At 40.9% G+C, this 43,847-nt stretch carries 29 protein-coding genes and 1 pseudogene; 11 read left to right on the top strand and 19 right to left on the bottom strand.

The window, feature by feature from the left end:
* Positions 1–407 precede the first annotated feature (407 nt).
* Together CHB62_RS10970 and CHB62_RS10965 are read left to right on the top strand one after the other, a co-directional pair.
* The gene (locus CHB62_RS10970; protein WP_303395897.1) at positions 408–704 is read left to right on the top strand and encodes an HU family DNA-binding protein; all 297 of its coding nucleotides are present in this window, start codon (positions 408–410) and stop codon (positions 702–704) included.
* A 318-nt stretch (positions 705–1,022) separates the two neighbouring features.
* Positions 1,023–2,594 (top strand): Rne/Rng family ribonuclease, encoded by a 1,572-nt coding sequence (locus CHB62_RS10965; protein WP_089366882.1) that lies wholly within the window; start codon positions 1,023–1,025, stop codon positions 2,592–2,594.
* Between the two features lie 1,035 nt (positions 2,595–3,629).
* On the opposite strand, the pseudogene CHB62_RS10955 reads toward CHB62_RS10965, so the two are convergent.
* The 10 genes and pseudogenes from CHB62_RS10955 to CHB62_RS10910 all read right to left on the bottom strand — a co-directional run bounded on the left by CHB62_RS10955 (position 3,630) and on the right by CHB62_RS10910 (position 18,628).
* Positions 3,630–5,795, bottom strand: a pseudogene (locus tag CHB62_RS10955) (alpha-amylase family glycosyl hydrolase).
* A 92-nt stretch (positions 5,796–5,887) separates the two neighbouring features.
* The gene (fabD, locus tag CHB62_RS10950) at positions 5,888–6,772 is read right to left on the bottom strand and encodes an ACP S-malonyltransferase (RefSeq protein WP_009010554.1); all 885 of its coding nucleotides are present in this window, start codon (positions 6,770–6,772) and stop codon (positions 5,888–5,890) included.
* Between the two features lie 128 nt (positions 6,773–6,900).
* Positions 6,901–8,079: a PD-(D/E)XK nuclease family protein gene (locus tag CHB62_RS10945; RefSeq protein ID WP_089366879.1), complete on the bottom strand. Its 1,179-nt coding sequence runs from the start codon at positions 8,077–8,079 to the stop codon at positions 6,901–6,903.
* A gap of 461 nt (positions 8,080–8,540) precedes the next feature.
* Positions 8,541–10,247, bottom strand: coding sequence for a DUF4153 domain-containing protein (locus tag CHB62_RS10940; protein ID WP_089366878.1), 1,707 nt, complete (start codon positions 10,245–10,247; stop codon positions 8,541–8,543).
* A 72-nt stretch (positions 10,248–10,319) separates the two neighbouring features.
* Positions 10,320–10,703, bottom strand: a complete 384-nt coding sequence (crcB, locus tag CHB62_RS10935; RefSeq protein ID WP_089366877.1) for a fluoride efflux transporter CrcB — start codon at positions 10,701–10,703, stop codon at positions 10,320–10,322.
* Between the two features lie 31 nt (positions 10,704–10,734).
* Entirely contained in the window at positions 10,735–13,269 is a 2,535-nt protein-coding gene (locus CHB62_RS10930) for a DUF5686 family protein (protein WP_497023417.1), read from the bottom strand.
* 380 nt (positions 13,270–13,649) lie between these two features.
* Positions 13,650–14,957: an inositol-3-phosphate synthase gene (locus tag CHB62_RS10925; RefSeq protein ID WP_089366876.1), complete on the bottom strand. Its 1,308-nt coding sequence runs from the start codon at positions 14,955–14,957 to the stop codon at positions 13,650–13,652.
* Positions 14,958–14,986: 29 nt separating this feature from the next.
* On the bottom strand, positions 14,987–15,781 hold the full coding sequence (locus CHB62_RS10920; RefSeq protein ID WP_089366875.1) for an HAD family hydrolase: 795 nt from the start codon (positions 15,779–15,781) through the stop codon (positions 14,987–14,989).
* 122 nt (positions 15,782–15,903) lie between these two features.
* Entirely contained in the window at positions 15,904–16,947 is a 1,044-nt protein-coding gene (locus tag CHB62_RS10915; RefSeq protein ID WP_089366874.1) for a CDP-alcohol phosphatidyltransferase family protein, read from the bottom strand.
* 52 nt (positions 16,948–16,999) lie between these two features.
* Positions 17,000–18,628: a nucleotidyltransferase family protein gene (locus CHB62_RS10910; protein ID WP_089366873.1), complete on the bottom strand. Its 1,629-nt coding sequence runs from the start codon at positions 18,626–18,628 to the stop codon at positions 17,000–17,002.
* A gap of 1,264 nt (positions 18,629–19,892) precedes the next feature.
* Here CHB62_RS10910 and CHB62_RS10905 point away from each other — a divergent pair.
* The 4 genes from CHB62_RS10905 to CHB62_RS10890 all read left to right on the top strand — a co-directional run bounded on the left by CHB62_RS10905 (position 19,893) and on the right by CHB62_RS10890 (position 24,921).
* Positions 19,893–20,462, top strand: a complete 570-nt coding sequence (locus CHB62_RS10905; RefSeq protein ID WP_176414867.1) for a hypothetical protein — start codon at positions 19,893–19,895, stop codon at positions 20,460–20,462.
* Between the two features lie 32 nt (positions 20,463–20,494).
* Positions 20,495–23,008 carry a DUF3160 domain-containing protein gene (locus tag CHB62_RS10900; RefSeq protein WP_089366872.1) on the top strand — a complete coding sequence of 838 codons (2,514 nt, stop codon included), beginning with the start codon at positions 20,495–20,497 and terminating at the stop codon, positions 23,006–23,008.
* Positions 22,974–23,954, top strand: a complete 981-nt coding sequence (locus tag CHB62_RS10895; protein WP_089366871.1) for a CapA family protein — start codon at positions 22,974–22,976, stop codon at positions 23,952–23,954. The genes CHB62_RS10900 and CHB62_RS10895 overlap by 35 nt, the downstream gene beginning before the upstream one ends.
* A gap of 154 nt (positions 23,955–24,108) precedes the next feature.
* Positions 24,109–24,921 carry a hypothetical protein gene (locus tag CHB62_RS10890; protein WP_089366870.1) on the top strand — a complete coding sequence of 271 codons (813 nt, stop codon included), beginning with the start codon at positions 24,109–24,111 and terminating at the stop codon, positions 24,919–24,921.
* Between the two features lie 1,016 nt (positions 24,922–25,937).
* Here the strand turns inward: CHB62_RS10890 and CHB62_RS10880 are convergent.
* From CHB62_RS10880 to CHB62_RS10870, 3 genes are all read right to left on the bottom strand, one after another.
* Positions 25,938–26,552: a DNA alkylation repair protein gene (locus CHB62_RS10880; RefSeq protein ID WP_089366869.1), complete on the bottom strand. Its 615-nt coding sequence runs from the start codon at positions 26,550–26,552 to the stop codon at positions 25,938–25,940.
* Between the two features lie 79 nt (positions 26,553–26,631).
* A complete protein-coding gene (locus CHB62_RS10875) occupies positions 26,632–28,806 on the bottom strand; it encodes a tetratricopeptide repeat protein (RefSeq protein WP_176414866.1) in 2,175 nt (724 codons plus the stop codon).
* Positions 28,807–28,833: 27 nt separating this feature from the next.
* Positions 28,834–29,760, bottom strand: a complete 927-nt coding sequence (locus CHB62_RS10870) for an ABC transporter substrate-binding protein (protein ID WP_089366867.1) — start codon at positions 29,758–29,760, stop codon at positions 28,834–28,836.
* A 63-nt stretch (positions 29,761–29,823) separates the two neighbouring features.
* On the opposite strand from CHB62_RS10870, the gene radA reads away from it, so the two are divergent.
* A complete protein-coding gene (gene radA / locus CHB62_RS10865; protein WP_089366866.1) occupies positions 29,824–31,224 on the top strand; it encodes a DNA repair protein RadA in 1,401 nt (466 codons plus the stop codon).
* A 1,037-nt stretch (positions 31,225–32,261) separates the two neighbouring features.
* Here radA and ribH read toward each other — a convergent pair.
* Both ribH and CHB62_RS10855 read right to left on the bottom strand, forming a co-directional pair.
* Positions 32,262–32,738 carry a 6,7-dimethyl-8-ribityllumazine synthase gene (ribH, locus tag CHB62_RS10860; protein ID WP_009010537.1) on the bottom strand — a complete coding sequence of 159 codons (477 nt, stop codon included), beginning with the start codon at positions 32,736–32,738 and terminating at the stop codon, positions 32,262–32,264.
* A 6-nt stretch (positions 32,739–32,744) separates the two neighbouring features.
* Positions 32,745–33,419: a tetratricopeptide repeat protein gene (locus CHB62_RS10855; RefSeq protein WP_089366865.1), complete on the bottom strand. Its 675-nt coding sequence runs from the start codon at positions 33,417–33,419 to the stop codon at positions 32,745–32,747.
* A gap of 299 nt (positions 33,420–33,718) precedes the next feature.
* On the opposite strand from CHB62_RS10855, the gene recF reads away from it, so the two are divergent.
* Together recF and CHB62_RS10845 are read left to right on the top strand one after the other, a co-directional pair.
* Positions 33,719–34,825 carry a DNA replication/repair protein RecF gene (recF, locus tag CHB62_RS10850; RefSeq protein ID WP_089366864.1) on the top strand — a complete coding sequence of 369 codons (1,107 nt, stop codon included), beginning with the start codon at positions 33,719–33,721 and terminating at the stop codon, positions 34,823–34,825.
* A gap of 4 nt (positions 34,826–34,829) precedes the next feature.
* Positions 34,830–35,120 carry a DciA family protein gene (locus CHB62_RS10845; RefSeq protein ID WP_089366863.1) on the top strand — a complete coding sequence of 97 codons (291 nt, stop codon included), beginning with the start codon at positions 34,830–34,832 and terminating at the stop codon, positions 35,118–35,120.
* Between the two features lie 945 nt (positions 35,121–36,065).
* Here CHB62_RS10845 and dapA read toward each other — a convergent pair.
* From dapA to CHB62_RS10825, 4 genes are all read right to left on the bottom strand, one after another.
* Positions 36,066–36,950: a 4-hydroxy-tetrahydrodipicolinate synthase gene (dapA, locus tag CHB62_RS10840; protein WP_089366862.1), complete on the bottom strand. Its 885-nt coding sequence runs from the start codon at positions 36,948–36,950 to the stop codon at positions 36,066–36,068.
* Between the two features lie 174 nt (positions 36,951–37,124).
* Positions 37,125–38,051, bottom strand: coding sequence for a DMT family transporter (locus CHB62_RS10835; RefSeq protein WP_089366861.1), 927 nt, complete (start codon positions 38,049–38,051; stop codon positions 37,125–37,127).
* A 10-nt stretch (positions 38,052–38,061) separates the two neighbouring features.
* Entirely contained in the window at positions 38,062–38,823 is a 762-nt protein-coding gene (gene truA, locus CHB62_RS10830) for a tRNA pseudouridine(38-40) synthase TruA (RefSeq protein ID WP_089366860.1), read from the bottom strand.
* Positions 38,824–38,847: 24 nt separating this feature from the next.
* A complete protein-coding gene (locus CHB62_RS10825) occupies positions 38,848–40,392 on the bottom strand; it encodes a ComEC/Rec2 family competence protein (RefSeq protein ID WP_089366883.1) in 1,545 nt (514 codons plus the stop codon).
* Positions 40,393–40,503: 111 nt separating this feature from the next.
* Between CHB62_RS10825 and CHB62_RS10820 the strand changes: the two genes are divergently transcribed.
* A complete protein-coding gene (locus CHB62_RS10820; protein ID WP_089366859.1) occupies positions 40,504–41,337 on the top strand; it encodes an EFR1 family ferrodoxin in 834 nt (277 codons plus the stop codon).
* Positions 41,338–41,351: 14 nt separating this feature from the next.
* The gene (locus CHB62_RS10815; protein WP_089366858.1) at positions 41,352–43,172 is read left to right on the top strand and encodes a M6 family metalloprotease domain-containing protein; all 1,821 of its coding nucleotides are present in this window, start codon (positions 41,352–41,354) and stop codon (positions 43,170–43,172) included.
* The last annotated feature ends 675 nt before the right edge of the window (positions 43,173–43,847 follow it).

The raw sequence follows: 43,847 nt of genomic DNA, 5'->3' as shown, positions 1-43,847 counted from the left end.
GCTTTGTACCCTATGGGTTACGAGTTGGTAACGGAACTATTGCCGTTTTTCGCTCAATCTTGCCATATCACAAAATGCAGAAAAGTGCATAAGTTATTATTGTTCAAGTGTTTCCGTTCGTGTTTGCCCTTTCTTCTTTCATTGTCATTATTCTATGAACTATCCCCTTATAAAGACTTGTCACCAAATAAGCCTCCAAACTATTAAACCCCTTACAACACCATTAAATCCAATGCTTCAGGTCAGTCTGAAATACAACTTATACTGTCGCAAAGGTACGAAAAACATTAGAGTTTCAGCTAAATACCGAGATATTTTACAAAAAAGACACAAAAATATTTCTCTATTAAGCTGAAAATGAGTATCTTTGCACTCCGTTATAATGAGAAAGTAAGAAATAAAACATCATTAAAGAACAAAACGAAATGACGAAAGCAGATATCATCAATGAGATAGCAACGTCTACTGGCATTGCCAAGAAAGACGTATCAGCTGTGGTTGAGTCTTTTATGGAGACCATTAAAGACAGTTTGTTGGAGAAGAAAGAAAATGTATATTTACGTGGTTTCGGTAGCTTTATCGTTAAGCACCGTGCTGAAAAGACTGCTCGTAACATCTCAAAGAACACGACTATCACTATCCCAGCTCACGATTTCCCAAGCTTCAAGCCAGCAAAGACCTTCATCGAGGATATGAAGAAATAAATCAAACATACATATAAATAACAATTAAAAACAATTAAAGCTATGCCAAACGGAAAGAAGAAAAAGGGACACAAGATGGCTACGCACAAGCGTAAAAAGAGACTAAGAAAGAACAGACATAAGAGCAAGTAAGCCCCAAGGCTGAAAGACTCTATAACTGACTTTCATTTATATGGCGGGGCATGTCATCGCAAGAAACTTCTCTTCCCTGGAGGTGCGACGACAGGTTCCGCATTTTTATTTATCCTTATAAGTATCTTTTAGCGTCATTGTAGATAAGATAAGACGGCTAAATGATAGTTATATCAAACGAAGAAGATGACAAGCGAAGTAATTATTGATGCCCAATCGAAAGAGATCTCGATAGCACTTCTCGAAGACAAGCGTCTGGTAGAATACCAGCGTGAGCCAAGGGAGGCGAGCTTCTCGGTTGGAAACATCTACGTGGCAAAGGTTAAAAAACTGATGCCTGGGCTGAACGCCTGCTTTGTAGATGTAGGTTATGAGCGTGACGCCTTTCTTCATTATCTTGACTTAGGGAGCCAATTCAACTCCTATGCGAAGTATCTGAAACAGGTTCAGAGCGACCGCAAACGACTTTATCCCATTCAGAAAGCCACTCGTCTACCCGACTTGCAGAAGGACGGCACCGTTCAAAACACATTGCAAGTAGGCCAAGAGGTGATGGTGCAGATTGTTAAAGAACCCATTTCCACCAAAGGACCACGCTTAACAGGTGAAATATCATTCGCTGGTAGGTTCTTGGTGCTCATACCATTCGGGCATAAAGTTAGCGTATCCTCTAAAATCAAAAGCGGAGAAGAACGCGCACGTCTCAAGCAGCTTATTCAGAGTATTACGCCAAAGAATTTCGGTGTAATAGTCCGTACTGTGGCTGAAGGGAAACGTGTTGCAGAACTTGATGCCGAGATGAAGGTCCTTCTGAGCCGTTGGAATGAAGCTATCACGAAACTCCAAAAGACGCAGGAGCGTCCTCAGCTTGTTTTTGAGGAGACTGGTCGTGCCGTTGCAATGCTACGTGATCTCTTCAACCCAACCTACGAAAACATCTATGTCAACGATGACGAGATATGTACAGCCGTTCGACACTATGTCTCTCTAATAGCCCCTGAGAAGGCGGGCATCGTGAAGAAGTACACTGGTAAGGTACCTATTTTCGACAACTTTGACGTTACGAAGCAGATAAAGTCCAGCTTTGGTAAGACCATCAATTATGGTCATGGCTGTTACCTCATCATCGAACACACTGAGGCAATGCACGTTGTGGATGTGAATAGTGGGAACAGAACAAAGGAGAAAGCACAAGAACAGAATGCTCTCGACACTAACCTTGGTGCTGCTGATGAGTTAGCTCGCCAGCTCCGACTGCGTGATATGGGTGGAATTATTGTCGTTGACTTCATCGACATGAACCTTGCTGAGGACCGCCAGATGCTGTACGAGCGTATGTGTAAGAACATGCAGAAGGACCGTGCACGTCACAATATCCTTCCTCTGAGCAAGTTCGGACTAATGCAAATCACTCGACAACGCGTTCGTCCAGTAATGGATGTCGATGTAGACGAGACTTGTCCAACATGTTTCGGCAGTGGGAAGATACGTTCAAGTATTCTCTTTACCGACCAGTTGGAACGTAAGATTGACCGATTGGTTAATAAGGTTGGAGTTAAGAAATTCTATTTACACGTTCACCCATACGTTGCAGCTTACATTAACAAAGGTTTTATTTCATTGAAACGTAAGTGGCAACTGAAGTATGGACTGGGTGTTAACATCGTTCCTTCACAGAAACTTGCCTTTTTGCAGTATGAGTTCTATGATGCAAATCAGCAATTTATTGATATGAAGGAACAGAACGATAAATCCTGAACTAACTACTAAGTCGTTAGATAAAGAAAGGTTTTCAACATTAGACATCCGTCACCTATTATATATAAGGTGGCGGATTTCTTTTATCCTCACGCTGCACTTTTCGCTCAATAGCCCTCGATGACTATACGCCCATCAGCTGTTCATAATCTAATCCTGCCACTCTGTCTTTGCTCATTACCCCACCCTTTCATCGTTAAATACGCCCATCTATCTTTGTGCAGTACGTTACTGCCCATTCAATACATTCTGTTATTTTCGCTCCCGCAGTCTTCACACGGTTCAAGTAATTTGTAGTATTTGAGTTATAAAGAACTTTGTAGAACCATGAAAAACTACGACAAAATTCACATAAAAGTCTGAGTACAAAAGCGAAAAGTACATATAACATTCAAGCTTGTAACCCACACTGAACCAAACGTTTATAAAGAGCGATGTAGAAGACGCCTTTCAAGGTCCAAGAAGGGCATTAACAACACTCAAGAAGGGCGTGTTCTTGAATGTAATTAGGCGTCTTCTTAACCCTCAAAGGGCAAGTATTGGTTTCAAGGAGTACGAAAAAGATTTACATCAAAGCCTCATCGTTTCATATTACCCAACCTTTCATCTACTTTTCCTCCAATCATTCTTTTATCGTCCCATTGCCTACCACCTCTATGTGTTTAGACTCGTTACCTGCCATGCGGATGGTACATACCAAAGAAGATTAGTCCTGCCATAATCCACTTTACACGCAAATCACTTTTTATTTCAGTATTTTGTCTGGGTAAATCCATCCCCCTGCCGAATAAAACAGCACTTGCCCTTGTTTGCATCAGCCCCTTTTCTCCATCAAACTTTAGATTTCTCTATGCCAACAGAAGACTCCCCGCAAGCCATTCTTCATTGTATCCTGTGAATGAGAAAGGCCCTCATAAAAGTCTTTCGAACAGTTGTAAACACTTTTATCCCACCTATCAGAAGATGAAAGAAAAAGCCCTCACCTATCTGAAAGCAGACAAGTAAGGGCATAGTTTATGTGGGATGATAAATGTTTTAAGCAGGAATAACCTTAAAGCGGACGCGGAAAGCGTGCTTTTCCTCATCCCAGTTTGTACCTAACATCTCAAAGCGTCCAATCTGTGCAGTAGAGCGAACGTGTTTACCGATACATAGACAAACATCGAAATCACCTATCCTTACCAACCGTAACATCTCTGAAGCATCCTCTGGAAGTTTGTCAACACTAACACCATCTGGGATGTTATTGCGGTCTACCATCTCGTATGTCACTGGTAAGTCTTCAGTTATCAGTCGGTTCATCTCAGCCTCTATCGCCTTTTCTTCCTTACGGTCAGGCTTATGATCAAGGATAAACGTCATCTTACTCTTCTTCCGTTCGATGTGCGCATTACTACTCCGTTCTGTCCCAAACATCCTAATCATCACTTGATTTAACAGATGTTCGGCCGTATGAGCAGGTGGAAACTCTTCTTTGTTATGCGTATTGAAAGTATAGTCCATAGCCTACTTCTTTAGCACAAATTTATATATTCGACCGTAATTCCCCTCAACATCCACAGCTACCTGCCCATCGCGCCGTAACGCAACCTGCTTTGTATAACCCGACAGTAAGTCGGTCATCTCAACAGTTTGTTCTGATAGTCCGAGGAAATCGAAGGCATGAGAAGGAATAGTAACATTGATGTTCACTCGTTCTGAGTCGAAGTTAGCAACGACTAATAGCACGTCATTATCAGCCTTACGCATGAAAACATACTGTTTATTAGGGTTGAAACGATGGCTCTGATTGTTGACATACATCAAATCAAAGGTCAATCCCTCTCGAACAGCTTTCTCACGATTACAGAAACGAAGGAGTCCTTGATAGACAAGGGATAGTTTCTTCTCGTCAGTAGTCAATGCCTTGCGATTGAAAAATCCCTTATAGATAGCCTCTGTTGACCAATAATCAAAAATAGTTGAGCGACCGTCGCACCCAGAAAAACCTTCCTTATCCATGCCTTTCTCGCCGAACTCCTGTCCAGCATAGACCATAACAGGGTTCTGTTGGAGGAGAGCTGACACAATCATACTAGGGATTGCCTTCCAAGGATTAGCCGCAAAGAAATCAGAAGCAATACGTTGTTCATCATGGTTCTCAAGGAAATAGAGCATGTGATCACGTATGTCATCAACCTTTTGCCACTCTTGTGTAATGGAAGAAGCAGGGCACTCGTCGCATATCACACCACGAACACAATCGTACATACCCACTTTATCATACAAGTAGTCGAAGCCTGACGCCACATACAAACGATATTGATTAGGGTCATAGACCTCACCAATGAATATCATCGCCGGGTAGTGCTCCTTAACCTGTTGTGTTGCATGTGCCCAGAACTCGTGTGGAACCATCTCCGCCATGTCACATCGGAAACCATCAACACCCTTTGCAGCCCAGAAAAGGAGGATATCTGTCATCTTCTTCCATGTTGATGGGACTGGATGATAGTGATAACTCCTACCGCCAGCATCACAATAGTCTACGCCATAGTTCAGCTTTATGGTCTCATACCAGTCGTTCTGTTGAGGATGAGAGTCGAAGCGGTCATTACCAGTACACTTTGCTGGGTACTCATGATAAGCCTCAGCGTCATGAGCATAGACATTCTCAACGACACCGGAGAGGTCGAGCTGCTCGCCTGGACAGTAATAGAAATTATTCTGAGGATCGAAGTGCTTTCCCGTATCATCACCTTCTCCAAGGTCCTCAACACCCTCTGGTTTAGCGATACTCTTATATTGTCGGGCAACATGATTGGGCACAAAGTCAATGATAACCTTCATCCCTTCTGCATGTGTACGAGCTATAAGTGCCTCAAACTCAGCCATACGTGCATCTACATCGACCGCAATATCTGGGTCGATATCGTAATAGTCGGTAATAGCATACGGCGATCCGGCACGCCCCTTGACGACACGAGGGTTCTGCGTAGGTATGCCGAAGGCTGAATAGTCAGTACATGTAGCATGACGAATGACCCCTGTATACCACAGATGAGTGACTCCGAGGTCGTGAATGTGGCGTAACACATCCTTATCAAAGTCGCTCATTTTACCCGCACCGTTCTCTGTTAAGCTACCATACTCCCTCTTTGTAAGATTCTTATTACCAAAGGTTCGTGTGAAGACTTGGTAGATGACTAATTTAGTTCTCATAAACCTAAAAGATAAAGAAAAGCCCTCCAACGTCCCTCTCGCTATAAGGAAAGGGACGGAAGGGGGGCTATTACTTATTATATAAGGTGGGATTAAATACCGTGTGCATTAACGGTCTTGTCGATACGACCGAGCATACCCTGCAAAGCAGAGCCTGGTCCGCACTCAACAAACTCTGTAGCACCATCGGCAATCATGTTCTGTGCACTCTTTGTCCAGCGTACGCTTGAGGTAAGCTGAGCAATAAGGTTCTTCTGAATCTCAGCTGGGTCGGTGTGTGGCAATGCGTCTACATTCTGATAAACAGGGCACTTTGGAGCGTTGAATGTAGTAGCCTCGATAGCTGCCTGCAACTCGTCTTTAGCAGGCTGCATCAATGGAGAGTGGAAAGCACCACCTACCTTCAATGGCAATGCACGCTTAGCACCAGCAGCCTTCATCAGTTCGCAAGCCTCCTGGATACCCTCTGTTGAACCAGAGATAACCAACTGACCAGGACAATTGAAGTTTGCTGCAACACAAACCTTGCCGTCCTTTGATACCTGCTCGCATATCTCCTCTACCTTTTCATCAGGTAGACCAATGATAGCAGCCATAGTTCCTGGATTTAACTCACAAGCCTTCTGCATAGCATTAGCACGTGCGGCTACGAGCTTCAGACCGTCTTCAAAGCTTAACGCACCGGCTGCAACGAGTGCTGAGAACTCTCCCAAAGAGTGACCAGCAACCATATCTGGCTTGAACTCATCGCCTAAGCAGAGTGCAGAAATAACACTGTGGAGGAATACAGCAGGCTGAGTAACCTTCGTCTCCTTCAACTGCTCGTCAGTACCAGCAAACATTATCTCGGTTATCTTGAAGCCAAGAATCTCGTCAGCCTTATCGAAAAGTTCCTTTGCTAATGGGTTGTTCTCATAAAGATCCTTACCCATACCAACAAACTGAGACCCCTGTCCAGGGAATACAAATGCTTTCATATACTATTGAATTGTTTAATTATTAATGTTCTACAGGGTGCAAAGATACAGAAAATAAAGGAGATAGGAAAGAAACTAAGGGAAAAACACTATCTGGGTTGCATCACACTCACCTCTCATAAATATAATTAATTTGTATTCATCTTATCTTGTACTAACTTTATTAAAGCTACTAAGTCTGCATAACCAAGTTCTATTGTAGTATATTTCCAACAATACCACCATATATTATCATCAGTTTTCCAGCCTTCTAACTCTCTTTCCTCCAATAAAGATTCACAATACTTCTTTACTTCTGGTATAAGCTGTTCACTTACATAATGTCTACCAAAACCAAAATAAATATTCTTATTCTGAAGATTTTGTTCTATAAGCACTGCTATTTTGTACTTTTCACTATAAGGCAATATTATTCCTGTCTTGAGATAGTTATCATCATTACTATGGTGTAACAATTCAAGAGTATTAAACTCCACACCCAACTTAATACTCCATTTTTCAAATATTTTTTTATATGACTCTATCATCAAAGAATCTATATAACCTGATAGGTTATCTATCGCTTTCTTGTTATCTATCAAAGCGCGAAGCTGTTCTTCTCCGTTTTTATCTTCAAGTTGCAAACTTGAGGTTATAAGATTCTTAATATTTGGATCCATCTTTTTGTATTTATAATTGTTTGTCAATTGTATTAAATAAGCTTTATACTGGTAAATACCAGAAGCCAAGTCTTCCTCCTTACGTGGTATCTCTTGATAATATTCATCTAACCAGTCTATTATATCCTCTTTATAAGAAATATCAACATATCGATTAGAAAAAAGGTCCTTAGAATCTCCCCAAGTCTGTTCAGATGCATGTTCATATTGTGTACGCGTAATGTAAATAATAAAAATCTTAGATAACGAATAACCAAGGCATTTACACTTTTCGATATACCTACTTAACTGTTTTGATTGCTCTTTTGCTCCATGTATCTTATTCTCTATAATAATAGCATACTTATTATGTTCACAAATAAGACCATCAATTCGATACCTCTCAGATGTAATCTGAGGTGAAACCATACTTTCTTCATCAAAATCGAATCTCCTATCATATCTCCTTTTTAAGAAACTAATAAAAGAATGTAAAGTAGTTTTATCCCGAAGCAGGTTTACCAATATCCGACTATGAGCATTCTCATCTGCCCAAACTTCTTCCAATAAATTAAATTTATATGGAAGTTTATTTAATTTTTCACCTAACAACTTCGTTAGTATTAACAACTCTTTGTGACCTAATGGTCTAAACAAATTATTTGGCATCACGATATAATTCTTTTTATAATAGCAACTTTACACTTAAACACAAATCGGTCATTAGAACACAACATTCATCTATCTTACTTTCCATATTATTTCCTAACATCTTTTTTGTCAATCAGATTAGACTGTCTTATTCACTAATGAACGACATGAGTTTGAAAGTTGCTGTCACTACTGTCAGCCTAACATATAACATAAACATCTTATAATGTGTATATTACAAGAAATGTTAAAAGTGACAGCAACTAAAAACAAAATCTATTTAGGTTCTAATGATTGATTTGGATTAAAATTTAAATAAATAACATTATAATTTACCCATACCAACGAACAGAAAGCCCCACCCAGAGAAATCGAATGCTTTCATATTCTATTGAATTGTTTAATTATTAATATTTTACAGTGTGCAAAGATACAGAAAAGAAAGGAGATAATGAAGAAATATTCTCTAAAATAGAACATTACTTCTTAAACAAGATTCCTCTTAAATCTACACTATGCTCATTCAAATCACCTTCAAGATTGGTCATGTAAAAGCAGATATTCTTACCATAGAATGTTATCGGAAGAGGATTGTCTGCTTTATCCATCTCATCCAATGTATTAATAGGAATAGAGATAGCATCCTCTACCTTCTTATCATTCAGCATATAGTCCATCGTTATAAACATAGTATCATTCTTTGTTTCAAATGAAAAACATTCTGAAGAATAATCATGTCCTACAATTCTATAAGAAGTATATCCCTTAGGAATTCTACAGAGTGAATCTGAATGTTTACAATCAATATCTACAAAGTGACTTTCTGATTTAACCTCTGACCTATATAAAAATTCATATATAAAGACTCCCTTTCTATCAACAAGTTCATCTATAGCCAACGTATCAAATGTGCTTGATAAATAGTAAACTTTATCGGAAAGCTGTTCACCTTGAACTTCTCCTATTTTATTTAATAGTTTCTTATACGTAGCACTATCCATAGGGAAGTTTGTTACGCCATTTTGCACAGCGATCTGCTTTATATCACTTTGCAACTTATTACGTGTAAAAGTAAAGACATTATAAGGCAATACCGTGAGTGTCAGCATCAAAACTGTAAACGAACCTACTATCCATGACAAACGCTTAGACTTTACCACGTAAAGCCCAATGCAAACAGCATAACACCAAAGGTTGAAGGCAAGTAAATATATACGTAATACAGATATTCCATAATCGTTAAAACGACGGATAATACCAATAGACATCAAAAACAATAAGGGTAATACGACTATAGGAAGATAGCGTAAAACAAGTTGATCGAAGCGCTTCTTCTCTGCCTGAAAATTAACAGGATAAAGTAGAAAGACAATGACGATTGTCAGGAACATCAGTGCAGTTACCAACCAACTGACCCAACCATTAGGCAACGTCCACGTTAGCACTATCTTAATAACATAAAGATACAAAGTTAAAAGGTAGACCAAATGAAGTGGTATCACCAAGAAATGTATGACACCATTCATAAACTTATTCTCCGTCCAATTACGAACAGCATATTTATCTTCTCCTGAAGGGGTTTGAAGCACAACTAACGAAGGTGCTAAGAAGAAGAAACAAAAGATAAGGAGATAGAGTACTTGCGTTTCCTCAACATGAAAATCGAACAGAAAAATAAATGACTGTATCAATAACTCCAGACCTAAAAACAAAATTAATGATACAATAAGAGACAAAAAGATATGCTTAACAAAACCTAAGACAAAATTGATTGCAGATCTATCATCTTTCTGCCCAACAAAAGGAATAACCCAAAGAGCCAATACAATAGCAACACAACAAGCAACACAAGATGCCTTAAAAGAATTATTCAAGGGAAAATTATGCGAGAAGAAAACACAGATAGTCGTCCAAAGAATATTTGATAAAAGATTTATTATCAAGCTTTTCCCTCTGGACTTATTCTCTGAATATAAATGAACAACATAAGAGAAAACAGTTCCCGACAAAGGCCAAAAGATCATGAAAAACTCTATTCCTGACTCCAAGTTCTGTCGATTATGACTGAATATCCATAAATATACTGTTGCTATAATAATATAACAAAAGGTTAAAGGAAAACGTTTTAACGTCTTGACAATATGATCATATTTGTCTGCAAGACTCATTTTATTAAACTGCATCATAAGTATAATTCTTTAAATATAAGTTTCTTCTAACTTAATTATCAAATAAAAGAAATAAGGATAATGGTAGAATTAGTGAAAAGACATAACAAGGTGGCGACCAGCTAATAAAGCGATAAAGCCTAATGCAAGGGAGGCTATGATATAAAGGGAAGAAATAATAAAACCATCCCCTCCCTTTAATAACGTTGCATGCTCATTCATGAAAGTAGAGAAGGTTGTAAAACCTCCACAGAAACCAGTAGTGAGCATAAGGCGAACAGCAGGACTGACTCCGCCATTATCACTGGATAATGAAGAGAATATACCTATTAGGAAACAACCAAGAACATTGACTACCATTGTACCCAAAGGGAATGACCCTGCAATCGCCAACTGTACATACTTCGAGATTAGCATACGTAGACTGCCACCTACGAAACTACCAACTCCAACTAAAAGAACATCCTTTATCATGCCTGTATATGATTAATTCTATCGGTGATAATTAGAAGACTATATTGAAACCAAATCTAATACCATTCTTTGAAATGCCTGGAACGTTCGTATAAGTCAGTCGACGGACATAATCAACCTCCAAACATTTAAGGATATTATGTATTCCGAATACAAATTCCATGTATGGATCGCGTGTCATAACACGTGTTTCAGCAGGGAACTTGTATAAGTCTTGATCGTTAGCATTCTGTGGTAAATAAGGGTTGTTCTTATCTGTTAGATGTCCCCACATACCTTTGAAAGCTATATATTCACGCCATTTTAATTTCTTGATAAGCGGCAGACGATTGAATATCTTACCTTCTAAGTCCCATGCAAGATTAAATTGTGCATAGCGATCGTTAAGGAACTCGAGTCCTTTCATGAGGTTGAAGGTTCCTTGATGTTCGAAGTATGACGTGTTTACAGGAGGAGTGATGAGGAATTGGAAAGGTATTTTATTCCATTGCGCACCACCTTGTACACGTGTGTCAATATGCCCCCAGCTTCCTAACCAGAATCGTTTGTATATCGAAACTTCTGTTAGATTACTGTCAAAGTTGCCTCCCAAGAAATGCTTAATACCCATTGTATGAGTGAGATTAAACTCAGGTGCATCAAGATTAACGGCCATACGCTGTTGCTTAGAGTTGACGTATGATTGCCCTGGGCGGTAGGTAAGACTCAGTGTGACCTCACTCATGCGTACTTTATCAACCAGCGAACCATCCATCTTCTCGTAGACAAGCTTTCCTGTAGGCTTGTTACTCTCTGTACGAAGTTCTAAACTTGTTGCCAAACCATAATCAGTCTCCCACGTAAAGGTGAGCTTCTGACGATTAAAGAAATACATTTGTTCCACCTCAACAGGACGGAAAGTCATGAAGATATTATCCTTATTGTGCTTAAGATACTTGTCAGAAGGAGACTCAACATCCTTATTTGACTCAAAGGAAATAGTCCGTATAGGGAATTCTATCGGTTGGTACTCTGGTTTATTGAATGAGTATGTAACCTTGGCATCGTAGTATTGCTCATGAGACTTTGTCCCATAAGCATAATAACCCTCAAAGAACCAATGCGGATTGAACTTAGCTGTAGTACGAGCGGAGGCTCTCAGACGTATACCATCCACAAAGTTCTTTGATAGAAAGGTGTTTACAGGACCGATGTCCACCTTACTTGGCTTTGTTTCCGAGCCTGTTTCAATGAAGTTCTCAATTAAGGCTTTCGACGCAAACATAATCCACTTGAAGTGTTTAGTGCTTGCCATGCGTTTGACAAAGGCATCCATACCAGCCTCACTCTTTGTCAGTTGTGTTGTTCGATGTGCTGCCCAGAAGTCATTATCACGCAATTTAGCGTTCGCATCATACGTTACCTTTGCCTTTCCCTTAAATAGTTTATCATCAATAGGAGTAAAGGCATAGTTTGTCAGACCCGTTGTTCGGATAACAATAGCATGTTGTAAGAAGTCGGTAATCTTAAGTTCAGCAACCATATTATCCGTTGTTAAGGCCCATTCCCCATTGCTTAACTTAGTGTACTCCTGCTCAAATTTCATCGCATCAACGAAGTTCACGCCCGTATTAGCAGGTAGTTGCATATCGCATCTCTTAACATGAAGGGAGCTGTCATTTAAGACGTAGAGTTCACCTCGGAACCCGAAGTCTTGTTGATTGGCTGGCATAAACTGCAAACGGATACACTTGTCTTGATTAACATAGACCGTATCATCTATATAGAAATGGTAGAATGAGATGGCAGTAGAGCCTATTGGCGATGGAAAACGCTTCTGAAGGAGATCAATCTGGTCGTCATAAAGGTTGATATCTTTAAAGAGATCCTTCACAATCGTGTTCATTGCCTCACCAGTCTGTATCAGTTTTGATATTCCCTTAGTAGACTGTCCTAACACAATGTCCTTCATGTCCCTTGGATCCTTGCGATAGATATGCTGCGTAAGGGTCTCATCAACAGAGATAGGAAGAATTAGCTTCTTATTATAAGAGCATGTTTCCACCTGGCTAAGGAGCCAAGGGGCCTTCTTGAAAAAAGAACTTTCAAGGTCATCAGGAGTAAGGTTATTTAGCGCCATTGTCACCTTCTGGTATTTATCATACTGATAGAAGTCATGATTCTCTAAGTCGCTTTGCTTCTTGGCAGCAATGACCCGTTTCATTAACTCTACTGCTGGATTATCCTTACGAGAATACTTATGGCGCCGTTTAGCCTTCACCACGATTCCTTGTAACTGCTTTGAATCTGCGATAAGCGTCACATGTAAGACCTTGGAGGTATTTGCCGTAATCTTAATATTACGTGGTTTATAACCGACAGCAGTTACTGTTAGTTGCTCGCCAACCTTTCGCTCAATCGAGAAATGACCATCAGCATCACTTGATGCACCAATCTTTAGACTACGATAAATGGCATTCGCATACGGAATACTATCCCCTGTCTGCCAGTCAACAACGTAACATTGCAGTAAGGTGCTATCCACCACAACTGGTTTAGTAGCCTCTTTTGCCAGTGAATCCATCATTTGAAACAAAGAGTCAGTGGCTATCACCATCGAATCCGTTGCCGTCAATAAAGAATCCTTACCTAATATCAAAGAATCAATAGGTACATTATTAAACCGTGAAGTATAAGACCAAGACCTAAACCCACTTGCTTGTGCAGAGAATGACACGCACAAGAGGAGAAGAACAAGTATCACACTCTTCTTCACCACATGACTATCAACCTTTGACACACGCATGCCAATAGGGCTATGTTTATCCTTATTAAGTTTCAAATAACTATTCATTTCTTCTTTAGTTTTAGGACTATACGGGAACTGCTAAGGGCAGCCTTCCAGCAAGCATAACGTCCATTCCATCAAAGGGATGGATAGGAACATACGACAAATAGGGTTTACTATTAATCAATCTCCTCATCAGCTTCGTATCCACCCATCTCACGAATGGCATTCTTAAGCATTGTGTACTGTTCAAAGAGGTTATTAACAGCCTCTTCTCCACGTGTATAATCGTGCATAGGACTCTTGAGGAAGAAGCTCAAAAAGCGCTGAATACCATACCTACCAGCACGTGCTGCAAGGTCGGAGAGCAAGGTCAAGTCGAGAAGCAACGGTGCTGCAAGGATGGAATCACGGCAGAGAAAGTTTATCTTAATCTGCATTGGATAGCCCATCCAGCCAAAGATGTCTATATTATCCCATCCTTCCTTATCGTCATTACGAGGTGGATAGTAGTTGATGCGCACCTTATGATAGATATTACCATAAAGGTCAGGCTGCTCATCAGCCTTACAGATGGTCTCAAGTGTCGACAACTTACTTACTTCCTTGGTATGGAAGTTAGCTGGTTCATCAAGTACTAAGCCGTCACGATTGCCCAAGATATTCGTAGAGAACCAACCTGCAAGACCGAGGTTACGTGTCTTGATGATAGGTGCGAAGCCCGACTTTACCAAAGTCTGACCTGTCTTGAAGTCCTTACCAGCTATAGGCATGTGCGTCTTCTCGGCTAACTCCCACATAGCAGGTATGTCAACCGTCGTATTAGGAGCACCCATGATAAACGGACAGCCCTCTGTCAAGGCGGCATAAGCATAACACATAGACGGAGCGACATGCTCTCTATCGTTTGACTTCATAGCCGCCTCCAATTGTGCAAGCGTCTTGTGATAGGCTTCATCGTATGGAACATATATCTCTGTTGAGGCTGCCCAGATAACAACAACACGCTCACAGCCATGCTGACGTTTAAAGTCTTGGATGTCTTTCTGCAACTCCACCACCATTTCCCAGCGTGTCTTGCAGTCTTTCACATTGTCGCCATCTAATCGTTTAGCGTAGTTTCGGTCGAACGCTGCCTTCAAAGGCTTGACAGCCATCAGTTCTTCACGCACTGGTTCAATATCCTTTGCTTTCAACACCTCGGCATATACCGCTGCCTGATAGGCATTTTGCGGATAGACATCCCATGTTCCAAAGACGATGTCATCTAACTTTGCCAATGGAACGATGTCTTTGTAATGAAGATATTTCTTATCGTCTCCACGTCCAACACGTATTTTGTCGTATTGAGTCATGGAGCCAATAGGCTTCGCAAGTCCCTTACGTGCCATCAAGACTCCTGTCATAAACGTCGTAGCAACAGCCCCACAACCAACGACCATTATACCTAATTTGCCTTCTGCAGGCCTAACTATATTCTGTTCCATTATTCTTCTTTCAATTTTATTATAACGTTTCAAAGTGGCATATATTGTTTTAATACAGGCTCTACTTCGTATAAATCCTTTATAATATAATCTGCTTCACACGTTGTTAGCTCTTCTGACACCCATCCTTCGCCCTTTAGCCAAATCGTGTGGCAGCCTATCTCGTGCGCTGGTAGGATGTCTTTGGAATAACTATCACCAATGACAATGACATTCTCAGCCTCTACGCCCAGTGCCTTTACGGCTAATCTAAATATCTGTGGGTCAGGCTTTCTAACTCCTAAAACGGCACTCTCTGTCACTGTATCAAATAAAGAGGCTAACCCAAATTCGTCGAGTACAACCGACATATTGCCATAGAAGTTTGTTACCAAACCTATTCTGTACTCCTTCCTTAGCTCGGTCAGCACAGTCCTACTTATTGACAAGTTAGCTTTCACCCTTTCGTAGACATCCTTCACAAGGGTTCTTTGCATCCTTTCGGCCTCATCCTCATCCACAGCTATCCATCCACTACAAACTAAGTAATCAAATTCAATGCGTATCTTCGTCGTCAACATGGACAGAAAAGTATCAGTCGACTGTATGATAGCTTGCTTTCCTAATGTTCGTTCTGCATGTACATAAGCCTCCCGAAACTGTCCCTCTAAAACAGGGATTGCGTTTCTTTCGTAGGCATGCCACAGGAACTTACCCCAGTGACAACCTACAGTATCGAGCGTTCCTCCAAAGTCGAAGAGTAGTGTTAATAGTTCTCTCGCACCACACTGAGCTGTGGCAAACACCTCTGCTTTCGATGATATCTTATTTAACTCTTTGTTCATTCTGAATGGTTTAAGTAATATTAGATGATAACAGATTGATTATCAGTTATTGAACTAACCTACTTCAAGTATTCCTCCAACGTCTTTTAATGTTCTAATTCATAGATGAGGACCATGATTGACTATAGCTCTGTCATGAGATGTCTACACAGGTCTTCATGCCGTTTGTGCATATAGATATATAACAGACTGTACAGGCTTACCTCTATCAACAGGTAGACCCATGGACAATTCAACAGACAAGTGATATAGATAAGGATAGCTCGACTGTTAAAGGTCATGATGTTCGTGAAAGGCATTAGCGGTCTACTACCTGCTAAGAAACGGTCTTTTAGGTCTTGCGGCACCTTATCTATATTTCCATACTTCTCTATCAAGGCTTTATGAAACTGCTGAAAAGCAGGCGTTCTACGCTCCTGACTCTTACAATAACGCTGATAGTTACTATGGAAAGCACGGTCCCAGAAGACTCCCTTCTTACCTTTCAGACGCTCAACAATGGCATGTTCATTTTCGTAGGAGTCGAGATCTGAGCCTTCTCTCCCCTTCAGGAAGTAAAGGTGAATTTGCCGATAGTAGTCGCTCAACGAACTTTGTGACGAATGACATAACAGTCCTGCCAGGGCTGCTAAGGCTAATCCCCAAGGCCCCCATACCATGGATGTGCCTGGAATAAACTGACACCACAGTCGGAGAACGATAGCGAGATAAATGGAGAAGAACCATACATCACCTGCAAAACCATCTAAACACCGCCCTTTCATAGACTGTTGTCGAGTGAGCCGAGCCAACTGTCCGTCTGTTGAATCGCAAAAGTTTGCCAACATAAGGAGTATGATTCCCAACACATTATGTAGGGTATCTGTGAAGAAAAACATCACTCCAGCACCTATACCAAGGAAGATTGAAAGAATGGTAATACTATTTGGATGCACACCTAAGCGATGCCAGAATAAGGCAAAGGCTAAACCTATAGGACGGGTAAAGTAGATGTCAAGCCATTCCTCCGTGTCCATAGACTTAAAGGAGGCTCGAAGAAGACTCATGAAATCTGTCTTATTGGCCGTTCCCTCAAGTAGATAAGGACTATTGACACGCTCGGCTGTATGGGTGTCTTCCACCTTTTGCTGAACAGAGGGTCTGTTATTATGTTGTTCTTTTGTCATTGTTTCATACTATTTAATAGGTGAATTTAAGTGGAGAACTATTGTCTTTCAACTAAATATCACCATTTGCTTCATCCTCACTCTTGCCGTCGTCGGCTAAAGTTTGAGCGAGGTTTGCCGTCATTCTTATAAGTTCAACGATTGCTTTTGCCGCCTCGTCTCTGCATCTTGAGAAACTTGGAAAGTCGTTAAAGTCTATGATAACATAACTACCGTCCTCTCTCACAATCGCATCTCCCCCATAGATAGGTGTCTGTAAGAGACGAGATAAATGCTCGGCATCGGCTTGTAAGTTTACTGAAGAGAAAGAGTAATACTGCGGTTTACCGTTTTTTGCTTCATGACCAAACTTTGTCTCTGCATCGTCACCAGAATAATAATAACGGAAGAAACCGACTCCTTCCACTCCATAGAACTTCACTATATCACCCTGTACATGAGCTTCTATCACCACATCTGTGATACCTCGGAGGGCAAACTCGGCCTTCTTTCTTTCCAATTCGGCTTTATCTCGACAGAAACAAACATCATCTTTATGCTGAGCAGCCTCATCGGCTCGTTTTATCCAGTATCCTTCGCTCCCTTCATCAGGTGGGTAAGGGAGATTGTTTGCCTTCATCACCTTGACAACATGGCTCCGCCTACAAGCTCGAACGCCCACTGAAGGATTGAGAACACGCACTCCTCTCGCTTCCATCTGCTCTATCCAATCCAACACACGTGGACTACGCGCCATAGAGACAACTTGGCTATACGCATCCGACAGAACTAACGACGCTGTTCGTGCTGACTGCTTTGACGTGTCAAGACTTTCGATTATCGCTTCCTCACTCATCATCTCTACGTCTCGACAAAAGTCTCCTACCGCCTTCAGAACAGCTAAGTCTTTCTCCTCGGAATTAGGCGAATAACAGGCTGCCCGTTGTATCAGTAAGGTTTTCTCCCTACTGTGAGAGGACGAAATCTCTACTTCTTCATTGGCCTTTCGGATGTCATCTGCATGGTCGATGTCAAACACCTTGCTTAGTGGATAGGCTTCCATCCGTAGGCCAGAAGCGACTAAAGCACGCTGAAAATTGCGCATTCTGCTCTCACCTCTCTCTATACAGGCTTCGAGAATGGCAAGGGCTGCAGGCATCAACCCATAGATACCTGCAGAAATATAGCGAGAATCCGTCTGCCTTGTGTCGTAATAACCAGTAATACGCATGGTATTGTCAACACCGACATAAAGTGGTTTTTCATCGTCTATATAATCGGTAACACCCATCAAAGCGTCTGTGCCATGCGCTATCTTATCTTGAAAGGACAAGACATAATCATGGAACTCACGCTCGTCAAAGATTGTGTCGACTGTTGTTAGTATAAATGGCTCATCATAAAGGAGATGGCGTAACTCATAAAAGCTATGCATCGAACTGGCAGTAGACATTACAACGAACTGCAGTGGGACATACTTACCATTCAATCCTTTGTCTTGGATTGTCTTCAAATGGCTTTTCACACCATCCATCTGCTCATTACAAATGACACTAATCTCCGTGGCGTTGTTCTCCATGAAAATCCTTATCAGTCTGTCTATGAGCTGTTCTCCCCTCACCCTCACCAACGGTTTGGGTTCGGTGATACCTTCTTGAGCCAGCCTTGAACCGTCGCCAGCTGCAATAATCGCGAATTTCATCTCTGCAAAGATACATAATTTTAAGGAGATAAGCCGCTTTCCATGTAACGTTTTTCTATCTGAACGGCACGCTATCAAGGCTTTTAAGTGTATTTGATTACTAACTTTTATGATATTAAACATCTATCCACTAATCTTAGATAGTACTCACCCTAAAGTCGTCGGCCCTATCAACACATGATATAAAAAGCATCAGAATGTAGGCAGAGGATTGGAAAGAAAGAAGAATTAAAGTTAGTATAATAAAAGACAGCATGACTTTGATGTAAATCTTTTTCGTACGTCTTGAAACCAGCACATGCCCTTCTCGCTCCAAGAAAACGCCTTTCTTGCCTCAAGAACATGCCCTTCTTGGGGGTTGAAGAGGCCCTTCTTGGGCCAAGAAGGGCGTCTTCTTCAACATAGTTCATAACCATCTGACACCATGAAGGTTACAAACTCGAATTCTCTAACATGTTATCTCATGATAAAAAGACCGTCACACACACTTTTTGTAATACTTTTTCATAATGCTTCATCAGTGACTTCAGCCTACCAGTAAAACCTTAGATAGCCCCTTCCAAACACTTATTCCTTTATCAAAAACAGACAGGAAATAGCATTTAGACCCCGTCCTAACATCTAAAAAATTAAGTTTTGGAAAGTATTGAGACTCAAAGGGAAAACATAAAAAACAACATCAAACAAAGATAACACGGTGAAATAAAAATAGAGAAAATGTCGTTTTAGGTACAAACAATCACTAAAATGGTAGAAAACTAAGCCCCAAAAGGGGATTTATGGGCCTCTTCTGTTAATTTTATGTTAAAGAGCAAGGAATATGTACAGAATATTTGCTTGTTTAGATATTACTTTCTATCTTTGCGTAGAGGTAATTAGAGGATGATAACAACAACATAACACAACTTGTGCTAACTTAAAGATATAAATCCTCTATACATGTTCACCAGTCTTATTCGGCATAGAATAGACTCGTAAAGAATGAGAGAGGTTATAAAGAACTATTTCACTAAGGACATCAACAGATATACATAGCTACTTAGTTGCGTTACTACGTAAGTATAATTAATGCAAGTAAGAGTACGAAATACATAGGTTAGTTTTTTAAGGTGAAGGATAACAAAATTGTCACAAGTCCCAGTTTTAATGTTAGTAGGGACTTCGAAGACACTCAGTAAGTCCTGATTTCACGTCGGTGGAGTCAGGCTTTTTTATTTAAAAGATTTTGTTTTATCCGTGAAAGTACCTATATTTGTATCCATATATGTCTAAGAACAGATACAAGCGGCTTAGCTGTCTGATATTATTCGGCCTCTTTGTGGGGAGAACAGTGGCACAACAGCAACTGACCTTTGGGTTGGAACGTGTCAACGACTCGCTTTCATGGCTTTGCTTATATCCTAAGACGGAAAGTGAAAAAGCACTGAAAAGACAGGAGAAGAATAAGCGCAACAGGGCAGCCGTTGCTAAATGGCGACTTCCCTACCCTGTTTATCAACTATCAACAGGCGACGTGAATGGGGACAGAACGGACGAAGCAATGGTAGGAGTTATCAAACCAACACGCTTCTACCCGCAGGCTGCACGCCGACTCTTTATCTTCAAGCAGGTAAATGGGAAGATACGCCCCATGTGGATGGGCTCTCGACTGGGCGGCATACTATGCGATTTTCGTTTTGTCAAACCATACGTCCGTACGTTACAAGCAACCACTGATGGCAAGTATGTTGTCGCTGACTATGTCTGGGACGACTTCGGCCTTTCTTTCGTACGCTTTTTAACCAGCGCCACCAGCCACGAAGAAGCTATTAAACGATTTACTCCGGATGAATAAAGATAAAATATAACTATCATAAACAAAGCAAGATGAAACACAATTCCTATCACACTCTTTTGCGAAATGACGCATTTAAGACTGTAGCCATTGCATTGCTACTCTTGTTATTATCGCCTACTACATGGGCACAAAACGGTAATACAGAGGCCTATACAGGGGATGCTTATATCGAGCGTTCCCAAGAGAAGAAGACTCCGCTTATCCTTCATGGTGCTGGAAAAATCAATGTTGAGAAGCTGAAAGGTAAGATTGACACACAGATGGACCTCTCTAAGCTCAATCTGGCAGAGCTGCGTGCCATCCGAAACGCCTTTGCTGCAAGGCAGGGATACGCTTTCAAGGATGCAACCTTACGTGCATTATACAATACAACAACATGGTATAACGATGTACTTTGGAACACTTCTGAAAAAGAAGAGACCACTGGTAAGAAGTTCTCACCACGCTATACGAAAGAACAACTTGCCTTTACAGAGCGTATCCGAGCACGAGAAGCGGAATTACGAAAGCTGAATTTCAAACCTGCGAACAGCAAGGACGTGGTGAATATGGATAATCTTATCAACCCATTCCAGCTGAAAGAGTTTGATTCTAAGCTTTATAACATGTTGGGAAAGAATGGTTTTGCTATCGTTCCTGCCGAACACAATCAACTATTCCACGTATATGAGAAGAACGACTATGCTGATTTCCCAAGCTTCGTAACCACCGACCTCTATCTACAACTTTTCCATCTCTATTTTGATTGTGTGTTGCGTGATGTGGAGGAGAAGCACTTAGACTCCCTAATGATTGTCTTCTCGTCTCAAATGGAGGCAGAGATGAAAACACTTACAAGTAGTCAGAACGCTGAAGTTAAGGCGGCTGCGGAATTTGGTCAAGCATGGTTTGCTGTGGCTTCATGGCTCTTTAGTCATGACAAAGCACCTGCTTCAGCAGCTACACTGAATGTTCCTGAGGCTTATAAGAAGATGGTCATGGAGGAAATCACAAAGGCTATCGACACTGAAAATGGGTATTCTGATATGTTAGAGTACTTTCCTCCTGAAGAAATGTTTGGTTATTCGCTCTTTCGCCCACGTGGTCATTACACCCGTTCGAAGGTTTGTAGCCGTTACTTCCGTGGTATGATGTGGTTGCAGACAGCCCACTTCGGTACGAACAAACCCTCAAAGATGAAGCAGATAGCACTCATTGCTAATGTCTTCAACCAACAACCAAAACTGAGAGATATATATAATAAGGTGAGTGAACCTATCACTTACCTCATGGGAACACCTGATAACGTTACGATCCTACAGGTTGCTAATCGAATTAAAGAGATGGGACTACCGATAGAGAAACTGCTATCTTCAAGAAAGGAGATGGCCAACCTGACGAAAGACATCGAAGAAATAGCGAAGAGACAAATGCGGATTGAACTGAAGAAAACACGTGGTAGCAAATATGTTGTGGACATTATGCCACAACGTTACCAGCCTGATGCAGAGGCACTGATAACTACTACAGACCAGGATAGCCCTGTCTCGCTCCGTCCATGCCCTAAGGGCCTCGACTGGATGGCTGTGATGGGATTGCCAGGTGCCGAGCGTATCCTTATAGACGAGCTGAAGGAAACGCAGAGATGGGCAGGTTTTCCAAAAGCATTGACCACAGCTCGTAAAAAAGCTGCTACCACTCCGTGGGAGGCTTGTGTAGCTAATCAATGGATGTACACGCTTCAGTCGTTAGGTGACACCGCTCAGTCGCTTCCTTATTTCATGCAGTCTCCACAGTGGCAGAAGAAGAACTTGAACACAGCACTTGCCTCTTGGGCTGAATTAAAGCATGATGCTATCCTCTACGCAAAGCAGCCTATGTTGGCAGAGTGTGGTGATGGAGGACCAGAACCACCTGTCGTGAAGGGGTATGTAGAGCCTAACGTGAAGTTCTGGGAGAAAGCTATTGCACTCGTAACAAGAATGGATAAAGTCCTCACCACCTACGGATTACAGACAGAAAAGGCAAAGGCTGTATATGAACGAATAAAGGAAATGGCTGAATTCTGCCGTGATATCAGTAAGAAAGAACTGAATGGAGGGAAGATAACTGACGAGGAATACAACCAGATTGAGATTATTGGTTCGACGGTGGAGAACATCTCTTTGGAGCTTGTCAGCGAGGATAACGAGATGTTGCAGGGCTGGTCGGATGTGGTGAGTACTGACAAGAAGGTCGCTGTTGTTGCTGATGTCTTCACAGCTGCAGGTGAGAATGTTGCCATAGATGATAAGTGTGTGCTATATGAAGGAGTTGGTCCTGCCTACGAAATATATGTTGTTGTAGAGATTGATGGCTCGCTCTATCTTACACGCGGCTCTGTTTTCTCTTATCGTGAGTTCACTCGTTTGATGTCAGACCCACGCATGACGGACGAAGAATGGCAACAAGAACTGAAGAAATCACCAACAGGTGGAACGCCATCATGGATGAATGAGATCATAGCTCCAGCCAAAGGAATGAGTGCAGATGATGAAGAGACCTTCTATAGTTCGGGTTGTTAAAGCTTTCGCATGCCTTTTAGTTCCTATCCTACTATCTTTCAGTGGGATAGGAGGTAGCGTATTTACGAAGAAAAGACTTGCTTCGAAAGGTATAGAAGATAGTCTGCGCATTGTCATTACAGGTGACCTTCTATTGGATAGAGGGGTAAGACAGAAGATTGAAATGGTGGGTGTAGATGCTCTCTTCTCCCCTTCTATCGACTCGTTGTTCCATGCTTCGAACTATGTCATTGCCAATTTAGAATGCCCAGTGACCAAGATTAGGGAACGGGTGTTCAAGCGCTTCATCTTTAGAGGTGAACCTGAATGGTTGCCAACACTACGGCGTCATGGGATAACTCACCTCAACTTAGCCAATAACCATAGTATTGACCAAGGAAGAAATGGACTTTTAGACACACAAGAGCAGATAAGAAAGGCTGGAATGATACCTATTGGTGCGGGTAGGAATATGGCAGAAGCATCCGAGCCTGTACTCATCTCTACAAAGCCACGCCATGTCTGGGTGGTTTCCTCATTACGCTTACCATTAGAGAACTTTCCCTATCTACCTCAGAAACCATGTGTTAGTCAAGAGAGTATGGATAGTCTTATTATGCGTGTTGAACGCTTACGGGCGGCTGACAAGGGTTGTTATATCCTTCTTATACTACATTGGGGATGGGAACATCACTTTAATGCCACACCACTACAGCGTGAGAACGCACGTAGACTGATAGAGGCTGGAGCCGACGCCATCGTTGGCCATCATAGTCACACGCTTCAAACAATAGAGAATTATCGTGGGAAACCAATTTATTATGGCATTGGTAACTTCATCTTTGACCAACGAAAACCAATGAATTCACGGGCTTGTATTGTGGAGCTAACCATCACTGTAAATAAGAGTAAAGCAAAGGCTTTACCCATAGAAATAAAGAACTGTGTACCATACCTTGGTAAATAGCCCTTTCAAAATGGCCCTTATTTCTCACTTTTGACTAACTTTTCAGCGAAAAAGTTTGGAAGTTTACGTTTTAGTATATACTTTTGCAGCAGGTCTGAAGGTATGACCTTGCACAAAGTTATACCTCAAAGCAAAATGAAAAAGTAAACACAATATGAAGCGACAAGGACAAGCACAGTCATTAAAGAATCTTACAAAGAGCAATGTGTGGGACATTCAGGAAAACGATGTCTTCCGCCTTTGGGCACAAGCAGAGCGCGACTCTGATCTAAGAGACAATGAGCGACACTACATTGACGTTATCAAGAGTGCCTTTACCATTGAAGAAGTGAAAGTAGACAAGCCCGAGGTCATCAAGAAATATGAGGAGCGTGGATGCCAAGTGGGCCAAGTCAGACTTGATGAAGGTACCACTGTGAAATGGGCTTTGAGGAAGAAACCAATCCAGAGGATTACTGACTTAACTTGGGAGAATATCCATCATATATCTGCTCAGAAGCTTATAGAGGTGCTTGAGCGTAATTTCGGTGGTGGCTGGGAAAGCCTTCCACAGAGTGTACAGGACATTATCTTAAGTGGATTTGACATAAGTACAACAACCCTTCCTACAGCTCGTTTGAAGAAACCAGGTGGCCTTTATGAAAAGAAGGTAGCTGATGGCTTTGAAGTACTTGAGATTTCTAAAGGTTCATGGACAGAGGCTATATTTGCTAAAGAAAAGCCTGTCACCATGGTAAAACCTGCAAGACTCTCATCATTAGAAGACTCTGATGATGACAACCTCTTAAAGGACTTGGACGAAGAAGACGACGAACTACCAGAAGAGGACAAGCGTCAAGATGACGACGATGACGAGGACTTCGATGATGACAAGCTCACCGAAGAGAGTTATCGTACTACCTTTGACACCAACCCAGAGGAGCTTGAGATGCAAGCTGACGAGGTTGGCGAGGATGCAGACTACTAAACAAGCATTGTAAAGATATAAGGTGATTAAGCATATCACCATAAGAAAAGACCCAATCATCTGAGGTGATTGGGTCTTTTCTTACTTTCTAACTTTCTCCTTGTTCTCGTTCTTTTTCTTAATTCGCTTTTTTGTCGCTTATTAAAAGCCACGAAAGCGAATCAAATCATTTAGTGCTTCTTAGCTTTCTGAGCCAAAGCTTGACGACGAGCGTTCTGAATCTCGAGGAAACGAGCATCTATTCTGCTGTCGAACTCTTGGTTCTTAATAATTAGCCTGTCCATAATGTATCGTTATCTTAAATACTTAATTGGATGCAAAGATACGTTTTCTAAGCTATCATAACAAATTTATACGCTTTTTTTTGAGCATGTTTTAGTTACTTTTTGACTATTGTCAATACTGTTGATTTATGTCAAATATACATCGAAATTACGTCTAACACTATGAAAAAGAACCGTTATGTCAAATAAGTTTCGTACCTTTGTATCGAATTATCAAAGTGAATTAAGTATTAACAGCAGGGCCAAAGGGGTCCCGCACAACGAAGAAAGGAAAGCATTATGTTAACATTTGGTATTGTTACTATCATTGCTGCCGTTATTGCAGAAGCACTGATTGTTTCAAAGAAAATCAATCTTGATTAGTAAAAATCAAGTAAACAAAAGACCAGAAAATCAATCGTTACACTGTTGATAACAGTCAATGGTAGACAAATAAGAAAGCGAAGCCGATACACCATATGATGTATCGGCTTTTTCTTTGGCTTTTATAATTCGTCTTCTAATTGTTAGTTTTCTTCTATAAAACAGTGTATTGCATAATGATGAACCATCAGCAGTATTAGTGAGGGACATCATCACATATCGAGTTAAACACCTATAAGACACGTGCTAAGCCTCAACAAAACATACGCAACCCCTTGTTCTCATCTGCGTTGGACGCTAACACAGGATGTGAAAACGCACAACACACACCTTATAGAGAAGATACAAGACGTTTACAAACGATCTATACTAAAGGATATTAAGGTCAGCAAGTGCCTTCTGAGCAATAACATCGAACTCATCCCCTAACTCACAAAAGCTTAAAACACAGTTATAAGCAGCATGTTTCAGCGGTAGATTATTCCCTTCCAACGTCGTATGAGCCTGATCAAGGAACTCATTAATACCACGCTCGTTAGGTTCCATGCCACGAGCAAACAATCGAGCAAGTAACTGATAACCACAGAGTTGATACATATCACGGTCTGAAGCTATCCATTTGTAGGCTAAGGCAGGAGCAAAGTCAAGGTGTTGCAACAGATTAAAAGCCAACATCTCAGCCATTTCCTGCGTGCGAAGGCGCTCCATCCAGACCTCAACAAGGTCTTCATCCATCTTCTCTGCAGGCATGATAAGCGTCGCAAGCACCTGACACTCACGTATCTCTTCTTTCCAAAGTTCAATGGCAAGTTCATAATCCTTGCCATACTCCGCTGCCATCTTTTGTAAGTCAGGGATTGGCACACCCCAGTTTATCTTGTAGGCGACCCACTTCTCACGCATAGAGTGCGACGCCACACCATTCATCATGAGCCGAAACGACTGCTTAATCTCTTTTAGTTTCTCGTGTATTTGTTCGTTCATTCTTACTTAATCTTTAGTTTTTAATCTTACTGATGTAGCCTTCTTTACTACAAGAAGTCAAGGCAGTAAGGCATACCGCTTACCCCACTAAGCTCAACATCAAGTAACAATCGGTCTCAGAAATACCATATTTCTTCAATGTATCCGTATCATTATGGAACTCATCCAGTAACTGCTCCGTATCATTCCCACTCTTTCTCATCCATTCACGGAACAGTTCAACAGCACGTTTCACATCCCCTTTGGCCCATTGACAATAACCCGCATTCAAGTAATCCTCATTGCCTGGCGTTGTTGAGAGCAATGACTCATATAATTGAGCAGCCTTATCAAGACTCTTATCCGACAACATTGCCCACGCAAGAATGCGTTTCACATTCAAATCATTAGGGTATTGATAATCCAATCGGAATAACTCTTCGCGCACTTCACTTGTCCGTCCTAACTTCAGTAAAGCTACACATCGATTCATTGTATAGTTCTTATTATTAGGTTCTAAGGCCAATAACAGTGCATAAACCTCCTCTGCTGTATGATAATCTTCGCTCTCAAGGGCCGCTCTTGCCTTCCCTTTCAATGCCCATTGATTATCAGGTTCTATCTTTAATGCCTTATCAAAGAACGGATAAGCATACTCGGCCTTACCCAGACTAATATTGGTATAACCCATCAAGATGGCATATCGTGGGTCATCACTTTGGAACGTAGTAAGGAGATCAGCAAGTTCTGTCATCTGCTGATGCTTGTATAAGTGCATAGCCAACCGCAGCTTAACCTCGTCAAGACCAGTCCCTATAAACGACTTATACGTAAAGAAGAATGTATCTCCTACGAAATCGCCCTTCCCACTGTCCTCAAATGGATTAATAAAGTTATTCGCTGTAGGATAAAGACGGAAGAAACGATACAAGTCTTGAAGGTAAGTACGACGAATACTGATGGCATCCTCCGTATCATCACTCTCAGCCAACGGACCCAACATAGCGTCAGAACCTATCGCTTCCTTTATATTAGAAGGTAGCTGATTGATGATTTGTTCTAAGGCAAAAGCAAGTGAATATCGGTCTGACTCACAGAAGTTACTCCTGTTCATAAGTGTCTCCAAGAACTTCGTATCGCCTAATTTCTGTATAACAGGGCGCAAAGCAGGGTGGTCAAGATAGAAAGGAGTAAACCAGTTCACCATATCATAAAAGAAAGGGAACTGCTTCATCTGTCTGAACCCACCGAAATAGATATCAGAACCCTGCTTCTGCATATCCATCATCTTACGTACCTTCTCCTCCAACTGTTCCATCCTCTTCTCGTCAGCATCTTGATGAAGAATACTCTCCAAGGCGTCTTCTTCCTTCTCCATAATGCCGAGTCGACCTATAGTCAGGTTAGAATTGCGCATGATATCAGGCATGATATCACGTTGAATCTTGTCATTATCCTTCTCAGCATCGCTGCTATAGAAAAATTGTATCTGTAAGGTCAATAACTCTTTGGCAACGGCTTGACTTGAGCAAAGCTCATGTATGATTGCATCCTGCTCTGGGAAGATATCCATACCCTCAAAGATAGAGAGCACCCAACCTACCAATGCACGCTGTTTCACGTGCTGGTCGAAAGCAGCTTGATACACCTTAACGAGCGTTTTGAACTTATTAATATCAAACTGGTTCATGGCACTAAGACTGATAGCACTAACAATAACCTGCTGATCTGCCGATACTACGGTTGGAGAAAGCAGTAAATCAGTATAGAAAGAACTATCGTTGTCCGTCCATTGACAGGATGTCCATAGAGCATTAAAAAGTCTATTGATAAACGAATGATGGCGCTCATAGAGTTCTTTACTCTTCTCCTCTCTCGTTTCTTCTGGCTGAAGTGAGAGCAAGGCAACGTCTGAAACAAATGCCTCTAACACTGTTCGCACGAAATCATGACTCGTATTAAGATGGTCGGCTACCCTAAACGAGTTAGCATAAGCACTGACATTCTTACATCGCCAACTAATTTCAAGGTCGGCGGTGACTCTATACAATCGTTGCAGTAATGTCTTGTAGAGTGACTCTCGATGGCTATCAGGGAATCCCTTTCCCATATAGTCCACCATTAACTGATAATCAGACTTAATGGAGTCGAACTCACCATGCCCTATTAGCGATGGTCGTTGGCTGTATAGCTGTTCCAATACATCAATGGCATTACTCAACCTCTTGTCCATTAAACAGCCTATCGCCTTACTAAGAATCTCCTCTACATTCACTGCCTTGTCTCCTTATTTGATTACGTTTCAGTTCTTATTAATAATCTTACCGCCATTCAGATAGTTGCGTGCCATGAGTAAATCGACTTTACGTGGTGGTCCTATCTTCGTATATTTAATATCGGGTAGTGAGCGCACAACAGCCTCATCCACCTTCATATACTTCTGTATCAAGGCAGAATAATACTTCACACCATTCTTATTAATCAGCTCAACCGCTTTATCATAAGCCGAGGCGAAAGCAGCTTCCTCCTCTTGTCGACGCACCTTATCCATCACTGCCACAACACCAAGGTGTACTCCTGCATCTTGCGAATTAAAGAGTGCATTATTATCGCCCGCTAAAGCCTTCGTTATTTGTGGTTCAGCAAACCAATAAGCATCAATCTCATGATTCTGCAACATGGCCAGTCTGACCAAAACATCATTTACCTGCACACGGAATACTTGGTATTTTGGTTTAGCTTTCTTTACCACCATATCCGTTAAAAGGTCTGTTCCTGAGTAGCGAGTCATAGCGACAATCTTATCACTAAGGTCGGATAGCTTCTTCAGCTTTGACTCTTTATCAGCAATGAGTTGCCAATTAAGATTTGTATCTGTCAGATAGTGCATTAGAACCTTACTCCTGTGCTTCAACCGTTCAGCACGAACAAGGTCGGTGAAAGCCGCCTGCACGGATCCTCCTATCATTGCTGTATCACAATCCATCTGTGCATTAAACCGGCAAAGTCTAATGTCTACCTTAGCTGTATCGTATAATAAGCTATCCTTCAAGAGGTAAGCTGGGAGACAATCCATCGTTGGCATCACAGCTATCTTATAAGCTTTTTGATAAGCTTCACGCTCTGCCTGCATCTTAGCCTGACGCTCTGCTTGCAGTTCCTTATCGCTCTTACCACAACTGACAACCGTAAGGGCGACTAATAGGAGAAGATAATTAATACATTTCATATAGCTGCAAAAGTAAGAATAAATTTTGTAACTAAGAAAAAACTTATTACTTTTGTCTTACTTATGGGAAAGGATAAGATAGCTTATGTCTGCAGTTCTTGTGGACAGGAAAGTGCAAAATGGATTGGTAAGTGTCCTAACTGCGGGCAGTGGAACACTTTCAAAGAGATTCGTATCGCCGCTGATACGGGGTCACAAGCTGCTCGTAACGCAGCTACAACACTCCGAAATGCTGCCTCTGGTGGCGCTACTTCGGCATTAACCAACAAGCCACAACGGCTACGTGACGTCTCATCTCACGATGATCCACGCATTGACATGCACGATAACGAGCTAAATCGTGTGTTAGGAGGTGGTTTGGTGCCTGGAAGTATAGTTCTATTAGGTGGAGAACCGGGTATTGGTAAGAGTACACTGACCCTACAGACAATCCTTCATCTGACGCAACGTGTACTCTATGTCAGTGGTGAGGAGAGTCCTCATCAGATAAAGATGCGTGCCGAAAGAATATCCAAAGACATTGCAGAAAATATCATCATCTTGTCTGAAACATCCTTAGAACACATCTTCGAACATATACGTGACGTCCAACCAGAGCTTGTCGTCGTGGATTCCATACAAACGATATCGACCGAGGATGTCGACAGTAGTCCTGGTAGTGTCACCCAAGTGCGTGAGTGTGCATCTGCTCTTTTGCGCTTCGCAAAGACAAGTGGGGTTCCAGTCATCCTCATTGGGCATATCAATAAGGAAGGTAGTATTGCCGGACCAAAGATTTTAGAGCATATTGTTGACACCGTTATCCAGTTTGAAGGAGACCAACATTACATGTACCGTATCCTTCGCAGTATCAAGAACCGCTTTGGTTCGACCTCTGAACTTGGTATTTATGAGATGGAACAGCAAGGGTTACGTGAGGTTAGTAATCCTTCCGAGCTATTACTCACCGAAGATCATGAAGGCTTATCGGGTGTGGCTATCTCAAGCACGATTGAAGGAGCGCGTCCTTTCCTTGTCGAAACGCAAGCGCTTGTGTCGTCGGCTGCTTACGGAACGCCGCAACGTTCGGCCACAGGCTTCGACCAACGTCGACTAAACATGCTTCTTGCTGTATTAGAGAAACGTGTCGGCTTTAAGCTTATGCAGAAGGATGTGTTCCTGAATATAGCTGGTGGACTGCGTGTGACAGACATGGCCATGGACCTAAGTGTTATTGCTGCTGTCCTCTCTTCAAATGTTGACACACCTATAGAGCAGGGCTGGTGTATGTGTGGTGAAGTAGGATTGAGTGGTGAGGTGCGCCCTATCAGTCGTATTGAACAGCGTATCGCTGAAGCTGAAAAGTTAGGTTTTAGTCATATCATCATCCCTAAGTATAACCTTTCAGGGCTTACAGGCAAGTATAAAATACAACTTCATCCTGTAAGAAAGGTTGAAGAAGCACTACGAGCATTGTTTGGGTAAAGCGATAAGAATGTCCATTGACAGTTCTCTGTGGAAGGAATAACACGCCCAACGAGTATGGACTCGGAAAGAACAGATAATTGTCTGCCGACGAAGGAAGCACTGGTTTCATGGAAAAATAAGAACTAACATGATAATGAAGGATTGCTATATCATGCGGAACATTGCTGGATTAGCTATAACAACATGATGTTCTAAATACGTTTCTGAACGCAAAGAGGAATCTCCTGGGCCTCAACTTCCTAGGTATTTACCAACGATACAACTCAAGTGGGGCATCAACACATGATGTGATAAGCACCTGTACAACAGAAGAATGTTTGTAAGAAAGAGAGTCAATAGCACTGTAATAAGAGAAGGGAACACTCCTATTGTAAATCTTTTTCCTGCCTCTTAGAACCAAGACATGCCCATCAAGGTTTAAGAAGACGCCCTTCTCCTTTCAAGAACATGCCTTTCTTGCGTGTAGAAAACGCCCTTCTTGGAGCTTATTAGGCGTCTTCTTCATCGCTGGTTATAACTCTCTGATTCCTTGTAGGTTATAGACTCCGTTTTCATACATGCTTTACTGTTTCATTCATAACCTTACAGATGAATTTTGTCATAGTTTTTCAAGATCACTGATAACACTCGAATAAAGGCAGAATGACCTAACAACAGAATAGACAATGACATAATGATTTCATAGAGAACGTGCCGTAAGAAAGCAAGAATAGGCTAATACACAAACGATGAAAGGTATAAAAAGACGAATGAAACGGACTGTCTACATTGAAAGCACACACTGACGTACCATCAAACAAGTGGTGGGTCGCTTAAGAGAAAGAAGATTAATAGGCCCCAAAGCAACCTCGACTAATACAATAAAGCGTAATTACAATATACTTGAAAAGTAAGACGAAATCATAAAATCTTACTTTCTTCTAACAGACACTTAGCCCTATCGGCTTAACACCAATAGAAACGAAGAAAGGCAGTAGGACAACGGTCTGTTACGTTGGCTACTGCCTTTAATATTTTCTTAATATACTATCTTGCTAAAACTTAGCCATCTTGATAGCATCAATCGCACATTCATCGCCCTTGTTTCCAAGCTTACCACCACTTCTATCCTTGGCCTGCTGCAGGTCGTCAGTGGTCAGAAGACCATAGATAACAGGGATATTCTGTGATGCGTTAAGGCGAGCAATGCCGTATGTCACACCTTGACAGATATAATCAAAGTGAGGTGTCTCACCACGAATGACGCTACCAAGTATGATAACTGCGTCAAATCCGTCGTTCTTAGTCATCATCTGTGCACCATAAACGAGCTCGAAACTACCTGGGACAGTCTTGATGTGGATATTCTCTGGGATTGCTCCATGCTTCTCAAGCGTCTTAACAGCACCGTCAAGTAAGGCACCTGTTATCTCAGGATTCCACTCCGCAACAACGATACCAAAGCACATGTTACTTGCATCTGGTACGCTCTGTGCATCATAGTCAGATAAATGATGAAGTTCTGTTGCCATGTCTAATTAGTTAGAAGCACGCTCAATGTACTTGTCAATATCCTGATAGATAGGAGAGTTGACGTAAGTCTTCTTGATATTCTTATAGATTTCAAGTGCCTCAGCCTTCTTACCTTCGCTCTCAAGAAGGACACCTGCCTTGCGTAAAGCCAAAGGAGCAATACTGAGGTTAACGTTATCAGCAGCCTCAGAATCAGCCATCTTAGCCGCTTTCTTGAAGCATTCTACAGCCTTATCGTTCTGATTGTTGTTAGCATAGATGTCGCCAAGAGCCATCTGAGAGGCTGGACTAATCATTTCGTCATCGCTGGTACTGAACTTCTCAGCGTTCTCCAATGCCTTTGCCCAGTTTGGTTTAGCCTGATGAGCATAGCAAAGAGCAACATAAAGGTTAGCGAGATTGCCTGCATCTGTCCCACTGTAGTCGCTTTGTATCTTCTGGAAACCAGCAAGAGCTTGGTCGTATTGCTGACCATTAAAGAGAGTCTGGCTCTTAGCCAACTCTGTGCTTGCCTCGTCCTCACGTGGTCCAGAGACAAAGTTCTTGTAAAGGAAGAAACCAGCTACGACCACAACGATAGCTATTACAGCAATAATAATAGGCTTCTTGTACTTCAAGAAGGCAACTTCTGATTGGATTAGGGCATCTTCATGTGTACCCTGTTCTTTGTTGTTTACCATTTTTATGTTATGATGTTTTTTATTTATTCTATTTTAGAAGGTGCTTATTATAGCGGGACAAAATTACTCAAAAAGTCGCACATATTGAAATTTATCAACGACTTTTTTCTTTTATTGAATAGAAATGAGTTAACTTTGCAGAGAATGGAAAGGAATAACATAGCGAATAAAGGTTTATCTATATTAACACAACAACCATAAGTCTTCACGCAGAAGACCCTATAATCCTCTTGTTCAGACAGACTACAAAAGGGCTAACAAGCTAAATTACTTAACATTCAAAGCAATAAGACAGGACAATGCAATTAGAGAAACTATCCATTATAAACTATAAGAATATACAGACGGCAACGTTAGATCTGTCGCCTAAGCTCAATTGTTTTATTGGTCACAATGGTGAGGGAAAGACAAATCTACTTGATGCTGTTTATTATCTCTCCTTTTGTAAGAGTGCTTTTAACCCTAAGGACTCTGAGGTGATGCGCCATGATGCAGACTACTTTGTACTGGAAGGTGACTATAGTACGGATGCTGGTGAGCACGAACAGGTGTATTGTGGTATGAAGCGTGGCTCAAAAAAGCATTTCAAACGAAATAAGAAAGAATATAAACGACTGTCACAACATATCGGACTCATCCCACTCATATTTGTTTCTCCTGCTGATGCAACACTCATCGAAGGGGGAAGTGAGGAGCGAAGGAGGTTGATGGATGTTGTTATCTCACAATATGACACCCCCTATATAGAATCGCTTAGCCGATACAACAAGGCGCTGCAACAACGTAATAGCCTACTCAAGCAAGAGGAAGAACCAGACCCTACCCTCTTAGAACTACTTGAGATGCAGATGGCGGAGCATGGTGAGGAGGTTTATAAGAAACGAGCTGCCTTCGTAGAGGAGCTTACTCCTGTATTTCAACATATCTATCAGACAATATGTAGTGAACGTGAACAGGTGTCGTTGGAGTATGTCTCACATTGTCAGCGTGGTAGTTTATTAGAGGTAATACAACGAGATCGGGCTAAGGACCGTATCATGGGTTACTCTCTCCATGGCACTCATAAGGATGACTTGATAATGAAACTTGGTGGTTATCCTATGAAAAAGGAAGGGAGCCAAGGCCAGAATAAAACCTACGTATTGGCATTAAAACTTGCACAATTCGATTTCCTACGACGCACGGCAGGGAATACAACACCATTACTGCTCCTTGATGATATCTTTGATAAGCTCGATAGTAGTCGTGTTGAACAGATTGTACGCCTTGTCTCAGGCGATGATTTCGGTCAGATATTCATAACAGATACAAACCGTGACCACTTAGATAAAATCCTACAAGGTAGTGGATTTAATTATAAACTATTCTCTGTTGAAGGAGGAGAAATCAACAAAAAGGAAGGATAGAAATATGTTTAGACGAAAAGTACAACCTTTAGACGACTTGCTCAACCAGTTCCTACGACAGGAAGGACTTGAGTCGCCCCTATTACAGAAACGCCTTATTGCAGCGTGGGATACGGTAGCTGGGCCGACTGTGGCACGTTATACCCAAGAGAAGTTTATCAAAAACCAAACCTTATTCGTAAAGATTATCAACCCTGCTTTACGTGCTAATCTATCTATGATGCAGTCCGACTTGACCAAGAAGCTTAATGCTACCGTAGGTTCAATGGTCATTTCCGAAGTGAGATTCTACTGAGTAGGACCTCTATCCATAAGCTAATAACAAGTTCATTTAGCCTTTGAAGCTACAGAACAGTAAGTCGACAAAAACTTACTTAGCCTTTGATATAATAGAAAAGTAAGCTGACAAATATCTTACTTACCCTTTGAATATACAGAATAGTAAACCGAAAGCAATCTTACTTACCCTTTAATATAACAGGAAAGCAATTCGACAAAAATCTTACTTACCCTTTGAATCTACAGAATAGTAAGCCGTTAGCTATCTTACTTATCCTTTGATATAACAGGAAAGCAAGTCGACAAAAAAATACTTAGCCTTTGGTATAACAGAAAAGTAAGTCGATAAAAAACTTACTTAGCTTTTGATATAATAGAAAAGTAAGTCAACAGCAATCTTACTTACCTTTTGAATCTACAGAATAGTAAGCCTGCAACTCCCTTATTTTGCCTTTGGAATAATAGAGCCGTTTATCATCACCCCAACACCTAACACCCATCACCTATCTTCCTAACACCCATCACCCACCCTTCCTTGTAATTGATACAAATCAAGAAACGCCAAATAAGGTACAAATTATGCGTAAATTATTTGGTGTGTGCGCAAACAATGCGTACCTTTGCATCGTCAAAAGACAAATAATAGATTGTTTAGGTTAGTAGTAATAGATTTAGGTTTTTAGTTATTTAGTTTTAAGGTAGAACAAAAGAGATTGTTCAGAGGATACAAATAGGTTTTTAGTTTAGGTAAATAGAAAGATTGATTAAGGGTAACACTGATGCAAGATGATTGGGGATTGCCGTGAGGCATGAACCAAAAGTCAAGCATAAAACAGAGATTTCATACAAGAAATAGAAAAGAGCATGGTAGGTTTCCTATCATGCTCTTTAGTTGTATTGTCAAAATAAAAGGGCAGTCACCTGCCCTCTACTTATACTATTAATTTTATACTTACCAACCTTAGATTCTCATACCTTTAAGAATTTCATTCATCTTCTGCTTTGTCTCAATACGTGTTGGAACCAAAGGAAGACGCAAGACATTCTCTATCATACCCATATCGTTTAAGAGAGCCTTACAACCTGCAGGATTGCCATCAACAAAGAGAAGCTTATAAAGTTCGGTGAATTGGTGATGTATTTTACGTGCTGGCTCATACTCGCCTCTGAACTCTAAGCGAATCATACGAGAGAACTCCTTTGGAAGCGCATTACCTATGACTGATATCACTCCTACTGCACCACTCGCAATCATTGGGAAGGTCAATGCATCGTCACCACTAATTACCTCAAAATGCTTTGGTTTATTCTTGATAATCTCATCAACCTGCTCCAGATTGCCTGAAGCCTCCTTTATAGCTACAATATTAGGGAACTCAGATGCAATACGAACAGTTGTTTCTGCTGTCATATTAACCCCTACTCGCCCTGGTACATTATACAAGACAATAGGAAGCGGACTAACGTTTGCGATAGCCTTAAAATGCTGATACAGACCTTCCTGACTTGGCTTATTATAATAAGGACAGATACTTAAGATACCATCAATACCGCTCCAGTCAGTCGTCTTAATCTCTTCTACGACAGCTGCAGTATTGTTCCCACCGCAATATTTAAGGATTGGAACACGCCCATTAACGACCCGCTTGATAACAGCAGTCAGTTCGTTCTTTTCTTCAAGCGTCAAGCAAGGAGCTTCACCCGTAGTAGCAAGAATACAGAAGAAATCGGCACCATTATCTAAATGATAATTAACCAGATTTTCAAGTGCCTCATAATCAATGCTGTAATCTTCCTTGAAAGGAGTTATCAAAGCTATACCTAAACCATGAAATATATTCTGCATAGTAAATATTGTCTTTTAAGCGTCCCACGATAAAGACTCCTCGGAGAGTTAATGCGCAGTCCTATTCATATTAAAACGCTGAAGGTGCGTCTATCAATATCGTTGCAAATATAGCAAATAATTATCAATAATCAAAGACTTTTACTCTTTATCTTATAAGCCTACACCAATCATTTATCGTGAACCTATCCAAAGGAATATCATACCAAGGAGAACAAAACACATGTCAATGGCTTTTGCCTTTAGATTTCTCTCTCTGAACAATACAGCTCCACACACGAATGAGACGAGTACAGAACCTCGACGAACCATCGACACTATAGATATCATTGCTCTTGGCAGTGATAGTGCATAGAAATAGGCGAAGTCTGCCATTGACAAGAAGATAGAAATAAGCAGAATAGACCATCTCCAAGAGAAATGTACACGCTGCGCTCTCTTCTTACGATTATTAATAAGGTAAATCAACAGCACCAGTCCCATCATTACACACTGATAGATATTATACCAGCTTTGCGCCATCATACGATCAAGTCCGACGCCTCCTTCCTCAGGACTGGCCATAAGGTATTTGTCTAACAATCCACTACATGTACCCATCAATGCCGCTAAGACAAGAAAGAATATCCATTTGTTATGCTTAAAATCAATGCCTTCCTTCTTACCACTTCTTGCCAATAAGAAGAGTGAGACGATAGCAAGACAGACACCTACCCACTGCCATCCATTCAGCCGTTCACCAAAGACAAGCATCGCACCAACAAGTGTCATCACTGGGCGAGTGGCATTGATAGGACCGACTATCGTCAAAGGTAATTGAGCAATAGCAAAGTAACCAAAGACCCAAGAAAGGAGTACTATCACGCTCTTCAGTATTATCCATCGGTGCATCTCCCAACCACCAGCGCCAACATGAAGGATACTCGAATCGAGAATGTGGGTATATTGAGATAATAATATCAATGGTAAGAAAATCGCCGAACAAAAGAGTGTGTTGAGGAATAGTACGGGTATGACATCATTTCCACGAAGAGAATACTTCTTCGACGTGTCATATAACCCCAACAAAGTAGCAGATACAAACGCTAAGAGAATCCACATAAATATAATACTAATACTTTATATCCCAAAGGAAGAGGGCATTACCTGGCATACTTTCGCCTGCATCGTTTCTTGTTCCCTCATCAACAATCTTCTTGAAATCGTCTAATGACAAACGACCTCTTCCTACATCAACCAACGTACCCACCACTGCACGCACCATATTACGTAAGAATCGGTTAGCTGTTATTACAAAACACCAATTTGTAACATTATCACCTGTTGTCAATGCAAACTCGTTATTAACAGGATACCACCGTGCTTCTGTCAGCCGACAAATTGTTGTCTTTACGTCAGCCCCTGCTTTACAGAAACACTTAAAGTCTTTCTCGCCTATCAGATAGGCTGCAGCTTCGTTCATCTTATCAAAGTTTAAAGGATAACGCAGCTCACAAGAATACTGACGCGAGAATGGTTGTTTCCCTGTATGGACATAGTAATGATAGGTACGTGACGTCGCAGAGAAACGAGCATGAAGGTCTTCATCGGCAGCTTCTATCTTACTTACGGATATATCACGTGGCAAGAGTCGATTCACTTTATAGACAAGCTGTCCACAGTCAAAAGCCTGCTCTGTGTCAAAGTGGGCGACCATCATTCTTCCATGTACGCCTGCGTCTGTACGACCTGCCCCTGTTATAGATATCACATTTCGAAGTATTGTAGACAAAGCTTTCTCCAATACTTCTTGTACTGACACTCCATTGGGTTGTATTTGCCAGCCATGATAGGCTGTACCATCGTAGGAAAGGGTGATAAAATATCGTTGCATAACTATTTGCAAAGATACAAATAATTACTTAAACTCAATCTTTCCTGCCAAGAAACTCCACATAATCCATATTGCCATTAGCATGAAATAATAGATAAAAAGCTGTAAGATGGTTATATGGATATTCTCAATACTGGTGTAAGGGAGGCTTGCAAGCCAATGAAGAGAGGTATTCATATACTCTGTTATAATACTAATAAACTTGCTTACATAATATGCGATAAATGGCAAAGGGGTAAGTATTAACAGACAGAATGTTGCAGGGATGATAACCATCGTACATGGAACTGCAACAAGACTACTAATTGCGAAAACTGTAGACACTCTTCCAAAATAATATGCAATTAAAGGAGCTGTACCTAATTGGGCTGCGCATGACACAGCAATCATCCCCCACACCCACCTGACAGGTGACAGTAGCTTTCCTTTCCCTAAAGGGATTAGCTCGTATATAAGTGGATAAAACAGTAGAATGGACCATACAGAAATAAATGACAACTGAAAACTTATATCGAAAAGTTGATAAGGATTGATGATAAGCAATATGATTGCGGTCAATGCCAAGGTGTTAACTGACAAACGTGCTCTATTCAATAGCGTTACAAAAGAGTATATCGTTAACATGACAGCAGAACGAATTACGGACGAAGACATCCCAACTAATATAACATAACCCCAAAGGATTAATAGGATAAGAATTTCACATACCGCCCTCCTAAATAATCGAGGAAACAATCGTTCACACTTACCCAGTAAGAAAACCAGCAATCCGTATAGTATTGTCAGATGTAAACCAGACAATGCCAGGACGTGGCTTGCACCTGTTAATGAATAATCCTCTTTAACATCCTTATCTATCAACGATTTATCTCCAAGCGTCATTGCTGATACAATAGCTAAATGAGTGCGATCGAAATTGCGCTCTAAAAGTCTCATAAGTCTTAGTCTGTAGATTCCAGCAGCTAAAGATGTACGCTGAAGAAAACTCATTTGACGAAGACTAACTTTCGCTCTCTGCCATTGATTATACAATATAAACGTTTCTGCTAAATATCCATGTCGTTTTAACCATCGGGCATAATCAAACGTTGCATCTGAGAAATTCATTGGTTTTTCAAGGTAAGCTGTAGCCTCTATCCCATCTCCTATCTGTAATGTTCTATAGCGATTAGTTATCGTGTCACGAAGGATAGAGGCTCTAACCATGATAGGTCTATCTTTTGTCATAGCCATTAAGTCTACTTGCACCACCTTCCCATGAACAATGGGATTACTCAATAGAACCGCCTTAAAGGTTATCGGCGTATCAGGTAACCGTATCTCTGATGATTGCCGCTTCATAGAAACAAGTGTTCCACCTATTAGAAAGACAGTTGAAAGCAATAGCAGGCTTTGAATATATTTCATCTTCCATGTGAAATAAGTAATGATAATCATACAAACCATCATTACCCACCACACTACAGGTGTAATATATTCTTCTAACGTATCTCCAACAGCAATCCCCAAGGCCAAAGGCATGAGTAATTTTACCGAAGGATACATCAATAGATCTATTTTCTTCTTCACAGCATTAAGCCTTTCATGTATTACCTGCAAATGTATGAAAAAGTTCTGATAAACACCAACATTACACGTCCTTATCTTGCAAGATTTACAAAATATCAGTACCTTTGCCACATGATATTCTACTTTTCTGGTACAGGTAACAGCAAATGGGCTGCAAAGACATTAGCATCAGAAACTGATGATAAACTTGTTTCAATCCCAGAGGTAATCAACAAAGATTGCTCTTTTACTTTGGAAAAAGGTGAACAAGTAGGTTTCATCTTTCCTATACATGGTTGGAGAGTTCCAAGTATAGTAAAAGAATTTATAACTAAATTAACAATAAAGACTGAAGCAGGAGATACTCCGCTCGTTAAACATTATTGTTTTTGCTTGGTTACAGCTGGGGATTCTATCGGCAAAGCTATGGAACGCTTTCTGCAACAACTAAAGAGTACAACTGTGGGTGACTCACTTTCACTGGAAGCTGTGTGTTCTTTGATTATGCCAGAGTCATACGTTGGCTTACCGGGTATGGATGTTGATAAGAAAGAGAAGGAATTAGAAAAGAAGGAACTTGCATCAAAGCAGTTAAAAGAGTTCTCTAAGATAATCAAACAACGTTACCCTTTGGGAAATAAACAGATATGGGGTTGGGAACAACTAAAGCGAGGTCCTATTCCATCCTTCTTCTCCGGACCTGTAGGAGGGTTCTTTGAACGTTTCCTCATCACAGACAAACCCTTTCATGTAGACAGTCGTCGATGTGTAAAGTGTGGTATCTGTGCTAATGTCTGTCCTGTTAGTGACATCAAAGGGGGCTTAGGTTATGAACCTGAATGGCTACATAATGGGAAATGCTTGACTTGCTTCTCATGTTATCATCATTGTCCACACCATGCTATTGACTTTGGTAAACGTACACAGAAGAAGGGACAATATTTCTATAATAAGCTAAGTAAATAGAGTTAAACAAAGATATGATTAGAACATTCAAACATCTGACTATTTTCGTATGTCTTATGCTTTGTTCCCTTACCACTTGGGCAGCAAAAGCAGTTTCAATCCCTGTACAAGTAAGACAGGCTGATGGTTCTGTTATTACAGTCATCTTGCGTGGTGACGAACATATCAACTGGTACACAACCCTTGATGGTGTACTACTTGTACAAGGTGCAGACAATAACTACTATATCGGTAAAGTAGAGAAGAGTGGCAACCTTATTGCTACAAAACAACTTGCACATGAAGCATTGACTCGCTCACAAGCTGAGCGTAACTTGATTGCTAAACAAGATAAGGAGAAGTTCTTTGCTTACGTTAATAAGATTGCAGAAGAATCTGAAAACGCTTACGACAACTCTCCTCTTACACGAGGTCCAATCGTAGATTCTGGCTACGGTGGTGTTCCTTATTTCCCTCACACAGGTAGTCCAAAGGCCCTTGTTATCCTTGCAGAGTTCCAAGACGTACCATTTACTATCCAGGATACAAAGAAAATATTCACAAACTATTTGACGAATGAAGGCCATTTCTCAGATACTCGTTATGGTCAGAATCTAAACAACAAGGGTGTTCGTGGCTATTTCAAGGATTGTAGTTATGGACAGTTTACACCTGTCTTTGATGTTATAGGACCTGTCAAATTACCTAAGCCACAGGCCGTATATGGCGAAGGGATACATGATAGAATGGACTTATTGCTTCCTGATGTATGTGAAGCTGTTGATGATTCAGTCAACTTTGCGGATTATGATGCAAACAATGACGGAATGGTTGATTTGGTTTATGTTATTTATGCAGGTTATTCTGCCAATTATAGTGGAAATAAAGAGACTGATATATGGCCAAAATCTAGTATTGTTAATATCTCCAATACGTATGATGGAAAAAGCATTCATCGCTATGGTGTGAGCAATGAACTTGCTGGTGATGAAAACAAGACAAAAGGCAAGGAGAAGATTAATGGTATAGGCTTATTCTGTCATGAGTTTTCTCATACACTCGGACTCCCTGATATTTATGCATACAGAACTCCTGCAGAAAACCAAGATAACCAAGGTATGGAATTTTGGGACATCATGGATGGTGGAACAGAAGTACGTAATGGACGTGTACCAGCATCTTATCTTGCATGGGAACGTGAAGTTATGGGTTGGATGAAAATTGATGAACTTAAAAATGATAGCTCAATCGAGAAACTAAAAAGCATCGACAATGGTGGAAAGGCATACAAGATTGTAAATCCTAATAACTCTAATGAGTATATCGTATTGCAAAGTATACAGAAAGGACCATGGTATCAAGGTTGGACAAAGGATAATTATGCCAAGGGCTTACTCGCCTATCGCGTATCATATCCGTTTAACAAAGTAAATGTCTTCGATTTCCCTAATAATGTAAAGGGTAAACCACGAGTCATCCCTATCCCTGCAGACGGTAAAATATTAGCTGCTAAGAATGCTACCTCATATTTAGAATATGTTAATCAACATAATGGCGACCTTTACCCTTACAATAGAATAGATTATATAAGTGGCTTTAAGATGTTTGATGGTTCAATATTAGAGAAATCTATCGTGAGTATTAAAGAGAATGATGGAGGTGATTCAAACAATAACTATGTAAACTTTGAGTTTAAAAATGGCCTTGTTCCTACTGGCATTCAGCCACTTTCAATCTTCGAAAGAAGCACTTCTGACAACCGCATCTATACCCTTGACGGCAGATATGTAGGTACTGACGCCTCTATCCTACCGCATGGCATCTACATTCAGAACAACAAGAAGTTTGTAAAATAATACTAACTTCAGAACATACATAAAGCTGCCTCTTTATGGGAACGAACCACTCAGAGGTGGCTTTCTTTATCTTTCAAAATAGCATAGGCACTTATCAGTTGATAGATAGGAAGCAAACAAAGTATCAAGAGATACTGTTTCAAAGTTACTCTCCTCTATTACATCCAAAATCTATCACGCCTTCTTTCGAGCAATGCAGACATAAAGTCTACTAAAATTAGAGATGGATTATCACACTAAAATACAAGAATAAGTTTTATTTTAGTTTGCTGTCACTTTTAACATTTCGTGTATCCACACTGTTAATCAATAAGTTAAGCAACGGAGACAGATGACAGAAATGACAGGAAAATTGGTTTTCAAAAAATCACCTTACCGTATGTACACCAAAAGAGGTACAAAGATTACTCATGTGAAGTAGCTTTTATTCGGTTCTTCCGTTAAATGTGTAGATTGTTAATAGAATGAGATTAATCCACATACATGGTAAGCTTACCTCCAATAAGATTATTTTATAAGGGAGGGGGGTAAACTATATGATAAATATAATTAGGTGTGATGTCTATCTGTCGTCTACAAACAATTTATTCCTATTAGCCTAATTAGGCTATTTAGTCCAATTGGGCTAATTAGGCTAATAACTTATTATTCTGTTATAATTTTTCACATCATAAT

Source organism: Prevotella jejuni, from assembly GCF_900187995.1.
GTDB lineage: Bacteria > Bacteroidota > Bacteroidia > Bacteroidales > Bacteroidaceae > Prevotella > Prevotella jejuni.
This window is presented reverse-complemented; position numbering and strand designations above follow the sequence as displayed.

Coding starts and splice junctions, on each gene's coding strand:
- CHB62_RS10965 (WP_089366882.1), top strand. CDS start 1,023: ATGACAAGCGAAGTAATTATTGATGCCCAATCGAAAGAGATCTCGATA.
- fabD (WP_009010554.1), bottom strand. CDS start 6,772: ATGAAAGCATTTGTATTCCCTGGACAGGGGTCTCAGTTTGTTGGTATG.
- CHB62_RS10945 (WP_089366879.1), bottom strand. CDS start 8,079: ATGCCAAATAATTTGTTTAGACCATTAGGTCACAAAGAGTTGTTAATA.
- CHB62_RS10940 (WP_089366878.1), bottom strand. CDS start 10,247: ATGATGCAGTTTAATAAAATGAGTCTTGCAGACAAATATGATCATATT.
- crcB (WP_089366877.1), bottom strand. CDS start 10,703: ATGATAAAGGATGTTCTTTTAGTTGGAGTTGGTAGTTTCGTAGGTGGC.
- CHB62_RS10930 (WP_497023417.1), bottom strand. CDS start 13,269: ATGATGGATTCACTGGCAAAAGAGGCTACTAAACCAGTTGTGGTGGAT.
- CHB62_RS10925 (WP_089366876.1), bottom strand. CDS start 14,957: ATGGAACAGAATATAGTTAGGCCTGCAGAAGGCAAATTAGGTATAATG.
- CHB62_RS10920 (WP_089366875.1), bottom strand. CDS start 15,781: ATGAACAAAGAGTTAAATAAGATATCATCGAAAGCAGAGGTGTTTGCC.
- CHB62_RS10915 (WP_089366874.1), bottom strand. CDS start 16,947: ATGACAAAAGAACAACATAATAACAGACCCTCTGTTCAGCAAAAGGTG.
- CHB62_RS10910 (WP_089366873.1), bottom strand. CDS start 18,628: ATGAAATTCGCGATTATTGCAGCTGGCGACGGTTCAAGGCTGGCTCAA.
- CHB62_RS10905 (WP_176414867.1), top strand. CDS start 19,893: ATGTCTAAGAACAGATACAAGCGGCTTAGCTGTCTGATATTATTCGGC.
- CHB62_RS10900 (WP_089366872.1), top strand. CDS start 20,495: ATGAAACACAATTCCTATCACACTCTTTTGCGAAATGACGCATTTAAG.
- CHB62_RS10895 (WP_089366871.1), top strand. CDS start 22,974: ATGATGAAGAGACCTTCTATAGTTCGGGTTGTTAAAGCTTTCGCATGC.
- CHB62_RS10890 (WP_089366870.1), top strand. CDS start 24,109: ATGAAGCGACAAGGACAAGCACAGTCATTAAAGAATCTTACAAAGAGC.
- CHB62_RS10880 (WP_089366869.1), bottom strand. CDS start 26,552: ATGAACGAACAAATACACGAGAAACTAAAAGAGATTAAGCAGTCGTTT.
- CHB62_RS10870 (WP_089366867.1), bottom strand. CDS start 29,760: ATGAAATGTATTAATTATCTTCTCCTATTAGTCGCCCTTACGGTTGTC.
- radA (WP_089366866.1), top strand. CDS start 29,824: ATGGGAAAGGATAAGATAGCTTATGTCTGCAGTTCTTGTGGACAGGAA.
- ribH (WP_009010537.1), bottom strand. CDS start 32,738: ATGGCAACAGAACTTCATCATTTATCTGACTATGATGCACAGAGCGTA.
- CHB62_RS10855 (WP_089366865.1), bottom strand. CDS start 33,419: ATGGTAAACAACAAAGAACAGGGTACACATGAAGATGCCCTAATCCAA.
- recF (WP_089366864.1), top strand. CDS start 33,719: ATGCAATTAGAGAAACTATCCATTATAAACTATAAGAATATACAGACG.
- CHB62_RS10845 (WP_089366863.1), top strand. CDS start 34,830: ATGTTTAGACGAAAAGTACAACCTTTAGACGACTTGCTCAACCAGTTC.
- dapA (WP_089366862.1), bottom strand. CDS start 36,950: ATGCAGAATATATTTCATGGTTTAGGTATAGCTTTGATAACTCCTTTC.
- CHB62_RS10835 (WP_089366861.1), bottom strand. CDS start 38,051: ATGTGGATTCTCTTAGCGTTTGTATCTGCTACTTTGTTGGGGTTATAT.
- truA (WP_089366860.1), bottom strand. CDS start 38,823: ATGCAACGATATTTTATCACCCTTTCCTACGATGGTACAGCCTATCAT.
- CHB62_RS10820 (WP_089366859.1), top strand. CDS start 40,504: ATGATATTCTACTTTTCTGGTACAGGTAACAGCAAATGGGCTGCAAAG.
- CHB62_RS10815 (WP_089366858.1), top strand. CDS start 41,352: ATGATTAGAACATTCAAACATCTGACTATTTTCGTATGTCTTATGCTT.